Here is a 57,671-nt window from a genome sequence, read left to right as displayed (position 1 = left end):
TGTGGTTATTGGTGGTGGCCCTGGTGGTCTGGAAGCGGCACGCGTTGCTGCAGAACGTGGCCATAAGGTGACGCTGGTTGAAAAAGCGGGTGAACTTGGCGGACAACTTACTATCGCAGCGAAAGCACCTCAACGTGATCAGATGGCGGGCATTACTCGTTGGCTGGCGATGGAACTGGACCGTCTTGGTGTTGAAGTTATTCTGAACACTGCTGCTAACGCAGACATGATTCGTGAACTGAAACCTGATGTTTGTATTCTTGCTACTGGTGGTACTCCGTTCATTGAACAGAACCCAGACTGGGGTGCGGCAGAAGGACTGGTTGTGTCTTCTTGGGATATTCTTAACGGCACGGTTGAGCCAGGTAAGAACGTTCTTGTTTACGACACTATCTGTGAATTCTCTGGTATGTCGGCGGCAGACTACCTAACTTCTAAAGGCTCGCAAGTTGAACTTGTTACTGATGATATCAAACCAGGCGTTGGTATCGGTGGTACGACATTCCCAACTTACTACCGCAGTCTGTACGAGAAGGAAGTAATCATGACTTCCGATCTGGCACTACATAAGGTTTACCGTGAAGGTGACAACCTGATCGCTGTGCTGGAAAACGAATACACGGGTGCTAAAGAAGAGCGCGTTGTGGATCAGATCGTAGTAGAAAACGGCGTTCGTCCAAATGAAGCGCTTTACTATGAATTGAAAGAAGAGTCAGTTAACAAGGGTCAAATCGACGTAGAAACCTTGTTTGCATCTCAGGCACAACCTGTCTTGTCACAAGAAAATGACGGCATGATCCTGTGGCGTTTGGGTGATTGCGTATCTCAACGTAATACTCACGCAGCAATCTACGACGCACTTCGTCTATGTAAAGATCTGTAAGGGGGGCTTATGTTCCTAGAGTCACTACTTCCTATCTTACTTATAACAGCCGGGGCACTGGCTGTTATAGGGATGCTCCGCCGCATCATGATGTGGCGGAGAGGGCAAGCCGAAAGTGTTGCCTTCTTTTCTGGGTTAGCTGCTATGCCGCGCCGATACCTCGTGGACTTGCACCACGTGGTGGCGCGCGACAAAGTGATGTCTAACACTCACGTTGCGACGGCAGGTGGTTTTGTTCTGTCTGTTGTACTCATTTTCGCGGTTCATGTATTTAACCTAGAGCCGCAAATCCTGTCTTGGGTACTACTTGGTTCACTTGGTCTCATGTTTTGCGGCGCTTTGTTTGTTGCAAAACGTCGACTAAACCCACCATCTCGCCTGTCTAAAGGTCCTTGGATGAGACTACCGAAAAGCCTGATCATGTTTTCGGTGAGCTTTTTCCTTGTGACTCTACCTGCAACTCAGTTAGTTGGTGATGTGTTTAACGTGGTTGCTGCGGTTGTTCTCCTTGCTGCTATCGTATGGGGCGTCGGCGAGATGTTCCTCGGTATGGGCTGGGGCGGACCAATGAAACATGCGTTTGCAGGTGCTTTGCACTTAGCATTTCACCGTCGTCCTGAGCGCTTTGGTGGCGGTCGTTCGACCGGACTAAAAGCGCTGGATCTTAATGCACAAAAATTGGGTGTCGAAAACCCTAGCGATTTTAAATGGAATCAACTGTTAGGCTTTGACGCTTGTGTTCAATGTGGTCGTTGTGAAGCAGTGTGTCCGGCATTCGCAGCAGGGCAGCCACTGAACCCTAAGAAGCTAATCCAAGACATGGTTGTGGGTCTTGCTGGCGGTACTGATAAAAAATACGCTGGTAGTCCTTACCCAGGTAAAGAAACCGGATGTGCAAAAGGTGATCTGCACAAACCAATCGTTGGCGGTGTTTTAAACGCAGAAACACTGTGGTCATGTACGACCTGCCGAGCTTGTGTAGAAGAGTGTCCGATGATGATCGAGCACGTAGATGCGATTGTCGATATGCGCCGCTTCTTAACGCTTGAAAAAGGTGAAACACCTAATAAAGGTGCGGAAGTACTGGAAAATATCATTTTCACAGACAACCCGAATGGCCACAATCCTAACAAACGTTCTAACTGGGCTGCAGACCAAGATCTCAAGCTTATGTCAGAAGTGAAACGTGCTGATGTTCTGTTTTGGGTATCTGATGGTGCATTTGATATGCGTAGCCAACGCATTCTTAAGTCACTAGTGAAGATTCTTAAAGCGGCCAAGATCGACGTTGCCTTCTTGGGAGATGAAGAACTGGACTGCGGTGATGTTGCACGTCGACTAGGTGATGATGTCACTTACCAACGCCTTGCAAAACGTAACATTCAAACGTTGATGAAGTACGACTTTGATTGCATCGTCACAACCGATCCGCACGCATTCCATTGTTTGAAGAACGAATACCCGGACTTCTACCCAGAGAACGAAAAACCTACTTACCAGGTTTGGCACCATACCACTTTTATCAATCAGTTGGTTGAAAAGGGACTAATTGGTCTGAAGCCATTGTCAGTCGGCAAAGTAACGTATCACGATCCTTGTTACCTTGGCCGTTACAACGGTGAATATGAAGCACCGCGTTCCATCCTAAAACACTTAGGTGTTGAAATTGCTGAAATGGAGCGTTCAGGTTTCCGTTCACGTTGCTGTGGCGGTGGTGGAGCTGCACCAATTACCGATATCCCTGGCGAGCGCCGAATTGCAGACATGCGAATGGATGATATCCGTGAAACTGGTGCTGATTTAGTTGCGGTAGGTTGTCAGCAATGTACAGCGATGCTTGAGGGTGTTGTTGAACCAAGACCAGATGTGAAAGACATTGCAGAGCTAGTGGCTGACATGCTGGTTGAGATTAACGATGACAAGGTGGACGTATGGACACCAGAGTCTGAAACCGTCGGTGTGTAGGAGAAGATCATGGGAGAATTTATTTTACGCCGTGACCCTCGTGTCGAGTGGATTAGACGCAATCGGCTACACCCACTGCACGATAGCTTGACGGTACAGCCGGTCGAAGAAATTGGACCAAGCGGCTTAACTAGACGTTATCCACATCGTGTAGGCTTTATTGGACCAAACGGTATTAAGCGTATAGACCGCCTAAACAATAATGCTGCAACTGTGATGACGGGTGCTCGTAAAAATAGCCAAGCAACAATTGAACTACCATTACATAAAGTTGAATCGCCTGACTTTTACATTGTGGTTGTTCCGGATATGCCTGGCGGTCGTTTGAGCAGCCATGATAAAGATGTTCTAGGACAAGCACATCAGCTGGTTAAACAGTCTGATGGAGAAGGCGCGGTGATGGCTGTTGTCTTCGGAACACATAAAGAAGAGCAGTTTGATCTTGCTGGTGTAGACCGTTTACTCGCTATCCCAGATGAAGTGTTTGATTACTATAGTCCGGAGCAACGTGTTGAGGTTCTTGCGAGCATCGAATCGCAATATACACCGAAGCACTGGCTATTCCCGGACAGTATCCAAGGTGGCTTTGAGCTTGGTGCTCGTCTGTGTGCAGTTATTAACGAACGTCCTGCAACTCAAGCGTGGCAAGTCGACAGCGAACAAGCTGTATGCCGGGCATCAGGCGGTCGACATGACATCAAGCGTGTGACTCCGCGAGTGCTGCTAATGGCTCAAGAGTGTGCACTTCCGATTGATGAAACTCGACATGAAGCGTTGCCAGTGGCCTTTGAAGGTGAATTCAATATTGAGTCTCGAATTGAAGATCTTGGCTCTGTGGCGGTTGATCCTCAGGCAATACCACTCACCGAGGCAGAGTTCATTCTGTCTGCAGGCAACGGTATCCATGACTGGGATAAATTCCATGAAGCGGCCAATATACTGGGTGCAACTGAGGGTGCGAGCCGCGTAGCGGTTGATGACGGCTTCATGCCTCGACACCGTCAGGTTGGTGCGACAGGTAGCTGGGTTACCGCTCGAGTCTATGTAGCCGTTGGCATCTCGGGAGCGGTTCAGCATCTGCAAGGTATTGGCGCGTGTGAAAAAGTCATTGCAGTGAATACGGATGCGGGTTGTGACATGGTTAAACGTGCTGATTTGAGCGTGATTGCTGATAGCAACGAGTTTTTAAGAGAGTTGATTTCTCTTATTCAACACAATCAATCAAAGGAGCTAAAGGATGCCGCATAATCAAATCGACACACTACGTGTCAGTACTTTAGTTTCCATTGGTGCGCATCCTGATACCGGGCGTGCGCGCCGCTCAGCTACCGATGCTCGCGCAGTTGAATTGGCAATGAATTTGGATGATTGTGAAATCGAGGTTCTTCACGCCGGCAATCCGGAAGATCCTGCGCTAGGTTACTACAGCGGGATGGGGCTCTCTCAAATTCGCGTTCTGGCACAGGACGATCAAGACGATGCCATTAACACCTTGTCATCTTATTTTCGTCATAACATGCCAGACATCGTTCTGACGGGTATGCGCGCGGAAAATGGAGAATCTTCTGGCACGCTACCATTCTTTTTAGCTCAGGCGTTGGATTGCCCAATTGTTATGGGTATTGCTGAAATCTTGTCTGTAGAAAATGGGACCGCACGCGTATTGCAAGCCTTACCTAGAGGCCAACGCAGAGCGCTTAACGTTTCTCTTCCATTTGTTGCAAGCGTGGATTTTGCTGCACAAGAGCCGCGACAAAGTGCATTTGGCTGCGCTCGTCGGTGTGACATTGTCACGGAAGAGGTTGCAGGTAAACAACTGGATAAAGAACGACTCACTTGGGAAACCAGTATCGCGAAGCCGAAAGCTAAGCGTTTGAAAGTCGTCAAAGCAAAAAGTGCGGCCGACCGTTTTAAAGCGGCGACAGCAAAAGCAGAATCATCTGGCGGTAAAGTCCTTAAAGACCAGCCTGTCAGTGAAATGGCTCAGGCAGTGTTTGATTTGCTGCTTGAAGAAGGGGTTGTAAGTAAATAATTAGAAATTTCATTTGTTAGGGATTCAACTTATCGAACTAAATTGAGTTCGTCAGGCGAATATATTCACGTTTATGGGGCCGATCTTTAAAGGAAAATGGTCGGGTCCAGACGTGCATAACCCATGACTAAGAACGACTCAGAGAACGGAATTACTGAAGAGGGTTCAACATATGTTAATCATTAAAGAGGGATCGCATGAAAAGCATAGTAAGTAGTCGAAGAAAATATAAATCTGTTCATAGCGTTAAATATGAAACGGATTATTGTGCAGGGCAGGACAATGTCAAAATCTTTGGCATGGATATCCATAACCCCGTATTTGGTATCAGTGCTAGTTTAATTTTATTGTTCATCATATTAACCTTGCTGTTTCCTACAGCCTCCAAAGAAGCGCTAACATTTGCGCGAAGCTGGTCAATTAATAATTTTGATTGGTTCTTTATGGTAGGGTGTAACTTGTTTGTTGGCTTTTGCCTATTGTTATTAATTACGCCACTTGGCAGAATTCGCTTAGGTGGGGTAAACGCAACGCCGGACTTCTCAACAATATCCTGGTTTAGCATGCTGTTCGCAGCAGGTATGGGGATTGGTTTGATGTTCTGGAGTGTTGCGGAGCCTGTCGCTTATTACACTGACTGGTACGGAACACCACTAAACGTGGCACCAAATACCGAAGAAGCCAGAAGAATGGCGTTAAGTGCTACCGCTTACCACTGGGGTCTCCATCCTTGGGCTATTTATGCAGTAGTTGGTTTAGCGCTGGCATTCTTTGCTCATAATAAAGGCTTACCACTTACGATTCGTTCTGCATTCTTCCCTATTTTAGGTGAGCGTTGCTGGGGACCTATTGGTAACTTCATCGATATTCTTGCTGTTCTAGCAACAATTTTTGGCTTAGCAACATCATTAGGCTTTGGTGCACAACAAGCTGCTTCCGGCCTCAGCCATCTGTTTGGTGTCTCAAGTGGTATCTCAACTCAAATCGCATTCGTTGTTGTTGTAACTGGTATTGCAGTGATCTCTGTAGCACGAGGACTGGATGGCGGTGTGAAGATTTTGAGTAACATCAACATGCTAATTGCAGCAGGTTTAATAGCTCTTCTTGTCGTCATTGGTCCAACGCTATCTATTTTAAGCACTTTTGGTGATATCACTCTTGGTTACATCGATAACTTTGTTCCACTTTCTAACTGGATTGGGCGAGAAGACACCGATTGGTTCCATGGCTGGACAGTATTTTACTGGGCTTGGTGGGTATCATGGTCACCATTCGTAGGTATGTTTATCGCACGTGTTTCAAAAGGACGCACCGTTCGTGAATTCGTTACTGCGGTCTTACTCATTCCAACCTTGGTCACGATGGTGTGGTTAAGTGTGATGGGCGGAACCGCTTTGGAACAAGCTACTTCTGGAATTGGTGAACTAGCGAATGGTATCAGCGATGTTTCATTGGCTATGTTCCAGATGTTTGAAAATTTACAATTCTCTACACTTTTATCAGTAGTTGGCATTTTACTTGTGCTAGTCTTCTTCGTAACGTCTTCAGATTCGGGTTCACTCGTTATTGATAGCATTACGGCAGGCGGTAAAGAAGATGTGCCAGTTGGTCAACGCGTGTTTTGGGCGATAGTCGAAGGCCTGATTGCTATCGCGCTGTTGCTTGGCGGTGGTTCCGAAGCTCTGACTGCATTGCAAGCAGGTGCGATTACCACTGGTCTGCCTTTCACATTCGTATTGGTACTGATGTGTTGGAGTTTGTACAAAGGGTTGCTTTCAGAAAGCCATCTTTATCGTAAAGCTTAATTGCGATGCAGCTAACATTTTTGGCTGTGTGAAATAGGCTGTGTGAAATAGAAAGAGATCACAGCCAATTTTTATTGAATTGTTTATTGTAGATTTACCGGGGGGAAAGGACGCCCCCTTATTTGGTAGGAGTATGTAGTTATGATGCACGTAGATCTTGTAGATATGGATGACTTTATTACTGATCTCAGCGAGCTCGGCATAGAGTGTCCAAATTCTGATGTTGATAGCGTAAAAAGCAGCATTGATGATTGGTTACAATCGGTTGATAGTACTCAGCGCGATCAGTTCTCTAAGCTATTGTTCTGTGTTGAACAAAAAGGAATTTTGTTACCAGATATTGAAAGTGTTGTTCTCTGGGGAATTCAACAGCTGCCTCGTTGAAGACGCTTGATGGCGTTCACTCAGCTTACTTGATACTTGCTCAAAATATTTGAGTCAATGAGATGGTAATATATTGAAAGTAAATCGAAAGCTTTCTTAGACACACACCGATAATAGGTGTGTGTCTTTTTATTTGGCGTAATTCAATTTGCGCCAGTTGCTTAAAGTAGAACAATAAGCAACATCTGTCGTTAGTCGTGAATTTTTACACTCAGACAGCCACGGACAAAGTCAGGGTTAAAGTGCTTGACTGCTTCACCAACGTAGCCTAAATCCAGGCTATTTATTTTCTCCATCTCTTCATCAGAAAGAGTGAAACCCCAAATGTCGAAGTTTTCTTCAATGCGTGCTTGTTTGACGGATTTTGGAATCACCGTTACGCCACGTTGTAAGTTCCAGCGTAAAATCACTTGAGCGACGGTTTTACCGTGTTCTTCTGCAATGCCTTTTAGCATTTCGTCTTCAAAAGGTTTGTGACGACCACCGCCTAGTGGTGCCCACGCTTCTGGCTGAACGCCGTAGTACTTCATTGTTTCCAGTGCAGCTGACTGAGCATGATAGGGGTGCAACTCAATCTGGTTCACCATCGGCTTAATTTTCACCGTTTCACAGAAGTTAGCCAATACGTGGGCATAGAAGTTAGATACACCAATCGCTTTTAGTTTGCCTTCTTCGTATGCATCTTCCATTGCACGCCAAGCACTAAAATAGTCTCTCATTGCCTGATGTAGTAGATATAAATCGAAATACTCTAAACCAGATTTTTTAAGTGATGCCTCGATACCCGCTTTAGCCGTATCGTAGTTGGCCATGTCCTGGACCCACAATTTTGACGTGATGAATAGATCTTCGCGCGTACAAATCCCTTCTTCAATGGCTTCGCGTACGGCGTCACCTACGGCATCTTCGTTACCATAGACTGCTGCAGTATCAATAAGGCGATAGCCCGCACGGATAGCACTGAGTACTGACTGTTTGCATTCTTCTTTGTCGGTTACCTGGAAAACACCAAAGCCTGCCATCGGCATCTCTAAGTTGTTACTTAATGTTGTATATTCCATTGTAGAATATCTCCATTGCGCTGATTGGACGTAAGGCATTGAACTCTATAGGTGCTTAGTCCTTTAAAATCAATAGTGCTCATGCGGTTTCCGTTGTCACGGGATTGATAGATTATGGCATGCAATCGCCGACATTGAGTTGTTCGATCTTCGCTATTGTTTGCCTAAAACTTCATTTTTATTGTGTGGTTAGGATATGAGGGGCGGGTGGCAATGAATTGGAATAGACGCGATATGCGCGTAAATCTGAAGTAATTAACTACGGCTTCGCGAAATCGATGTTTCTGTGAACGTCATGGCTGCAGCATAAAAAAGCCTCATCGAAAGATGAGGCTTTGAGTAGGAGCAAAACTAATTACAACTTCTCTTTAACTCGGTCTGCGTACCAGTTGATAAAGTCGATTACACCAAACTCGTAGGTTTGAGAGTAAGGACCTGGTTGGTAGCTTAGTGAGTTGATACCACGTTGGTTTTCTTCACCAAGACGACGATCTTGTTCGTTGGTCGCGTCCCAGACACGGCGTAGGGTTTCAGGATCATAATCCACACCTTCAATCGCGTCTTTGTGTACGAACCACTTCGTCGTTACCATAGACTCTTGCGCAGAGATAGGCAGCACGCGGAATACAATAAAGTGATCACTTTGCATGTGGTTCCAGGAGTTTGGTAAGTGCAGGATACGCAGTGATCCCAACTTATCATTTTTGATGCGACCTAACAGTTTCTTCGAACCCGGCGCACCATCAATCGTCATTACCGACGTTCCTTCTTTCAAAGGCATACGGACAAGACGGTTTCTGCTGCCGAAGTTTTTATGTTCGTGAGGAATCGATTCTGCATCCCACTCCGCAGCCATACGCTCGTAGTAATCTAAGAACTCTTTTGGAGCACGTGGATCGTTCGTGTCATCCCACTCCAGAAGCGTGTTCAGTAGTTCTGGGTGGCTACCGGAACAGTGATAACATTCGCGGTTGTTTTCGATAACGAGTTTCCAGTTTGCTTTTTCATACATGTTCGACTCGACCGCGAGCTTAGTATTCTCGACATCGTACGGTTCCATGTATTCTTCAAGTGTCGCCAGGAACTCATCAAAATCTGATTCTGGTGCTTGTTCGCCAAGACAAATGAAAATAAAGCCGCCAGCCGTTTTACAATGAACTTGGTTGAGTTTGTGCTTTTGCATGTCAAACTCATCGCCCATTTCTGTGCCAGCGTATAATAAATTCCCCTTAGTATCGTATGTCCACTGGTGATAAGGACAGACTAAATTGGCTACTTTTCCTCTGTGCTCAGTACAAATACGAGAGCCGCGGTGGCGACAGGTGTTGTGGAAAGCGTTTACCTGCCCATCTGCGGCACGTACGATAAGTACTGGGTTTTGCGCGATTTCAACGGTAAAGTAGTCACCTTTTGACGGTATTTCACTCGTCATGCCAACAAATAACCATTCCTTCTGAAAGATCTCTTCTACATCAATTTTGAATAGTAGCGGATCATTGTATAGCGGACGTGGTAGTGAATAATCAGAACGACGCTCATTGAGCATTTTTTTCATTTCTTCTCGAGCAACTTCCACGCTCGAGTAGCTAATGTTGAGAATATCGTTTTGTGTCATTGTCTATCTTCTTCTAGAAAATGTGGACGATACGCCCTGCTAGGGCTTCCATGCGTTTTGGGCCAACAGCCTTACTAGTTTTTGGCTAACAGCCTTACTAATAGTGTGTAAATGTTTGGCTCGCTGATATCCTGCCATTATTGGCAGGTTTGTAAGTGGTCTAAATACGACATCAAGCTACTCTATTTAAGACATGTAATAAACTAATTTCCCTTATGTGACCGTTTTGGATAACTCCATGTCGTTAATGGATAACTCGCAGAAGTCAGTTCACTCACAATAAGCTCAACCCATGGAGGGAACCCAATAATTACACCGTTGCGGAGAAGCCGGATATGAATACCCCAATTAACTCTCTAGCCACAAGTGGCTCATTTATTCCAGTTGAAACTCAAATTTGGGATAACGGTCGTCACGCAGTTCGTTGCGTAAAAACCATCCAGGAAACCTGGGATACCAAAACGTTTTGTTTTATGGCGGAACAGCCAACCATGTTTTTCTTTAAGCCGGGTCAATTCGTGACACTTGAGCTTGAAATTGATGGCGAGCAAGTATTCCGTTCTTACACTATTTCGAGCTCACCTTCCGTACCTTACAGCTTTTCTATTACAGTAAAGCGTGTTCCAGGTGGTTTTGTTTCTAACTGGATTCACGACAATCTGGAAGAAGGTTCTGAGCTGGCTGTCCATGGACCTGTTGGGGCATTTAACAGTATCGACTTCCCTTCTGAAAAAGTACTTCTTTTATCTGGCGGGGTAGGTGTGACGCCGCTTATGTCAATGGCGCGCTGGGTTTACGATACCAATAGCGACGTTGATGTTGCTTTCGTTCACAGTGCTCGTACGCCACGCGACATTATCTTCCACCGTGAACTTGAATTCATGTCATCCCGTATCTCTAACTTCCATTTGCACTTAATTTGTGAGCGTTTGGAATCAGGACAGAACTGGTCTGGATACCGAGGTTATTTGGATGACGTCAAGCTGTTGATGATCACCCCAGATTTGCATGAGCGTGAAATTTTCTGTTGCGGCCCAACTCCATACATGCGCGCAGTAAAATCCATGCTGACCAAACTCGGCTTTAACATGGAACATTACCATGAGGAAGCATTTGGTGAGGCGCCTGCAGGCGTAGAAGAGCAAGCGGTTCATGACGCTGAAGTTGCAGCGGAAGAAGCGGAAGCATTGACTGAAAGTGATCTAATCGAAGTCGTGTTTACTGAAAGTGACAAGCAAGTTCATGTGGCACCGGGAGAAACGGTACATGCTGCAGCGGCTAAGGCAGGACTTACGATACCTAGAGCTTGTGGTATGGGTATCTGTGGTACTTGTAAGGTTAAGAAAGTCAGCGGTGATGTGGAAATGAGCCACAATGGCGGTATTACCGATGAGGATGTCGCAGAGGGATACATTCTTTCATGCTGTAGTGTTCCGAATGGAAATGTCGTTATTGAATGTTAACTAATCCATCTTCAATAAGAGCCGCGGCTTCAGTGCTTAATTCAAATGATGAGTGTCGCCAAAAGGATTTTGGCAAATTTAAGCACTCACATATTTGAAATAAGAACTGAAGCTTGTGCCTCAAATAATATTGCAAATTGATACATTGACAATATTCAAATCGTAATATTCACAAGGAGGTGTATATATCGAGACTTATTGATTTTTATCGGGATTTTGGCAGAGCGTAAGCTCTGCTTTTTTTATTTAAGAATAAATTTAAAGATGTCGCAAATCCGCAGATTTTGTCGTATTTACGCAAGCGCAATATTACGAATTAATTACTATGGAATTGTCGATTGGGTTTCCATTGTAACGATTTTGAATTCAACGTCGTACAGCAAACCTGATGCCTAAACAGGGAAGCGAGATTTCAGTATCAAGGAGAAGATATGTTTAACATTACTCAAAACATCGAAGCGTACGACATCGAATTATGGTCGGCGATTGTTAAAGAAGAACAGAGACAAGAAGACCACATTGAGCTGATTGCTTCTGAGAACTACACCAGCCCACGAGTGATGCAAGCTCAAGGTAGTAAGCTAACAAATAAATACGCTGAGGGTTACCCGGCAAAAAGATACTACGGTGGCTGTAAATATGTTGACGAAGTTGAAGTTTTGGCGATTGAACGTGCAAAACAGCTGTTTGGTGCTGAATACGCAAACGTACAACCTCACTCGGGTTCACAAGCAAACGCTGCTGTTTACATGGCTTTGTGCGAACCGGGCGACACAGTTCTGGGTATGAGCCTGGCTCACGGCGGTCACTTGACTCACGGCTCTCACGTTAACTTTTCAGGCAAAATCTACAAAGCAGTTCAATATGGTCTAAACGCTAAAACAGGCGAAATCGACTATGAACAAGTTGAGCAACTTGCACTAGAACACAAACCTAAAATGATCGTCGCTGGTTTCTCTGCTTACTCACGCGTAGTTGATTGGCAACGTTTCCGCGATATCGCAGACAAAGTTGGCGCTTATCTTTTCGTTGACATGGCTCACGTAGCAGGATTAGTTGCTGCAGGCATCTATCCAAACCCTGTTCCTTTTGCAGACGTTGTAGCAACGACAACACACAAAACCTTACGTGGTCCACGTGGCGGTCTGATTGTATCTCGCGATGCTGAACTAGAGAAAAAGATCAACGCAGCAGTATTCCCTGGCGGTCAAGGTGGTCCTCTGATGCACGTGATTGCTGCAAAAGCAGTAGCGTTTAAAGAGGCGTTAGAGCCAGAATTTGCAGAATACCAGAAGCAAGTAGTTACTAACGCGCAAGTGATGGCGAAAGTCTTTATCGAACGTGGATTCGATGTTGTATCAGGCGGTACAGACAACCATCTATTCCTATTGAGCTTAATCCGTCAGAAATTGACTGGTAAAGCTGCAGACGCTGCGCTTGGCCTTGCTGGAATCACAGTAAACAAAAACGCGGTACCGGACGACCCTGAATCACCTTTCGTAACCTCTGGTCTACGTATCGGTACTCCGGTAATCACAACCCGTGGCTTCAAAGAAACTGAGTGTGAAATGCTAGCGGGTTGGATTGCCGATATTCTTGATGTACTTGACGATCCTCAAGCTTTGGCAAGTACGATTGAATTAGTAGGCGGCAAGGTTAAATCACTATGTCGTGATTTCCCTGCATACCAATAGATATCAGAAAGATATTTGATTTTAGCTGAAATGAAGGAACAGACAAATGCAGCATTATTCTGGTTTTGGTCTACTTAAACACTCTCTTTCTCATCACGAAAACTGGCAAAGTGTTTGGCGTAACCCTACTCCTAAAAAGAAATACGATGTAATCATCGTTGGTGGCGGTGGCCATGGCCTGGCGACGGCTTATTACCTGGCAAAAGAACATGGCATCACTAATGTCGCGGTTATAGAAAAAGGCTATTTGGGTGGTGGTAACACGGCACGTAACACAACGATCGTCCGTTCGAACTACCTTTGGGATGAAGCTGCATTTTTGTATGAACACTCATTGAAGTTATGGGATGGCTTGTCACAAGACCTGAACTACAACGTGATGTTCTCTCGTCGTGGCTGTCTCAACCTGGGACATACGCTTCAAGATATGCGTGACATCGAGCGCCGTGTTGCAGCAAACCGTCTTAACGGCATCCAGGGTGAAGTCCTTGATACGCAACAAGTAAAAGAAATCGTACCGCACATGGATTGTTCTGAAAATGCTCGCTACCCGATTCTTGGTGCGTCTTGGCAGGCAAATGCGGGTGTGGCACGGCACGATGCAGTGGCCTGGGGCTTTGCTCGCGGTGCTGACAGCATGGGTGTTGATCTGATTCAACAAACTGAAGTGGTCGACATGATCATCGAAGATGGCGCGATTGTTGGTGTTAAGACTAACCGTTACGGCGACATCATGGCTGATAAAGTGGGTTGTGTAGTAGCAGGTAACTCTGGCGTACTAGCGAAAATGGCTGGTTTTGATATGCCGCTTGAGTCTCACCCTCTGCAAGCTTTGGTATCAGAACCAATCAAGCCGATTTTAGATACAGTAGTTATGTCGAACCACGTACATGGTTACGTAAGTCAATCAGATAAAGGTGACTTGGTAATCGGTGCGGGTATCGATGGCTACAACGGTTATGGACAACGTGGTTCTTACGCTACGATCGAGCACACGGTGCAGGCGATTGTAGAAATGTTCCCAATCTTCTCCCGAGTACGAATGAACCGTCAATGGGGTGGTATCGTTGATACAACTGCGGATGCATGTCCGATTATGACTAAGACACCGGTTGAAAACTTGTTCTTCAACTGTGGCTGGGGTACGGGTGGCTTTAAAGCAACTCCGGGGTCAGGCAATGTCTTTGCAGCAAGTCTGGCTAAAGGTGAAATGCACGAACTGGCTGCACCATTTTCTATGTTCCGCTTTAACTCTGGTGCATTGATCGACGAACACGGTGCTGCGGGCGTAGCGCACTAACAGGAGAAGAATTATGTTTTTGATTTATTGCCCTCACTGCTGTGAGTATCGTGAAGAAGAAGAATTTCACCCAAAAGGTCAGGCGCACATTTCCCGTCCTCTAGACCCGGACAATTGTACTGACGAAGAGTGGGGCGAGTACCTATTCTTCCGTAAGAACCCAAGAGGCCTTCACCACGAAATGTGGGTACACGCAGCGGGTTGTCGCAAGTTTTTTAATATGACACGCGATACACAGACTTATGAAATCAAAGAAGTCTACAAGATTGGAGAGCAACCTTCACTGGCTGCAGAGTAAGGAGTGTTAAGGATGACACAAGTAAACCGAATTTCATCTCAAAGCCGAGTTGACCAATCGAAGTCAATTAGCTTTGAATTCAATGGCAAGTCATACAAAGGCCATGTGGGTGACACACTAGCTTCAGCTCTTCTGGCAAATGGCGTAGACGTTGTTGGTCGTAGTTTTAAATACAGCCGTCCTCGCGGCATTATTGCGGCTGGTGCAGAAGAGCCAAACGCAATCTTCCAACTTGGTGCGACAGAAGCAACACAAGTTCCTAACATCCGTGCGACTCAGCAAGAGCTGTATGATGGCTTAGTGTGCCAATCTACAAACGGCTGGCCGAATGTTGATAAAGACGTAATGGGTCTTGTTGGTAAAGTCGGTGGTGGCATGATGCCTCCTGGTTTCTACTACAAAACCTTCATGTACCCTAAATCAATGTGGGAAACGTACGAAAAATTCATTCGTCGAGCAGCAGGCTTGGGTCGCTCTCCACTAGAAAACGATCCTGATCGCTACGAAAACATCAATCAACATTGCGAAGTACTTGTTGTCGGTGCTGGCCCAGCTGGTTTGATGGCGGCACTAACTGCAGCGCGCAGTGGTGCTCGAGTTATCCTGGCGGACGAACAAAGTGAAATGGGTGGTGATCTACTTACCTCAAACACTAAGATTGATGGTCGTGACGGTGCTGAGTGGGTAGCAGAGATTGTTAAAGAACTGAAAACTTACCCTGAAGTGATGCTACTTCCACGCTCAACAGTGAACGGTTACCACGATCACAACTTCTTAACTATCCATGAGCGTTGTACAGACCACTTGATGGATCTTGCTCCGAAGCACACTGCACGTCAGCGTATGCATCGTGTTCGTGCTAAGTGGGTTGTTCTTGCGACTGGTTCTCACGAGCGTCCGCTTGTATTTGGTAACAACGATCTACCAGGCAGCATGTTATGTAGCGCAGTATCAACTTACATCAATCGTTACTCAGTGGTACCAGGTGAAAACCTAGTAGTTATGACAACGAACGACAGTGGTTACCAGACTGCCCTGGATTGGCACGGTGCGGGTCGCAAAGTCAGCGCGGTAGTAGACACTCGCGCAAATGCAGACAGTGCGATCATCAAGAAAGTCGTGAGTGCTGGTATTCGCATCATCAAAGGTTCAGCTGTTATTGAAGCGATGGGTAGCAAACGTGTTACTGGTGTTCGTATCAACCGCCTTGACGCAAATGGCGATGCTGTACAGAAATCAAGTGAAACACTGCAGGTTGATACCATTGCAACTTCTGGTGGTTTCAGCCCAGCAGTACACCTTTCTTGTCATACCGGCAGCCGTCCAGTGTGGAACGAAGAAGTCATCGGTTTTGTACCTGGTGAAACTAAGCAAAAACAGCTGACAGCTGGTGCGATTAACGGCAACTTTACGACGAAAGGCGCGCTGCAGGAAGGTATCGAAGCGGGTAACAAAGCGATCCAAGAGCTTGGCCTGAGTGCAGTGGATGTGGTTCTACCTAAAACGGATGAAGAGCAAACTGCGAAGCCAATGGCACTGTTCCACATCCCTCATCCGAAGAAGACTTCAAAAGCGCCTAAGCAGTTTGTTGACTTCCAGAATGACGTAACAGCGGCTGGTATCGAGCTGGCTTGTCGTGAAGGCTTTGAGTCTATCGAACATGTTAAACGTTATACTGCAATGGGCTTTGGTACTGACCAAGGTAAACTGGGTAACATCAACGGCATGGCAATCGCTGCCAAGACATTGAAAAAGTCTATCCCAGAAACGGGTACGACGATTTTCCGTCCAAACTACACGCCGGTTACTTTCGGTGCGATTGCCGGACGTCACTGTAAAGAGCTGTTTGATCCTAAGCGTTACACTGCTATGCATCAATGGCACTTAGAAAACGGTGCGTTGTTCGAAGATGTTGGCCAATGGAAACGTCCTTGGTACTTCCCGAAAGCAGCAGAAACGATGCAACAAGCATTAGATCGTGAATGTCTGGCAGTACGTAACTCTGTAGGTATTCTTGATGCATCAACACTTGGCAAGATCGATATCCAAGGTAAAGACGCGCGTGAATTCCTAGGCCGTATTTACAGTAATGCCTGGGCGAAATTGCCAGTTGGTAAGTGTCGCTATGGTTTGATGTGTGGTGAAGACGGTATGGTGTTTGACGATGGTGTTACGTCATGTCTTGGCGAAAACCACTTCTTAATGACCACCACGACTGGCGGTGCGGCACGCGTACTTGAGTGGCTTGAGCTATACCATCAAACAGAATGGCCGGAACTGGAAGTTTACTTTACTTCGGTTACCGATCACTGGGCGACAGCGACAATTTCTGGTCCAAACAGCCGCAAGCTGCTTCAAGAACTGACAGATTGCGATCTGAGCAAAGACAACTTTGCCTTCATGGACTGGAAACAAGCAACGGTTGCTGGTGTACCAGCTCGTATCTTCCGTATCTCTTTCACTGGCGAACTGTCATTCGAGATCAACGTTCAGGCTAACTACGGCCTACACGTTTGGAAGAAACTGATGGAACACGGTAAGAAATACGACATCACGCCTTACGGTACTGAAACGATGCATATTTTACGTGCAGAGAAAGGTTTCATCATCGCAGGTCAAGACACAGACGGAAGTGTACACCCTTACGATTTAGGCATGGGATGGTGTGTAGCGAATAGCAAACCATTCAGCTATATCGGTAAACGAGGCATGGCGCGTGAAGACTGTGTGAAAGAGAACCGTAAACAATTGGTTGGCTTGAAAACAATCGACCCTAACGTGGTTCTTCCTGAAGGCTCACAAGGTGTGCTAGATCCAAATGCGCCGATTCCTGTTCCAATGGTTGGGCATATTACTTCTAGTTACTGGAGTGCGAACCTGAATCGCAGTATTGCGATGGGCTTTGTTAAAGGTGGTTTAGACCGCATGGGAGAAAAGGTCTACTACCCACAAGCTGATGGTCGCGTGATTGAAGCTGAAATCTGTAGCACTGTATTTTTGGATCCAAAGGGAGAGCGCCAAAATGTCTGATACAACATTGATTGAACAAGAAAACAAACAACCATTGTTTGACTTAATGAACCAGGTTCCTGGTGGAGAAATTTTCGGTGAATCTCCTTTGCATCACGCAGAGTTCGACAAATTGGCCAGTATGCCGCCTGATCGTCAGGGTGTGGTTCTGAAAGAAGTTAAGTTGATGGGACATCTTACTTTTCGATGCAACCCAGAGAACGAAGCGCTGATCAAATCAGTGTCTTCAATCCTTGGCTTCGCACTGCCACTTGAGCCGCTGACATCAGCGTCAAAAGGTGAATACGCAGCTCGTTGGATCTCACCTGATGAGTGGTTGATTACAGTTCCTGGGCTAGCGGCATTTGACGTTGAAACCGCGTTCCGCGAGCAGGTAAAAGGACATTACTCACTGGTTAACGGCAGTGGCGGTTCCACCATTTTGGAAATCTCTGGAGAACATGCGGTGGATGTACTGAAAAAGTCGACACCGATAGATCTTCACCGTGAAGAATTCCCGGTAGGGAAAGTGGTTTCTAGCGTATTTGCGAAAAGTGGTGCCATCATTCGTCGTCTGGATGAAGACAAGTTTGAGTTGGTCGTTCGCCGTAGTTTTTCTGACTACCTATGGCTGTGGCTTCAAGATGCCAGTTTAGAGTTTGGTCTGACCATCGCTAAATAAAGCTAACTAAGTTGTCATTAAGCCGGTACTGGACGTGCCGGCTATACCATAAGTAGAGGGAACTATGGAAAATTCAACGCAAACCTGGATTCTTACCGCGCATTGTCCTAGCGTAAGCGGCACTGTTGATGTCGTGACACGTTATCTGGCAAGTGTTGGCCATTACATCAATGAAATTCAGTCATTTGATGACCGAGCGACGGGACAGTTCTTTATTCGTATTGAATTTATCCCTGCACAACCAGACTTTGATCCACAACAGTTTGACGCAGAGTTTGCGGCACGAGCGGCAGATTTCTCGATGGAGTGGAATCTGACGGCATCCGGTCAGCGCATGCGCATGGCTATCCTGGTTTCCAAATATGATCACTGCCTGAACGATTTGCTTTATCGCTACCGTACTGGTCAGTTGAACGTTGAGGTGCCGGTCATTATCTCTAACCATCCAGATTTGGAAGAGTTGGCCAAGTGGCACGGTATTCCTTACCACCATCTGCCTATCACTCCAGAGACTAAGCCAGATCAGGAAGCGGAAATTGTTCGCTTGTTAGACGAGTACGACATCGAATTAGTTGTATTAGCGCGCTACATGCAGATTCTCTCTCCTTGGCTATGCGAACGTTTAAGTGGACGTGCGATCAATATTCACCACTCATTATTGCCAGGCTTCAAAGGCGCCCGTCCTTACCATCAGGCTTGGGAAAAAGGCGTGAAGATGGTTGGTGCAACGGCTCACTACGTAAACAACGATTTGGACGAAGGTCCGATCATCTCTCAAGGCCTTCAGGAAGTAGGGCATGCTCACTACCCAGAAGATTTGATTGCTAAAGGTCAGGATGTTGAACGAATCACATTGTTTAATGCCGTCAAGCATCATGTTGAGAGACGGGTATTTTTATCCGGTGCTCGTACGATTATTCTTAGTCATTGATAGGAGTGATAAGGATGTCTATCAGTGTTTTTGATTTGTTTAAAATAGGTGTCGGCCCATCGAGTTCTCATACCGTGGGGCCAATGGTTGCTGCGAAACGCTTCTCTGACGAGTTAGATGAACTCAATGTTTTGCAAGATACTCATCGAGTCGTCGTCAAGTTAATGGGCTCGTTGAGTGCGACGGGTATTGGTCACGGTACGGACTCTGCCATCGTCGTAGGCTTAATGGGTGAACTGCCGGATACCGTCGATACGGCGATGATCCCTGTCATCACTCAAGAGCTAAAGCAAGGTGGCGACCTGTGGCTAAAGCGTAAAAAGCTAGTGCCTTTTGACTGGTCAAATGACATGAAGTTTTTACGTGAAGTTCATCCTTATCATCCGAATACAATGGAAATCATTGCTATTGATAAATCGGGTAAAACGCTACATCGCAACATCTATTTCTCAGTAGGTGGAGGCTTTATCCTTGACCAGAAAGAAGTCGAGTCTGAGGTTTCTCCATCCGATGCGGTCGTGCTTCCTTATGATTTTCATAACGGAGAAGAGTTACTCCAGTTATGTAAAAAACATGAGTTAAGCATCAGCGAATTGATGCTGGAAAACGAGAAAGTCTGGCGTTCAGAACAGGAGATCCGCGAAGGCTTGCTGAAGATTTGGCATGCAATGAAAGCGTGTATATCGAATGGCCTCAATGCTGAGGGCGTATTGCCTGGTGGACTGAACGTAAAACGACGCGCGAAGAAATTATTCGACTCCCTAGTATATTGTTCAAACCCTAATGTTATCAGCTCCACACTAAGTGGTATGGATTGGGTCAACTTATATGCTCTAGCGGTTAACGAAGAAAATGCAGCGGGTGGCCGAATGGTTACTGCACCTACTAATGGTGCGGCGGGTATTATCCCAGCAGTATTAATGTATTTTAAAGAGTTCACACCGAATTGTTCTGACGAACAAGTGGTCGATTATCTTTTGACTGCAGCAGCGATAGGCATTTTATGTAAGAAAAATGCGTCAATCTCTGGAGCAGAAGTCGGCTGTCAGGGTGAGGTGGGCTCAGCGTGTGCAATGGCAGCAGCGGGTGTATGTGCTGTTCTTGGCGGAACTCCTTTACAAGTTGAAAATGCAGCAGAAATCGGCTTAGAGCACAACCTGGGACTAACCTGTGATCCGGTTGGGGGACTCGTTCAAGTACCTTGTATCGAACGTAATGCAATTGCGGCAATGAAGGCGATCAATGCTGCACAAATGGCGCTACGAGGTGATGGGGAACACTTCGTATCTCTGGATAAAGTCATTAAAACGATGCGTGATACTGGCCTGGATATGCAAGACAAATATAAAGAAACATCAACAGGTGGCTTAGCTGTTAATGTAATTGAGTGTTGATATTTTTTATCTCTCGTCCTTGATGTTGACACTTACCTACTAAGCCTTAGAAGACACAGAACCCGCTGTGTCTTCTTTTTTATGGGCTGGATAAAAACTATCCTGATCAGCTATTTACTAGCATTAGATGCTTGTTCGATTGCTCTTCATATTTTGGCGTAACTGGGTAGGGGTGTAGCCAAAGAAATCTTTAAAACAGTTACTAAAGTGGCTACTACTGACAAAGCCGCAGCTTAATCCAATCTGTATGATCGGTTCTTTGTACTTTTCCAGTTCTTTATGAGCAGCGAGCAGACGCAGCTTTAGATAATATCTTGACGGTGAGAGTTCTAAATGGGTTTGAAATAGTCGCTCTAATTGTCTTCGCGACATAGATAAAAATCGCGCGAGTTCATCCGGAGTCAGCGGCTCTTCAATGTTTGCTTCCATTAGCGCAATCGCATCTCGTAAAACCTCTGGGCGGGCTAACGCATCGACTTGAGATTTATTGGTTTGGCTGTGTAATATCGCCTGTCTCCCTTCTGACGCTTGATCACAGCTTAAGATCTCCCGGACTGCTCGTACTAGCTTTTTATCAAACTGTGCTTCAATAATACTCAGCATCATTTCCATTGCACTGTTTGGCCCCGCACAACTGGCGCTTCTTTCCGTGACCTCATAGGTATGTGTAGACAATTCCAGCGTAGGGAAAGTGGTATGAATAAATTGATGGCTGTTGGGATGTACCGCTGAAACAGCATGTTTTTCAATCGCATCAGCATAGGCCAGCGCTATCGTCCCATTCCAGATGCTTCCCAGGCTGACTTTTTGATTCTTGGCAGAAGTTAAGCATTCAATCAGAGGAAGCGAAGCTTGCGTGCTGCAACGGTAACCCCCACAAACAAATAACCAATCTAGAATGCCTCTGTTGTGCAGATTTAAGGATTCAACTGTAGCGTCTGTGGCAATATCAATACCTATATCGCTCAATACCTTACGCGAATCGATACCAAAAGTTTGTATTTGAAATAGCTCTGTTTCATGCACAAGATTGGCGGTAATCAGGGCATCCATGGCTGCTGTAAACGCCATAAGAGAAAAATGTGGCTGTAGAATAAAACCGATTCTGATTGGAGCAGGGCACGTGTTGTTCTTATTTGATTGCGAGGAGGTCGCCTGCATTTCGTTCTCTCTTAACTTTTTATTTGTACACAATATTCTTATATTTGGACAAAGTATTCTTATAGTTAGGCATAAGTATAGTCTGACAGCTAATCGCTTTGACAGAGATTATTAAAGTGTGAAAGAGAAAGATATGGCCTCGATAGGCTGATCAGTTAACTTACCAAAAGCGTAAATAGAAAAAGCGAGCTATGATGCTCGCTTTTTAGTTTCAGCCAGTCAGGAAAGACCGTTAGAAACACTCTTCCAGAATATTCAGAACTTCTTCGTTAGTCAGTTTCTTGTAACCATTACCGATGATGATGGTTGATTCTGCAATTTTAGGTAGCATCTCTTTAGTTGCACCAAGCTCTTCCAGAGAGGTTACGATGCCGCACTCTTTAGTAAATGCTTCCAGAGCATCAATGCCTTCCAATGCGATTTGTTCTTTTGTTTTACCTTCAGTAGATACACCCCATACTTCGGTAGCAAAACGAACAAATTTATCTAAACCAAACTTGTAGATCAGGCGGTAGTAAGGCAGAGACACTGCAGCCAGACCCATACCGTGAGCACAGTCGGTGTAAGCGCCAAGTTGGTGTTCAATCATATGTACTTGCCAGTCCTGAGTTTTAGACAACCCAGTAATTGTGTTTAACGCTAAGGTTGCGTTCCACATGATGTTACTACGCGCTTCGTAGTCTTCTGGTGTATTCAGAGCAACACGCAAGTTATCGATTGAAGACTTTAGCAAACTTTCAATGACGTAGTCTGTTGTATTCGCACCTTGGTCTGAGAAGTATTGCTCCATCAGGTGAGACATTGTGTCGAACACGCCACTTACCATCTGGTATTGAGAAACAGTAAACGTGTACTCAGGGTTTAAGATAGAAAACTTAGGGTATGCCGCTGGTGGGAAAACACGGCCAGCTTTGTACTTAGTTTCTTCATGAGTAATAACAGAGCCACCATTCATTTCAGAACCAGTACCAACCATGGTAAGGATCGAGGCTACTGGAACTACGTCATTTGCCAGATCCTGGAATTCTACCCAATATTTTTGGAACGGGTCTTGGCCTTCACACTTAGCAGATACAGAAATACCTTTAGCACAGTCAACAACCGAGCCACCACCAACAGCAAGAATAAGGTCTACGTTATGTTCGCGAACAAGCTGAACACCTTCCATCATTTTGTTGTAAGTAGGGTTAGGCATTACACCAGACAGCTCTACGACTTTTTTACCAGCAGCAGTTAGGCTCGCCATAACCTTGTCGTAAAGTCCATTGGATTTAATTGCGTTTCGACCGTAAACAAGTAAAACAGTGCTACCGTAATTTGGCAGTTCATCGTTAAGTTTGGTTAGTGAGTCTTTACCGAAGTGGATTGTTGTCGGGTTGTAGTATGAGAAATCTAATTGCATGATCACATCCTTCTAAGGTGTTTGAGCTTATGTGCCAAGGTAGGAGGCCTGAGGTTCATAAGCCGTATACTTCCGCTCACAAATTGAATCGCAAACGTGTTTAATATAGAGCTCATATTAGAAAGAGAAAGGGATATTGTGAATGTCGGATTGTCGCTGAGGTTTGCCTATTCTTCCAAGATTTTTCAAGGATAAATAAGATGCCTTTTGTTTGTAATAAGAATGTTAATTTAATTGTCTGATATTTATTTAAATGTTGAGGAGTCTTTTGAGTTATTTTTTGTATTGCTTAATCATAATTTAATTTGGTTTATTAAGTCTTAATTTTCGTATAGTTATAGGTTTGGTGAAGTTAGCTTAATGGTGAGGTTCTCCCGGCCTCTGTGAGTCCGGAGGAAAAGAAGCTTAAGCTGTGTTTGCTTCTTTCAGGGCTTTAATGTCTTTTGAAGGTGGCGCACCAAACAGACGGCTGTATTCGCGGCTAAATTGAGAAGGGCTTTCGTAGCCAACTTTAAATGTTGTCGCCATCGCATCCAAGTTTTCTGTCAGCATCAGGCGGCGAGCCTCACTTAATCGCAACTTCTTCTGAAACTGTAGCGGTGTCATTGAGGTCATGGAGCGGAAATGCGTGTAGAACGCTGATTTACTCATACCGCTGTATGCCGCAAGGTCGCCTACGCTTAAAGGCTTTACAAAGTTGTTCTTTAGCCAGTCAATGGCTTTCGCTATTTGGTGACTATGGCTGCCTGTCGTCACTATTTGGTTTAAACGCGCGCCTTGTTCGGTCATTAACAGTCGATAAAAAATCTCTCTCTTAATTACCGGTGCAAGGATCTTAATGTTATCCGGCTCATCTAGTAACGCCATAAGACGGATAAATGCATCTAGCAGTGAGTTTGAGAGCTCGCCTACAGCAATGCCTTTTTGCGCTTCTTTGCTGCTGTTAAAAGAACGTTCACTATCAACGATTAATTGGGAAATCTCTTGTAAATCCAGTTCCATTATCAGCCCTAAGTACGGTGCTTCTTCACTTGCTTCCATGATGTTGGCTGTAATCGGTAGGTTAACCGAAGAGATCAAGAAGTGGTTTGCATCATAGGTGTAGCTGTCTTCACCGAGCAAAACACGTTTTTTTCCCTGTGCAATCAGACAGATACTTGGGTTATGAGTGTAACTTGTTGGTGGTGTAGGGGTTGTCCATCGGCTCAATCTAAGCCCAGGAATATCGGTATCAAATTGTGTGGCATCGCCGGTCCACTTTTGGATTTTTTCAGCAAGGACTGATGCGGCCTCATTCATATTGTGTGAATCGTTCATAGTTACTCCACGGGCAACCCAAGGGTTGGACTACTTCTGGTTTTGGCTATTTAGTTATAACATCAATTTCTTTTATGTAAAGATTATTAGGCAATCCGCTTTTGATGGTTTTATCACCTTTTTTCTTGCAAAACTTAATGTCGGTAACAAGATTAACTGTGCTTAATAAGCAGATTAATCATTATGTATCAGTAAATTACTAGTACATAGTTACAAGTGGATTCTGAGTTGGATGTTTATTCTCTTTCCAGTCTTAATACGGATATTTGGATGATTAGGCAATTATTGACAACCATTAGGCTAACGGTGTTTGCCATTTAGGCGTAAATTTAATCATGTTGTCACGGCAAACACGATCCACTTCCAAGTGACTCGAGTTACGCCAAGGCATCTAATTCCCCTTTGACTCAATCTTCGGAGGCTCCAATGCAAGAACACTTTTCAAATAAAGAGCAAGCCATCATTCCTATTGCGGCATTTACTGCAAATGGTGACATTGAGAAGCTGAAGATGAGTTTGATCGAAGGGCTGAGCGCAGGTCTAACCGTTAGTGAAACCAAAGAAATACTGGTTCAGATGTACGCATACACCGGGTTTCCAAGGAGCTTAAACGCACTCGGGACATTTATGTCTGTGGTTGAAGAGCGTAAGCAACAAGGGATCATTGATGAAGAAGGAAATCCTTCGAACCCACTACCAACGGACGAAAGCAGTTTAAGTTTTGGTACTAAGAATCAGACAAAGTTAGTCGGACAACCTGTCTCTGGCGCACTGTTTGATTTCGCGCCTGAAATTGACCTTTACTTAAAAGCGCATCTCTTCGGCGATATTTTTCAACGTTATGTACTGACATGGAAAGATCGAGAGCTTGCGACGATTGCGGCGTTGGCGAACATGCAAGGTGTGAATGGTCAACTTCAAGCTCATTTTGCTATCAGTTTAAATAATGGTATTACGCCAGATTTGTTAAAAGAATTTATTGTCGAAATAAAACAGCACTGTGGTGAGGATGTTGCCTCAAATGCAAACCAAGTTCTGAACGTTGTTTTAGGCTAAATTCCATAATAAGAATATTTCTGAAGATTTTCTGTAATAACGAATTAGACAAAATAACGCCTGAAAGGCTAACTTACACGACAGTGTGAACTCTCATAGAAAATGTGAGAAATGAATATATGGAAGGGGTTATGACTTACGCCATAATCGCTTCAAATAAGTTTCGAGTAAGGTTTACTGATCCACTGCCTTTTTGTATTCCTTACCTTTTTATTGAGTTATTAGGGTGGTTAGAGCAATAGCTTTATAGTTGGCTACTCTAAATATGATTAATTATAAATTTATTAATAAGGCTCACATTTGGTGCCTAGGATTATTATTGCTCACATAAAGTTAATGATTTAAATCGTTGGTATATTCGTGCTGACGACTATTCCCCAATTTGCAAAGTTCAGGTGTACTATGACCTTATCTAAAACAATTCAAGACAAACTCTGTCATCAAGAGAAAATATGCGACACTTTTTTTGAAGGTGAAAGACCGTTATACGCTGAAGAGAACAAGTATCTGCATAAAGTTCGTTTTTACCCGGGCGAGTCGGCACTGAAACACACCCAAAATATCATGGCTAAACACTGTGAGTTTATGGGTAAGTATCCTTTCTGGCATAGCAATGACATTTTGATTGAGCAGAGCCTATTTACGGTATATGCGCGAGCGGCTATTTGGTACACCGAAAACCTTACGATGAATAACTGTGTTGTAGAAGCACCCAAAATGTTTCGCCGTGTCTCGCATCTTACTATCGAGAATACGAGATTTCCTAATGCGGGTGAAACCTTGTGGATGTGCGACAACGTAAGTCTAAGTAATGTTGAAATGCGTGGAGCCGACTACGTTTTCATGAACTGTGAAAATGTAGAAATTGACGGTTTCAAATTGCAGGGAAATTACTCATTCCAAGATGCTAAAAACGTCACTATTCGTAATGCGTATTTGGATTCTAAAGACGCATTCTGGGGCACGGAAAATGTCACCGTATACGATAGTGTTTTAGATGGTGAGTATTTAGGTTGGCATTCTAAAAATTTACGCTTGGTGAACTGCACAATACGCGGAGAGCAACCATTGTGTTACGCGCAAGATCTAGTCATGGAGAATTGCGTAATGGAAGAAACGGATCTGTGTTTTGAATACGCGACATTGAACGCCGAAATTGCTTCCGACATTATCAGTGTAAAGAACCCTTTGTCTGGCTCTATCAAAGCTCGCTCAATTGGCGAAATTATCTTAGATAAGCATTGTAAGAACCCAGGCGGGTGCACGATTGAGACAGAATTTGAGGTGAGAACTTAATGTCATCTTTCAACTTTGATCAAATTGTTGAACGGCAGGGGACTGGCAGTGCTAAATGGGACAGTATGGATAATGATTCCATCTTACCAATGTGGGTCGCGGATATGGATTTCCGCACTGCCGAGCCTATTGTGAGTGCACTGAAACAACGTGTTGAGCACGGCGTGTTTGGTTACACGAAAGTACCTGAGGCTTATTATACCGCAGTTATTAACTGGTTCGCGAACAGACATAACTTTCACATCGAACGTGACTGGATACAGTACACATCAGGTGTCGTGCCTGCGTTATCAGCGATACTTAAAGCACTGACCACCCCTGGAGATGGCGTTATTGTCCAGACTCCAGCGTTTAACTGTTTTTTCAGTTCGATTCGCAACATGGAATGCCATCTTGTTGAAAATCCATTAATTAATCGTGATGGTTACTACGAAATGGATTTTGAGGATCTCGATCGTAAAGCTTCTAGATCTGACGTTAAGGTTCTGATTCTATGCAATCCTCATAATCCGGTTGGTCGCGCGTGGACGCAAGAAGAGCTTACCAGACTAGGAGAGATCTGCTTCAGACATGGTGTCAAAGTGATCAGCGACGAAATCCATTGTGATCTCACGTTTCCAGGTCATCGACATCACCCTTTTGCGACATTCGGAGACGAGTTCCTTGCAAACACGATAACGACAAACTCCCCGAGTAAGTCTTTCAACATTGCCGGGCTACAAATAGCAAATATCATCACTGCTGATAAACAACTCCGAGACAAAATCGATCGCGCGTTGAATATTCATGAAGTATGTGATGTGAACCCTTTTGGTGTAACTGCATTAATTGCCGCATACAACGAAAGTGAAGAATGGTTGGGCGCTCTGACGGAGTATCTGTATCAAAACTATTTGGTTGTTGTTGAATTTATCAATCAGCACTTGCCACATTTAAGTGTCATTCGGCAGGAAGCCACTTATCTGGCATGGATTGACTGCCGTAAGCTGGATATGCCCTCAGCTGAAATCGGCGAAAAGCTGATAAATGAAGGCGCATTGATGCTTAGTCAAGGCTCAGTGTTCGGAGCTCCAGGCGAGGGTTACCTTCGTCTCAATATGGCTTGTCCGAGAGTACAATTGCTCGAAGGCCTACAAAGAATGGCACGAGTATTAGGTAATCTCTAACACTGCCAGTTAACGAAAAGGGGATCACTACAATGTTGTTTGACAATTGGTTGTTTGAAAACTGGCACAAGACCATTTTATCCACGCTTACAGTGTTGCCCGCATTACTTATTAGTCAATTCTGTTTCGCTGCTAGCAACGTGCTCGAAAGTGGAGCAATTACCGGAGAAGGTACCATGAAAATTCGTTTTGTATTTGATGATCGCACCGTCACAGCAACGTTAAACGACAGTCCGAGCACACAAGATTTTATCGCTCAATTACCGCTGACGGTAGAACTGGAAGATTACGCAAGCACTGAAAAGATCGCCTACTTACCATCAAAATTGACAAAGGAAGGCGCACCAGCAGGCGTGAGCTCTAAAGCGGGGGATATTTCTTACTATGCACCTTGGGGTAATTTAGTCGTTTTCTACAAGAACTTCGGTTACGCATCTGGACTGATAAACCTCGGGAAGGTTGACGGAGACTTATCTCGCTTTACTTCTAGCGGTTCAATGAAGGTAACCATCGAAGTTAACGAATAATCAAACTCGTATTCTCATATTTTAAGCAGAAGGTCTGTTAATCGGTTAGATAAACAGGCCTTTTGTGTTTAGCCTCCAGCCTAAACCAAGCGGCTTACAAATACAGCCACGATTCATTTACTGCTGATTGAGAACAACAAAACGTCAGGTACGTAGTCATTAATCAGATATCACATTTACTTATTCGGATTTATTCTATGTACAACGTAGGTATTAGAATAATTTTGAGTACTTGTCGCTATTTTATTCGATTAAATACTCAAGCAGCGTTTTAAGAATAAAATGTTTCTGTATGTAACATAATGTTTTTATTTTTGTCGTTACCTAGGCTGGAATTTTTTAATAGAAGAATAGGCAATAATTAGACTCTTCTAGGCAAGGTACTATGCGTATTTTGCGATAAGTTTGTATTTAGAGAGTACGAATAAAGTACTTATCAATATAAACAGGGTATAGGGAGAATAAAATGTTTCGTATAGACAAATATGTTAGTAAGTTGTCCGTTCTAATCGCCAGCTTATTAGCGTTATTCACCATGAATGCAGCCGTCGCTGCGGAAGGATTCGACAGCAAAGAGAAAGCAATTATTCCAATTGCGGCATTCGCAGCAAGTGGTGAAATTGACAAGTTGAAAGTGAGCCTGAATGAAGGATTAGAGGCAGGTCTTACCATCAATGAAACTAAAGAAGTGCTTGGTCAACTATACGCTTACGCTGGCTTTCCACGTAGCTTGAACGCTCTTGCAGCATTTATGCTGGTTCTCGACGAGAGAAAGATCAAAGGTATCGAAGATGTTGTTGGTCCAGAATCATCCCCGTTACCAACAGACAGAACTAGCTTGGAATTTGGTGCAGAGAACCAAACTAAGCTAATCGGTGTTGAAGTGAAAGGGCCTCTATTTGATTTTTCTCCGCAAATAGATGAGTACCTGAAGTCTCATTTGTTTGGTGATATTTTTGCCCGTGATGTGCTGACCTGGAAACAACGTGAAATCGCGACAATCGCTACCTTAGCAAATATACCGGGTGTAAATAGTCAATTGGCCGCACATTACAACATCAGCATGAATAATAATGTGACAGTTGATGAGCTAAAAGAGTTTATAACCATCATTGAAAAGCACTGTGGTCAAGATGTTGCTAATAATGCGCAAAAAGTTCTGGATTCGGTCCTAAATAAATAATAGGGAATATTATTATGAAAAATAAACTAGCTTTAATTTTATTATCAGGAATAGTTTCATCGACGGGGATGGTTTCTACAGCGTATGCTTCAGAGGATACAACAGACAGTCAGCAAGTGTATCGTGCTAAAGATCTGAAATCATTTAATGGACCAGAAGATTTATTCACCGGTAATGTAAAAGTTGACATGCTATTCCCTCAAAATGATGTCGCAAATTACAGTGCTGCTTACGTTACTTTTGATAAAGGTGCTCGCACAGCATGGCACATGCACCCTGCAGGTCAGCATATGATCGTCACTTCTGGTGTAGCACTAACCGGTACCCGAGATGGCAAAGTCATTCGCTTTAGCGAAAATGAGAGCGTTTGGTGCCCACCGGGTATTGATCACTGGCACGGCGCGACTCCTGATGCGCCAATGACTCACCTTGTTGTGACGGCATCGAAAGATGGCAAAAACGTCATTTGGAAAGAGAAGGTGACCGACGAGCAATACGCTGCAGGTCAATAAAAACGGTCAGTTGTTACTATTGGTTCGTTACTATTATTGGTTCGTTACTACTATTGCTATTAAGCCCGGTTTGCCGGGCTTAATTTTATAAAACAAAAACTGTCGACAGATAGAAAGTTAGGAACAACGAAAATGAAAAGGGATAGCGTAATTAAGCGTGCTGGCTTTTTGCTTGTATTGCAGGTGCTATGGCTCGCGTGTATCAATGTGGTATCCGCTGCAGAGCAGGTACATAAAACGAATATAAAAACGCTGGTTATTGTTTCTCACCCTTATCCAGAACGGTCAGTGATGACAAAAGGGATGCAGCAAGCTGCCGAAAGTGTTGAAGGCGTAAGCGTAAGAAACCTAGAGACCATTTATGGCTTTGATACTCGCGCCATCGATGCACAAAAAGAGCGTGAGTTAACAAGACAGCACGATCGTATCGTATTTATGTTTCCAACTTATTGGTTCAACATCACTCCAATGATGAAAGCTTACATGAACGATGTTTGGGGGAGTGTAGGACCTGGTTTATGGCAAGGCAAAGAAATGCTGTTGGTTACGACTGCGGCTGGTGGTACAAGTACTTACGGTGAATCGGGCAGAATTGGCGTTAAACTAGAAGATGTTTTCTTACCAATGAAAGCGAGTGCGCTACATGCAGGAATGACCTACCTTACGCCACTGGCATTTCAATCAGTCTCACGTTCCAAACTGCCTGAGTATCAACAAGCATTGATAGAAAGGTTAACACATTAAATTGGTTAAACCTTTCTTCGCTGCTATGGCTTAGGGCGACAGCTAGCTTATTGAGTGAGTAGCCATCTCGCTGTCGCTTCGTCGGTAACTAAACCATTCACCCAATGTCCTCTCAGTGCCGCGAGAATACCAGGGCGTTTATCTTCACCGCAAGCCGCGCCAATTCGAGGGCAGTCATTGTTGCGTATGTCGTAACTGGTAATGAAAGTGTTGATTGCGCAGTCGATCACTTCACCTTGTGCGTTGATAAATCGGCCAAGGATTTCGCCTACCGCGCCTTGCTGATTGAGTTCATCTGCCTTATCTGCAGAAATGAAACCGTCTTTGATGATAGGGCTTGCTTTACTCAATGAGCCAATACCAATGAAAATGACATTGGCACTATCGGCAACGCTGGAGACCTCTTTAAACACTCGCATACCTACCCAAGTTTTAAGCTCGTCAGAACAGGTCGCATAACGTGGAGCAGGTAACTGATAGTAGTTTGCCTGAATTTTTCTCGCCAGAATCAGTGGAACGTCATCATAGTAGTTACACTGACCATCTACGCCCATCGCACTTATTAAGGCGACACATTTGCTGTTTGGTGACTCAAAATCAATTCGGTTGATGGCTTTTTTTAATGTCAGGCCAGAGCCAATACCTACGATTTTAGCCTTTTGGTCTTTCACGTATTTTGACATAAGCTGAACGCAGCCAAACGAAATGTTATCAAGCGTCTCATCATCGCTGGTGGTGGGCACGATATTGCACTCGACCAACTGATACTTCTCTTTCAGGAGTTCAGCATAATCCAAACACGTGGAGATTGGATGGTGCAGGCCAACCGAGACAATTCCTTCTTCTTTCGCTGCTGCGATAAGGCGTTGTACAACCGGACGCGATAAACCAAGTTCAGACGCTATATCGCTTTGGTTACGACCAGAGATGTAATACAGCCAGGCTGCACGAACCATCTGATCGGTTTTAAAACTATCGTCTTTAGCCACGTTTATTCCTTTCTATTCAATTCTTTGTGCTTCTTCTTGACGGTATCGTTTAGCGCACCATCGCATCTCGAACGCCTATCTTCTCTCTAACTCTTCTTGAGTGCAATACCAATCAATTACCCTAAAATGAACAAAAGATCATTTACAGAACTTTTATTCATTTGTGATCTATGGCTCTTTAATTGGTGTTTTGATCGATTAGAGTGGAGCCATCAAACAAGAACGAGGAAATATCATGAAAAATCAATATACGTGGCTTCACATCGGTTTGGGTTCATTTCACCGCGCACATCAAGCCTGGTACCTACACAAATTGCTTGAATCGGGTGATCAAACCTGGCACATCGCAGCGGGTAACATCCGTAACGATGCCGAAGTAACGGTTGAAACTCTGCGTGCACAAAATGGCGAATATGTACTGGAGACAGTGAGCCCTGCCGGTAAACGTGAATATGAGGTAATCAAATCCATTCAGACGGTACTTCCTTGGCAGCAAGATTTAGCACCGCTGATTAACGAAGGTGCGAAAGCACAGACAAAAGTGATCGCCTTTACCGTTACAGAAGGTGGCTACTATTTGAAAACCGATCACACTCTGGATGTGGATAACGCCGTGCTAAGCGCTGATCTACAAGGTAACCATCAAACGATTTACGGTACGGTGACGAAAATTCTTGAGCGCCGTATGGCGGAAAATGCTGGACCAGTGACACTACTGAACTGTGACAACGTGCGTCACAATGGTGAGCGATTCCGAGATGGTCTGATGGAGTTCCTCACTCTGACTGGTAAGGCTGACGTGTTGCAGTGGGTGAAGGAAAACACGACCAGCCCGAACACCATGGTGGATCGCATTACACCTCGTCCAGCCGCCGATCTTCCTGCTCGTATTAAAGTGCAAACCGGCATTGAAGACAATGCACCGGTGATGGGAGAGACCTTTATTCAATGGGTAATTGAAGACGGTTTCAAAGACGTTCGACCTGCACTGGAAAAAGTGGGCGTGGAAATGGTGGAGTCGGTCATTCCTTACGAAGAGGCGAAAATCCGCATCTTGAATGCTTCGCATAGCTGTATAGCCTGGGCCGGAACATTGGTTGGTCAGTCATTCATTCACGAAAGTACTTTGACGGATTATATCTACAAGATTGCCCACGATTACGTGAGTCAGGATGTGATTCCTTGCCTTGGTGACAATGGCATCGATCTGCCGACTTATCTTGAGGTGGTCTTAGAGCGTTTCACTAACCCTTACATTAAAGACACCAACCAGCGTGTGGCGGCGGATGGATTTTCCAAAATTCCGGCCATGATTACGCCGACGATGATTGAATGTTATCAGCGTGATGTAACGCCAGATGCGACTGCAATGCTGCCAGCGCTGTTCTTTGTGTATATGCATCAGTGGCACAAAGGTTTACTGCCTTATGAGTATCAGGATGGCATCCTTGATGAAAATGCAGTGCATAGCATGTTTGATTCTGAAGACCCAATCGCTGTCTACGCGCACGATGTCGCCTTATTCGGTGAACTGGCTGGTCGTGCGGATTTTGAAACACTGCTGCGAGAAAAAATTGCAGCGGCTTACTCAATGATTCAATAAGGAGTGGGCATGTATCTAGGTATAGATCTTGGCACCTCAGAAGTGAAAGCGCTGGTGATTGACGAACATGGTGAAACGGTCGCTTCACACAGCGCGCCACTGACGATTCAACGTCCGCATCTTCATTGGTCGGAACAGGCGCCGCAGGAGTGGTGGGAAGCAACTAACTATTTGATTGGGGCTCTTCGTGAGAAGTGCACTGAGCACTGGGGCGCAATTAAAGCGATTGGTTTATCTGGACAAATGCACGGCGCAGTGCTGCTGGATGAGGCCGATGATGTGATTCGTCCTGCTATTTTGTGGAATGATACACGCTGTCACGAAGAATGCACTGAACTTGAAGCGGCAGCACCTGAGCTGCATGAAATCGCGGGGAACCTAGCGATGCCGGGATTTACGGCTCCCAAGTTAATTTGGGTTCGTAAGCATGAACCGGAAAATTTCGCCCGTATTAGCACAGTGTTGCTGCCCAAAGATTATCTGCGTTTCAAAATGACCGGACGAAAGGTCTCCGACATGTCGGATTCCGCAGGTACTTTGTGGTTGGATGTGGCTAAACGCGATTGGTCAGACTCTCTGCTGGATAAATGTCAGTTAACCCGGGAGCAAATGCCAGAACTGGTCGAGGGCTGTGAGGTATCGGCTTCGCTGTCAGCTGAGATGGCCCACAAATGGGGACTAAGTCCATCTGTAATCGTCGCTGGTGGCGGCGGCGATAATGCTGTAAGTGCAATCGGTGTTGGCGCAGTGAGTCCGGGTGATGCGTTCATTTCCCTTGGCACTTCCGGTGTTCTGTTTGTCGTCAACGAGAAGTATCGTCCTGCACCTGAGTCTGCAGTACACGCGTTCTGCCATGTTTTGCCGAAGCGATGGCATCAGATGAGTGTGATGCTCAGTGCCGCAAGTTGTCTTCAATGGTTCTGCCGCATAGTAGGCGCAACGGAAGTGGAGCTGTTGGCAGAGATTGAACAGCTAAGTGAAGAAGATAAAGTTAAAGCGCCGCTTTTCTTGCCGTATCTATCTGGCGAGCGCACGCCACATAACGATCCGGAAGCCACTGGTATGTTCCACAGCATGACCCATTCCACCAACCGAGCCTTGCTTGGTTATGCGGTTATCGAAGGGGTGAGCTTTGGCATTGCTGATGGTCTGCGTGTGCTGCAGGAAAGTGGTACGCACATCGAACAGTGTTCATTGGTGGGTGGTGGTGCCCGCAGTCCGTTCTGGGCTCAGTTGCTAGCCGATATTCTTCGCTTGCCAATTATTACTCACAAAGGCGGTGAAACCGGAGGCGCGTTGGGTGCGGCTCGACTTGCTTGCTTAGCATCAGGAAAACTGGTGGATGAAGTTTGTAAAAAGCCTGAAATTCACCGCGTTTATCAACCTAATGTCGATCGTGAATCAGGGCTGTCCGAGCGATATTCACGTTTTCGTGCCCTTTACCAAAACGACTTGGCCCTGCGCTCATAACACAGGCCGTTAAGAGCCACCTTAGAAAGATAATCAAGACTAAAAATGGACTACGTCCCCGAAAAGGGGGCGTGGGATTCCTTTACCCTACGAAACGAGGAATATATGGAAAATGTAAGCAAACAGTGGCTTGGATTGCCGCTAAATCTGATATGGGGATATATCGCTATCGCTATCTTTATGACTGGTGATGGCTTTGAACTGGCATTTCTGTCGCACTACATTACCGAGCTTGGCTTTACTCCGGCTCAGTCGTCCTTTGCATTTACACTTTACGGTCTGGCTGCGGCGTTGGCCGCCTGGGTATCAGGTGTCGTAGCGGAAATCATTACACCGCAGAAAACGATGAGAATTGGTTTTCTACTCTGGTGTGTTTTCCACGTACTGTTCTTAACGCTTGGGTTGAGCCAGTCAAACTATGGACTCATTTTGCTGTTTTACGGTATTCGTGGCTTTGCTTATCCACTGTTCCTCTACTCATTTATCGTGGTGATTGTACACAACGTTCGTAGTGATGGCGTAAGCTCGGCACTTGGCTGGTTTTGGACCGTATATTCCATCGGTATTGGTGTTGCTGGCAGTTACATTCCTAGCTTTACCATTCCTTGGATCGGTGAGTTTGGTACCTTGTGGTTATCGCTGGCATTTTGTGTGGCGGGCGGTCTAATAGCGATGATTGCTCTGCGTAATGTCAAAACGCCGACTCACATGCATAACCTGACTAACAAGCAGAAACTGACCGAACTAAGCCGAGCAGTGACGCTTCTCTACACGAACAAAAACGTGCTTTACTCTAGCTTTGTACGCATCATCAACACGCTGTCGCTTTTCGGTTTTGCGGTCATCATGCCGATGATGTTTGTCGATGATCTAGGCTTTACCACATCCGACTGGCTTCAAGTGTGGGCAGTGTTCTTCTTCACCACCATTTTTTCTAACGTTTTCTGGGGCATCATGGGTGAAAAGCTGGGCTGGATGAAAGTGGTGCGTTGGTTTGGCTGTGTGGGAATGGCACTCTCGAGTCTTGCGTTCTATTACATTCCTCAGCATTTCGGTAATAACTTTTACATGGCGTTGATCCCGGCCATTTCTCTGGGGATCTTTGTAGCAGCCTTTGTACCAATGGCGGCAGTGTTTCCAGCACTGGAACCAAACCACAAAGGCGCGGCGATTTCGGTTTATAACTTATCTGCCGGGTTGTCTAACTTCCTTGCGCCAGCCATCGCGGTGGTATTGCTACCGTACTTCAGCACAATAGGTGTGGTCATTGCCTATACTACGCTGTACGTGCTGGCGTTTTTCTTTACCTATTTGATTAATGTCGAGCAACCTGGATTCGAAACGACATTTGTTGAATCAGATAAAGTGTCTGTCGTTTAAAAGACTTAGGGTATGGCAATGTTTTTGGTTGCCATACCTTTTTTAATTTTGAGGTAAGCATGAATTTAAAAGCGGTTATTTTTGATATGGATGGTGTACTCATTGATTCTGAGCCTCTGTGGCAAGAGGCGCAGATCGAATCACTCCACAGTTTTGGTGTTTTAATCACCCGTGACGACTGCGAACAGATGACAATGGGGAAGCGTGTTGATGAAATAGCGCGTACTTGGTGTAAGGCGTTTTCGCTGTCCGTTCCAGCGCAAGAGCTGGAAACTATGATTCTGACTAAGTTGTGTCATCGTATTTCCACCTCTGGCGAGGCGATGCTCGGCGTTTACGAGGCTTTAGACTATTTTGCCAACCAAGGATTAAAGATTGCACTGGCCACATCTTCTAACCATGTCGTGATTAAAGCGGTCTTCGAACGCCTACAGTTGTGGGATAAATTCAGTGTTGTCTGTAGCGCAGAAGATGAAGAGTATGGCAAACCCCATCCAGATGTCTACTTAACCGCGGCCCACAAACTACAATTTGCTGTCACTGAATGTTTAGTGATTGAAGACAGTTTTACAGGTCTGACTGCTGCCAAAAGAGCGAACATGACGACTTATTTGGTTTCTCCATATTTTGAACAACACAAATTTTCTATCGCAGATGGGCGTTATGCGAATTTAGAATCCGTGATGCAAAACCATGCCAAGTTTGCGTCTAAATCACATCTTTCCGTTTTTCCCTAATGACAGTAAGTGCTCAGTACTACATCCCGTTAATCTGTGTTTTCTTATCCTAAAATTATCTGAATAGGCATGAATTCGTTGCCAACATGGAAGCAGGCTGCTTTTTCTCTATGAATAGTTGTGGACTAGAAGGGACGATTACGAGAACTCAAAAGTGATGTTGAATATTGAATTAAACAAACTGCTGGCAAAGCTCTAATTGTTACTAGCTATAGAAAATCTCCCCGTTCTCTAACTTTCTCAGAGAACGGGTAACAGTTCTATTAGGCAGCATCAGAAAGTATTGCTTCTGTTTTTTCAGCTACTATATCGCAAATGTAGTTGCCTATTGGAATGGCTGAAGTAGCGGCTGGCGACGGAGCATTACAAACATGTAGTGAGCGTGGACTCTCCGCAAATAGGAAGTCGTGTACTAAAGAACCATCTTTGAGGACCGCCTGAGCACGGATGCCAGCGGGATAAGGCTGGAGATCGCTGACTTTGAGCATAGGGCAATATTTTTGGACCATTTTAAGATAGCCTGGTTTCCACCAAGAATTCCAGGTTTCAGACAGTCCGGTTTTTAGGTGCTTGCGCGTGACTTTCCAGAATCCAGAGAAAGTAAGCATGTCACTAATATCACGCAGGGATACGTTGAATTTCCCGTACCCTTCACGTTTCCAGCCTTGGACTGCATTCGGTCCTACAGTGACACTGCCATCAATCATTCGAGTCAGATGCACTCCAAGAAACGGCAAGTCGGGGTCTGGAATTGGATATATTAGGTGATTTACTATCTGGTTGTATTTGGCTGGCAAGCGATAGTACTCCCCGCGATAAGGGACTATTTGAAAATCAGTGTCAATATTGAGCATTCGGGTTATACGATCTGCCATCAGTCCAGCACAACTGATTAGGAATCGGGTGTGGTAGGTATGGGAAGTATTGTTATTTCGACAGTGCAGAATAATATTCTCTGTGGTTTCTTCAATATCCTGAACTTCCGTACCCAGTTTCAGTTCACCCCCACAAGCTTCAAACTCTTCCGCCATTTTCTTAGTGACCAGACGATAGTTAACTATAGCCGTAGATTTGACGTAAATAGCGCCGTTTCCTGTAATATTTGGCTCGCGCTTTCGAAGTTCCGCTTCATCAAGCAACTCAGCTTCAATTCCGTTTTGGGCGCAGCGCTCATACAGTGCTTGCATTCGCTGATATTCTACTTGGTTTGTGGAAACCAATAGTTTGCCGCATTGCTCGTATGGAATATCATGCTTTTCACAAAAATTAATTGTCTTTTCAACACCTTCTCGACAGAATTGGGCTTTCAGGCTGCCTGGCTGGTAGTAAACTCCCGCATGAATAACACCACTGTTATGTCCTGTCTGATGCATGGATACTGCTGATTCTTTTTCCAACACAAGAATGCGTGCGTTGGGGTTGCGCTGTTTAAGCTGCCATGCTGTTGATATTCCGACAATACCGCCCCCTAGAATCACGTAGTCGTATGGTTTTTCCATTAAAAATCTCCAAATAGTATTGCCCGTGTTAGAGCGCACGGGCTAATTATTGTTATGTTGGTTGGTAACTTAGGTAGAGCCTGGGCTCAGTAAAATTTAGCGAGAGAATGAGCCTCTTTGACGTAGCAATTCACGGCTTAGATCTGGATGTGGCACAAATTTATCTCGTCCATGTAGCCAGCGATGGTTGTGGATGACCAGCATTGATCCAACATTAACGCGAACATTGAAACAGCTTGGATCATGTTCAAGAGATTCACCAATTTCATACAGATACAAACCTTCACGTCGATTTTTAGGTTTAGCAAATTGGTCAATAAACAGGAAGTGTGGTTTACCGTCATCATCTTCTTCAAAAAACACTGGGTGCTCAATATCGTACCCGGTGTTTTTACTTGGTGGCGCTCCCCAAGTGATATTCTGCTTTGCCATTGGATGATTATAGAATTTGTCTAAGTCCTGCCAGTCATCGAGATGCAGTAACAGCGAATCTCCGCCTTGCATATTGCTTTCTTCCATTTTCATCATCAATACAAAATCTGTGCGCTCGTCGACGTAGGTACCGTCGTTATGCAATTCCATACGGCGGTGAGCCTGACGTAGGTAGCTGTCACTGTCGTCAACGTTACGCACAGTAAAACGCGCATAATATTTACCGTACATAGCATCAAAGTTTGGCAATCCAATCATGTGCGAAATAGCAGTAGAAAGTTTGACAAAGTAACGACGTTGGATCTCTGTGTCTTCATATTCTGCTTGTACTTCTTTACATGCTTCGAGAAGAAATGCGCCATGAGTACGGTCGTCCATAATCTGTACTAACAGCTTACCGAGTTGATAATCGGATGCTTTATCGAGGGCTTCTGCTACGGCAAAGCGAAGAAATGGCTTGTACTCAATGGCTTGAAGATCCCACTCACAAGTCAAATCATTAAACCTTTCCAATAAGTCTTTTCCAAGAGTAACGACCTGCAAGCGGCTATTAGCCGGATGTGGGTTAATGGTGATTCCTTGAAGTTCCGAGTTTACGCTGTCTTTGATACTTAATGTCATAGTGATTCCTTTAATTTCAGAAAGAGGTATTCCTGTTTAGCCTTTGATTTTTTGTGCTAGACATTGCTTGCCTATCACTATGTGTTGAGCGGGCTATTTGGGCACACCCCGTTGATCCTTGGTTATTGTCTGTTGCAAAAAGGTTAACAGCGTTGGTTCGATATGTTCAATATATAGAAAATATACTTTCAATCTAAAAAATAGATAGTTTGGATGGGTAGATGGATTAAAAAGTGGTTTTCATTCGTTTTTATTAATAAAAGAGATTTATTCAATCACTTGAGTGAATGAAAAATGCCATTTTTCATCTTTTTTGCAGCAACTTTTATTCATTAATATCTCAAAAGCTAGGATTCGGGTTTGTCAGTATTGTTAATGGTGTGTAAAAGCCGACATGGAGTGTTTATACAGATCAATAACGTGAGGACATTATGAAAAAAACAATTAAAACGCTGCTGTTACTTTCCATGTTAGGCGTAGTGGGTGGATCCCAGGCAGAAAATTACACGATAGGCACAGGGAGCCAGAGCGGAACTTATTACCCTTATGGTGGCGTTCTGGCAAAAATCTGGAGTGAGAACTTGCCTGATTTTAATATGCGGGTTGAAGTTACAGCGGCTTCTGTAGAGAACACCATCAAAGTGGTTCAGGATAAGCAGCTGGTGGGCCTCGCGATGGGTGACGTAGTTATTCAGGCTAACGAAGGTAGCAAACCATTCTCTCGTCCGCTTGATGTTGCAGTACTGACGGCACTGTATCCAAATGTTGTACAGTTTGTTGTTCGTGCGGATTCCGATATTTATTCACTGAAAGATTTAAAAGGGAAAACAGTGTCTCTGGGTGCTCCGGGGTCAGGTACCAGAGTCAGCGCCAAAAGCATTCTTTCTGCATTGGATCTTGATGAAGAAAGTATGAATGTTCAGTCACTAAACTTTTCCGCAACCGCAGAAGCTCTTGCTAATGGTCAGATTGATGCCGGTGTTTTTGTTGGTGGTACTGGACTTGGCGCGATCACAGAACTGGCTTTGACTCGAGATATCAGAGTGCTCGACTTCTCCGCAGAAGACATGACATCTATTGTGAATGCGCTTCCTGCATACCAATCAGTAAAAGTTGAACAAGGCATATATAACGGCGTAGAAAGTTTTACCGCACCAGCTGTCTGGAATGTATTGGTGGTTAATCAAAGACTTGATGAAGAACTGGCTTACAATATGACCCGCTTAATTTTTGAAAATACTTCGGTATTACAAAATGCACTCAGTGTTGCAAAATTCACTACGGTTGAAAATATGGATCAGCTAAGTTCTGTGTCTCTGCATCCGGGGGCCAAAAAATATTTTCAAGAGCAGCTGAGTAAGCAAGCACAGTAGGGCAGGTCAGTGAATGAAAGACAATAGAAACTGGAACCTTTTGGTTACTGAGCGTTTGATTGCCGTCGCTGCCGTTTTTGCTGTGTTGTTATCTGCATTTCAGATTTGGCAAGGCATTACTGCGTCGTTAGCTGCGCCCACTTTTCGTCCCATCCACATTAGCTGGGTGCTGGTATTGGTATTCTTGGTTAAACCAACATTCTCTCTGAGCAAAACAACGTTTGTATACCTGCTTGGGAGGATGGCAGATCTGTGCTGTATGGTACTCACTATCTGGGCAACCTGGCGCATTAGCGTGTTTGACTATGATGATATGAGCTTTCTGATGGACGGCCTTCAGCTCACTGACACATTTGCAGGGATAGTTGTAATTGCAATGTTGCTTGAGGCGACACGACGTACTGTCGGCGCGGTGATGTCTTGGCTGGCGATTGTATTTATTCTCTATGCCATGTTTGGTTCTCACTTACCAGATGCCATAGCGAGTAAAAGCTTTTCTGTCGAAGAGATGATTCGTTTTCATATTTTCTCTACTAACGGAGTCTATGGAGCACCGTTAGGGATTGCTGCTGGAGTGGTGTTTACCTTCGTGTTATTTGGAGCCTTTCTTCAGGTCACCGGAGCCGGCCAGTTTTTTATCGATTGTGCATTCGCTCTGGCCGGAAAATATCGAGGTGGTCCTGCAAAAGCCAGCGTGATTGCTTCTGCTGCACTAGGATCAATTTCTGGCTCAGCTATTGCGAATACGGTCACAACGGGTTCGTTGACCATTCCGATGATGAAAAAGCTGGGTTACCGACCAGAGCAGGCGGCAGGTATAGAAGCTGCAGCGTCAACGGGCGGGCAAATCATGCCTCCAGTGATGGGGGCTGGAGCCTTTGTGATGGCACAGTTTACAGGTATCGCTTACTCAGAAATACTTTTGGTATCCATTGTTCCCGCCATTCTCTACTTTCTTTCAACGTTACTTTATATCCATTTGATGGCGTGTAAGCTTGGCCTGCAGGGTATGGCTCAGATAGAAAACATAAAAATCGTTCTGGTTCGAGGCTGGCACTTCTTAGCTCCATTAGTATTCATTACGGTTTTATTGATGTTGAGTTATTCTCCTGTGCTTGTCGGAATTGCCGGGTGTGGTGCAATTCTCGCTGCCGCGATGGTGCGCAAGTCGACACGGGTATCATTGAGCCTGATCTTGCAGGGAATGAAAGAAGGCGCACTGATGGCTCTGCCTATCTCTGTGGCTTGTGCTTGTGCTGGTATTATCGTTGGCGTCATTGGACAAACAGGGATTGGTCTGCAGTTCACTCAATTCCTGCTCGCAATGTCCGGTGGCCAGCTATGGTCTGTTCTGGGGCTGGTGGCGTTGGCGGCTTTGGTTCTGGGGATGGGGTTGCCTGTTACCGCAGCGTATATCGTGTTGTCGGTAATGGCTGTACCAGCTCTGACCGATTTAGGCGTCAGCCTGCTTGCGGCGCACATGATCGTTTTTTGGTTGTCGCAGACCTCTAATATCACTCCGCCGATAGCACTGGCAGCTTTTGCCGGAGCGGGGATCGCGAATGCGTCGCCAATGAAATCTGCGATTCAGGCGATGAAGTTGGCGCAAGGGTTCTTCTTAATTCCAATTATGATGGCACACGGCGATCTTATCTGGTTTAAGGAATTCTCTGTGCTCCCGTTTACCTTATCGGTGATCTACACATTTGCGTTGATCGTTGCTTTTGCCGGCAGTATTGAAGGTAGATTGTTTAACCCTTTATCTGCGTTAGCAAGAGGTATACTGTTCATCGGTGCGTTGGTGTTGGCATTTGGAGACAGTGAAGTGATCAACATGGCGGCAACAGTCGGTATCTTTATCGTCACAGTGCTGAATCACATGAAAGAGCATAACCCATTACAGGCTCGTGCGGATTAGCGACACATCCGTACTGCATAGCCCTCAGCCGTTCCAAAACGACAGAGGGCATTTTTCTAATACGTTATTTGACGTGTTTCGGTTGATACCACTCTTCCATAAATTTCAAAAATGCACGAGATGCATTGGACAGGTAGTGGCTGCTTTTCCAGCCAATTCCAAATTCGACTTTAAGCGCTGGATCAAACGGTACGCAAACCAGTGGATCATTTTCTTGCACTATTCGCCTCAGGCATGTGCTGATACCAGCTTCTTTCTTCACTAAGGCTTTCACTAGTTCTATCAGGTTGGTCTCAAAGCGTATATCTGGTTTTAAGTTGTACTTTCGGCAATAACGGCTGACGGCTTCACGCAGTAAATATCCTTCCCGAAACAGGATAAGAGGCTGCTCGCAGAAATGTTCAAGAGTCACGCTCGATAATTGGGCAAAAGGGTGACTCTCGTTAACGCAGGCGACGATCTCTTCAGGACATAACGATACATATCTGAGTTGATCTATGGGTTTATCTGTACGGACAAATGCCAAGTCTAAAGCACCTTCTAGTAGCATTTTTTCCAGTGTCGCCGTGCCGTGTTCCTGAATATGAATGCGAATGTTGGGATAGGCTTGGTTAAAGGCTGACAGTGCTTCAGGGAAAAAATAAGACCCAAGCATCGCAGAAACACCAAAATCGATTTTCCCGCGTTCGAGCCCTTTTAGTTCATCCATTTCAATCTGAGCGAGTTCGACATCTTCCAAAATTCTCCGAGCATGGAACAGGAACCTCATACCATCAGAAGTGAGTTGAATCTGTCTGCTGCTTCGATTTATGAGCTTGAGACCAATTTCTTTCTCTAGTTTCTGCATGCTAACACTGAGTGCTGATTGGGCAATATCCAGTTGGTCGGCCGTTTTGGTAAAGTTGCCATTTTTAGCCAAGGCTACAAAGTACTGAAGGCGCTTGATGTCCATGTTTTAAATTTTCGTGGTAAGCAGAGTGACTTATATTCAATTCGACGATTATAACCTAGGTTTCAATCGCGATTGTTTATTGTTCAAAAGTTATAACACTAAAACAAGATTAGGATCACGGTTGGCTTGCTCAGAACTTTAAAGCAGCGACCGAAATTAAAGAATGGGCAGGGAAGGTAACGCGGGTAATTTATTTACCGTATCAAACGAAAACCCCCACTCCGAAGAGTGGGGTTAAACTTCTACAGGAGCATCCAGTAGTTGTTTATTGGGGTGTTATAGAAGAGGCTCTATTTCCCCTTTCAGAATCTCAGAGTGAGTGCCAAAGATGGCTTGTAAATTGTTTTCAGACGGACGGACAACTGCTGTTGCACCGAGCTTTTTCAAGCGTTCTTGATCCACTTTCGACTCATCTTTTACCGTCATACGCAGGCGTGTAATACATGCGTCGATAGCGTCAATATTTTCTTTTCCACCGAAAGCTTCTAGTACTAGTTTCGCTTGCTCAGAAGTTTCCATTGCTGCCGTCTCGCTCATCTCTTCTTCTTCACGACCGACAGTTTTTAGGTTCAGTGCTTTGATAAGAGCAGTAAACACAACAAAGTAAATCGCCGCATAAACAAGACCCATAACAATCAGCAACCAACCGTTTGAAGAATTGCCATACAGTAAAGTGAAATCGAACAGGCCGTGGCTAAATGTTGTACCGTGCTTGATGCCCAGCATAATCATCACTGGGAATGCTGTTGCCGCAATAAGAGCATGAACAACGTATAAGATTGGAGCAACGAATAAGAAGGCAAATTCGATTGGCTCAGTGATACCTGTCAGGAATGAAGTCAGTGCTGCTGAACCAAGGATAGAAGCAACTTTCACTTTATTTTCTGGCTTAGCTGTAACATACATAGCTAGACACGCAGCAGGAAGACCAAACATCTTGAACATGTAACCCCCAGCTAGGTTGCCCGCAGTTGGGTCGCCCGCTAGGTAACGTGGAATTTCACCGGTGACTACTTCGCCTGCAGCGGTAGTGAATGAGCCAACTTCGTAGAAGAACGGTGCGTTCCAGATGTGGTGTAGACCGAATGGAATAAGTGAACGCTCAACAAAGCCGTAGATACCGAAAGCCAGCTCAGGAGATTGGTAAGCGGCCCAGTGAGAGAATGCAGCGATACCAGCGCCAATCGGTTGCCAGATAATCGCAAGGATACCGGCAACAAAGCAGGCAGCCAGTGATGTTACGATAGGTACAAAACGTTTACCGCCAAAGAAGCCTAGGTAAGTAGGTAGCTTGATATTGTGATATTTATTGAATAAATGAGCGGCCACTAACCCCATTATTACACCACCAAATACCCCAACGTTTGTGCCTTCTGCCACTACGCCAAGTACGCGTGTCATCGTCAGATAGCCGAGTGTTGCGGCCAGTGCAGCTACACCATCATTTTTTGTGAAGCCCAGAGCAACGCCGATAGCAAACAAAAGCGCCATGTTGGCAAACACGCCAAGACCTGCTTCGGTCATGACTTGTGCAACAATGTCTGGTAAGAATTTAGCAACCTCCGAGTTACCACCGATACCAAGTAAAATCCCCGCTGCAGGCATACACGCAACTGGCAGCATTAGGGATTTACCCATTTTCTGCATAGTGCCGAAAATATTCATTTTTATACCTCTTGTTTTATATTGAATTAAAGTCTGAAGATTAAAGCGATTTTTAATTAAAGTTTTATTAGAGTTTGGTAAATCCGCTCTCCTTTGCTTGGTTTAATTTTATGGAGTGAAATAAAGAAATATTTGCGTGAGCTCACATTAGATGGATGTTTTATTTTTTAGGTAAATATTTGTGACCGGTTTCAGGTTGTTTTTTCATTGTTAATATTCATTATGAAAAAAGTCTGTGATTAACGAGAATATTAATATGTATCTTCTGTGTTTTTTGTTTTTATTGAGACACAATTTATATTAACTTATTGTTTTTATTATCCAATATTAGGGGCGACTAAACTTGTAAATAAGGTCCGTATGATCTTTTTAATAGAGAGGAAGTGGATTGAAGTTCGTTGAATAAAGCGATCTTGATCATATAAAAATATAGGGTATCCAATATTTCGGCTTGAAAATATGTGTTTGCCTTCTCTGTCTTACTTTTCTTCAACACAGGAGTAAGCCATGAGAAAGAAAAACTACGTGGGTCATCTGGCCACACACGACATTGAGATAAAGCCCACATCAGTTGGCTCTTTATTTCAGCCCTAAATCAACTAACTCAATAGTTGGATATCATTCATTTCGGATTAGTGTGCTTCCTCATCACTACTTATAATTTTGAGTAATGTAATGAGATCGTTCCAAGAAAGGATTCAGATGTCTGCTGAAAAGTAAGGCTCAAAATCAACATTTCGAACTACTTACGAGAACATCTCGGGCGGTGTTGGCCGCCAAATGTGCGGGTTTACATAGAGCATCTATTTAAAGCTAGTGTGGATGCTCTATGCAGTGTTGACTATTCTATAAGTGTAAATATTTATCTTAAATAAGATCGTACCCACCTCTTTATTAGTGGCTTGAAAGTTGTTGAAGAAACATTGTTTTCTTCGTGTACTTAGGCATTGAATTATGGCTTTAAAAAAATCTATTTATTTAATGTGTTGCGTTTTTACGTCAGCATTGGCAGTTATACCAGCGTCATGGGCAAACACGTATTTCGTTGCTCCATATGGGAACGATGAAGGTTCCGGTTTGGCTGATAGCCCATATAAGACTATTAATCATGCTGTTAAGAATTTGAAACCAGGCGACACTCTTTATTTATACGGTGGGACATACTATGAATCAGTGGAAGTTGAAGCCAGTGGTACACAAGAGGAGCCTATTTTAATTTCTTCTGTTGAAGGTGAGAGAGCGATTATTGACTCGGGTTATCAGGCGTTCCGAGAACTGGGCAATAAAGACTGGGAGTTGGTGAATGAAAAGCTTGGTGAATATCGTTCAGTTGAAAAATGCGATAGTGAAGATATATACGGATATATCTTAGGGATTCCCGGTTATGTCAATGAAAGAGTTAAACTTATTCCTTATGAAGAAGAAAAATATTTTCGTGCGACCACGGATCAGTACAAAGGAAAAAGAAGTGCGTTTTACGTAGGTCCCGGCACTATGGTAATAGACGGTAGATGTCATATTCGCCTTTCAAAGACAGAAGCGATGAGAGATGCAGAGGCTCGCTATGGACAGGTATTTGAATATGAGAATAGTGATCCCAGAAACTTTCAAATTATTTTGTCTCAAGAGTCCAATACGCTGTTGGTCAAAGGGAGTTATCTGACTTTTAAGGATATAACTATCAATCAGGCTAAAGATACCATTGAGCTCGATGACGGTGCACATGATGTGACCTTTGATGGTATTACCGCATGGATGGGTAATACGACGATTTCAACTAAGGATAATGATGTCAACCATATCACGGTGACCCATTCACAGATTTTGGGTGATGATCCTTATTGGATTTTTTGGAGTGACATGAAAGACGATCCCACGCCGGCAACACGTGCTAGAGGGACGTCAATTAATTTAAAAGGAGGTACAAAAAACTGGTTTATTTCTTGGAACTTGATTCGAGGTTCAGGCCAGGATTTGATCGCAACAAGTAATGGCGAAGACAGGATCTTTGTTCACGACAATCGTATCGAAAACTGTGGCGATGATGCCTTTGAGTTGGAAGGGGTTGCTAAATATGGCGGTACGGATGACATCGGCCAGATAGTCATTCACGATAACTTTATCTTAAATTGTTTAGTTGCGGTGTCTCTAGGGCAGGATACCGATCACATGACAGGTCCATTACTTTTTTACCGAAACGTCGTACTATTATTACGCGATCACCCTGTAAATCGCCAAGAGGGGATAAATTCATGGAACGGAGGCAGTCAGTTCGGTTATGGAAAGATGTTTAAGCAAGCGGGTAGTGATTATGCCGCACGAAATGCCCATTACTATCAGAATACGTTGGTAATGCTTAACTCTCACAAAGGTATTGTGCCCATTCCGAAATATCCGGATGGCAGTACTTTTGCTAATAACATTGTGGTTATGATTAATGGTGAAATCATAGAGTCCTATGATTTAGGCAAAGATCAGATAATCGATGGTAATTTATATTGGAAAGTTAATGAACAAGATAGTGAGCCGTTACTAGATGGCAAATCTACTGTCGGTGACTTATCTCTTCGATATGGTGCTGAGGAAAACAGTATCGGTGATATACCAAAGCGTGGTAGTAATCCTAAGTTTAGTCATTTTATCCTGAACATCGTGGATAAGACTCAGGAATATTGGGCCTTAGAACCAGATTCCGAGGTGTTTGGTTTTGCGGATTTTATTCTGACGAGTGAAAGTCCGGGAGTGGGTAAATCAATAGCCGTTACTTGTCGTAAGGTAACAGGCACTGATGAACTAGGTGCTAGCCTTTGCTCCCCTAATGGCGAGTTAGTTGGTTCTTCACTTGGCGGCGAAATGGGTGCTTTCCCTTTGGCTTCCGACGAGATCGAGTACGCTGTATTCCCCTTTACGACGACTTTACCCACTGTTGAGCCTTAATTGAGTATGTTTGCTTTTCCGGGGCCACACCGGAAAGCAACATAGCTCAAAACTCACGCCAGATTGCATGTTTAATTTCAAGTAAAATCTGTTCGATTGGTTGGTTTGCGTCAATATCTACGACTCGTGTAGGTGCTGGGTATTGGAGACTGTTTATAGCGTTAATACGCTTATTACACTGCCCATAACTTATGTCTGATTTTCTTTGCACCGCAACGTCTGGTGACACATTCAGCCTGATCACAACGTCTGGAAGATAAGTTTCTGCTTCACGATAAGGCTTGCCCTCCCATTCGGCGAGAACACGAAGTATCTTCCACCGATGATTTAACCACTCGCTGAGCAGAGGACCATCGTTGAATCCCATAATTTGATTTTGCGGATAACGGTCACAAAGTACAACCATCCCTCGGTTACGGGCCAACGTTGCCTTGCGAAGCTTGTGATGCTTCTCTAGACTCAGAGTTGTCGCCCAGATAGCTTTGGCAAATAGTTTAAACGATGATGGTTTTGACGGATTGTTTTCTTCCCGCTTAGTATCAATCTCACTGTGATTTAAATTTATCTCTTTCTTGTGGGACTTCGGTAAGAGTTTAGCGACTAGCTTTAACGGCCAGCGTAGCAAAGAACTCGATCCATCTCCGCTGCCAAAATAGAGGCTAATGACGTCCATCTTCCAGGACAACCATTTTTGAACGGCTTTTACATGTGTTGACTTACCGGAGCCATCACTCCCCACTATCGCGATTAACAAGCCACCACTAGCACTGATTCGGCGCAGCGGGATAGGGGCATGAATGTACCTCTTGTTAATGCCACCACATATCCAATAAAACTCGCGCACGGTTCTACGCCATCTTGCATGTAAAGGAGAATATGTTCTGAAAAGTTTGATACTCTGTTTGGCACTTTCACGGAAGTGTAGGATCTGGCGAAGAGAAGGGGCGTCTGTGGAGATGATGCTTTCAATTTGTGTCGCAGCAGCTTCTCCTAACAGGGATCCAGTCAGTTCATTCATGCCTGAAGAGGATATTTGTTCCTTCAACCAAAGAAATTCCTTTAGCCTTTCTCCGCGGAAATAGGATTTACCGAATTTATCAAGCACCCAGTCTCTGGTTCGGAACTTCATTATGGAACGAACAATAAGGAGGAGCATTTCCATATGGGGTTCTACCACATAGACTTTTTCCTTTTCATCGTAGCGACGACCTAAAATTATTTGATGCTCCCAAGGCAAACGATATCCCTTCAGGTGTGGTTCACCACAAATTAATTGGTAGTGAAGATGTAAGTGAACCATTCTCCCTGTAGAGGCATCAACGGCTAGGTAGTCTTCTACAGCTGGATATCCATGAGTTGCCATCGCATTAAAAAGCTTAAATCCAGAGTCAAACAGTGCTCTGTGAAGGATCCGGGTTTTACCTTTCTCAACTAAAACGTCGAGATCAGTAATGCCCAGTAACCCTTCTCGCAAATGTTCGTTACTTTTCCAGTGACAGTACAAGACATTCAGTTGTTCCATTTTACTGAAAAAATTGGCGACGACATCTAGTCCGTCAACGGATTTCAATTCTGGACTGACTATACCCATTCTCTCTGCTTCCTTATGCATCAATGCTGATGGGATGATCCTATCTTCATTTACATTCGATTCACCTAATTTAAGACAACTCAATTATTCAGCGTATACTCGACATAGAGCAGAGGAGCACCCGCTGGGTCACCATCGTATGATTCAGCTACCCGTTCACCCGTCCCGGTTATAATGATAGCCAGTGAATTACCGTTTATCCAATCACCCTGGGAGATAACTTCAATAATCAAGCTACTGATATCAGGTGTTTTTTGTTTGCTACTTGCTTCGCCAACTACTTCCCAAGGGGCAGGATTCCAGTTCACCGTAGCTTCAGTAAGTGGACGCGATGAGATGTTTAAATTTTCTCTTACAAACGCCGTTGCGTTGGCAGATTTTTCTCCCTTAATAGTAAGATCCGTGACAGTTGATTTCACTTCATCGACCTGGAACTGGATGTATGCCGCTGTAATGGTGGCCCCTGAGGGGATACTTATATTATTAAAACGCATACCAACAGTTTGATTGGAACCGTCATAAACAAGTTCTAAATCGCTGCTGTTTATTGATACGCGACCTCCCTCTTTTTCTTCGGCGTCGTCAGAACTGGATTCTACACGACGCGTTAATATCTGAGCGCCTTCCTGAATAACGGTTATGGAAACATCATCAAAACCGATGAGTTCTCCGTCATTGGCTGTGAGACGTAATACATAATCGCCAGGGTCAGAGAATGATGCTGTGGTTTGCGTATCGTTAATGCTTGTAAACGTCACTTCGCCTTCGCCACTGACTTTACTCCAGCTTGTCGTCAATGTACTACCAGGGATGCCATCATCGAAAACCTCACCTACCAGGTATGCCGAATCAGGCAACGTGATTGATTGATCTTCACCTGCATATACTTCTGGTGGCAGGTTCCCCGGAATATAGGAATATTCTACATAAAGCAAAGGAGCAGCATTCTGGTCGCCGTCATATGCTTCAGCGACACGTTCCCCCGTTCCTGAAAGAATAATGGCAAGTGAATTACCACTGGCCCAGCCGCTTTGGCTGATAATTTCGGTAATGATGGGTTGAATGTCAGGAGTTCGCTGATTTGTTCCAGCTTCTCCCACTATTAACCATGGGTTAGGGCTCCAGTTATTGACGTATGCATTAGTACGAGGCCGTGAGGAAATGTTCATGTTCTCTTTTACAAAACCCGCTGCGTTAGCTGAAAGTTCACCTTCAATAGTAAGAATCGTGTCAGTCGACTTCACTTCGTCAACCTGGAACTGGATATATGCCGCTGTAATAGTCGCTCCCTGTGGAATGTCAATATTATTAAAACGCATACCAACAGTTTGATCCGTACCATCATAGACCAATTCTAAATCGCTACTGGATGTGGATACACGGCCATCTGCTTTTTCTTCGGCGTCATCAGTACTGGCTTCAATACGGCGACTTAAAACGTATTGGCCACTTTGCAGGGCAACATTGATAGTAACCTCATCGTAACTTTGCAGTTCTCCGTCACTGGCAGTCAGTCGCAATACGTAATTACCGGCTGCAGAAAATGAAACCGCAGTCTGTGGGTCACTGTTATTTTCGAAGGTAACTTCTCCTTCACCACTGATCACCGTCCAGAGATTGGTCAGTGTACTACTCGGAAGGCCATCGTCAGAAACCTCACCTGCGAGCGTTGTGGGATTAGGAAAAGTGATTGACTGATCTGCTCCTGCTGAGACTATTGGTGCAGAGTTACCCTGCGTGAAAGGCGGTATCTCCATGACATATATTTTACCGTCATTTTCAAGTGGATCACTGTCATTATCCCAACCACGAGCAGCAATGTAGACAATGATGGAGTCTCCCAGATTGCTTGGAGGTATTATTGTTATTCCGGAAGGCTTTTTGGGACTCGCAGCGGAAATATCAATAGTTCGAACCAGTTGTCCATCTGTGGTGATCTGAATAACAAATTGTCCACTAGCATCAACTAAATAGAGTGTATCTGTGGTGGCGTCGTAGTAGATGCTTTCAGGATTGGTCACTCCCAAACTACTGAGATTCACGCTGGTGACAATATCGTCGACTCCGTCGAATAGACCATTAGTGCCAGGGGCGACACGGAAAATAGTATCTAATACGCCATCAATAATATACAAGAAACCCTGACCGTATGTGACATCTTCAGGGTCATTACTGCCAAAATCTGAAGTAGAAAATGACGTGACGATATCGTCAGATGTCATACAAACGCCATCTACACCCGGGTCAATTTCATAAATTGACTTGGTACCTGTGTCATCAGAAATAAAGCAGTGATGGTTGTCTGGGTTGATTGTTATACCGGTTGGTTCATCACTAAACGGAATTGTCGAATAGCGACCATTCACTACCACGCCGCCAGTTATTGGATCAATTTTGAAGGCGTTTATCTGGTCGGTGGGGAAAAGCCAAGCCATCTCATTGATTTCACTATCTGTCATCAACAATTTGTTTTCTGATGGCAAATAAACAATACCTGCAGGATCGGGACTTGGATAATTTGAAGTATCAATGACTTGAATAAGGTTTGCCTGTACATCATCTGCCATCAAATACGAAGGAAATAATATTGAAAATACAATAAGAACAATGGATGTGTTAGTAGCGATAGTCTTATCTTTGGAACAAAAACATACCTCAGCTATTTTGTTTTTTATGTTATTGATAAACATAATATTATGTCCTTTGTTGCCGTTAATACTGCGTCAATAAATTATAAAATCAAATAGTTTCCATGGTGACTACCATTCACATTCAATTATAATTCAGTGATAAATATATAATTGCTAATATCATTAATAATGTTCTTATTTTTAAGAAAATAGGATAAGTATTTTAATTAATGCGGAAAGATTGATGATAAATGATTATTTTTCCTAAAATAGATCAACAAAGTCTTAATAGTTTGCAAAAATGTTACATAAGTTATGAGTTTTAGAGATATTAATCCTTAAAAATTTATTTGATTTTTATCAGAGTGTGGCCTTGCTTAAAGTACATATGTTTACTTTTATTAATAGAAACAAGGCAGAGCAGTCCCTTGTCTTCAAAAGTTTCCCGAATGGGGGAGGCGAATGGTATTCACGGGAGTTAGCACACATGAAATCAAATAAATTTCTTCTAATAGCCATAGTGCTACCGACATTTCTTGTCGGTTGCACTATAGTACCAGGCTCAGACATTTCCGTAGGTGATAAGACCGTTGTTGAATCTGACGCCTCAAGCAGTGAAGTATCAGAAAAAATCAATATCTATCCGTTAGACGCCTATTCTGTCGCTAGTTTTCGAACGGTTACCAATGCACGTTCGCAGCCAAACAGCGCGTTAGATAGACAAATCGCTACTTATGAATACACCATTGGATCTGGTGATATTTTGAATGTAACGGTATGGGATCACCCGGAACTGACCATTCCTGCTGGCTCGTACCGCAGTGCATCGGAGGCCGGGAATTGGGTACACGCTGACGGTACCATCTTCTATCCCTACATTGGATCCATAAAGGTAAGCGGTAAGACCGTTACACAAATCCGTGGAGAAATTGCGCGTAAACTTAATGACTACATCGAAAGGCCTCAAGTAGATGTTAATGTCGCAGCTTTTCGTTCGCAAAAAGCTTATGTCACTGGTGAGGTATCTTCTCCAGGCCAACAACCTATTACTAATGTCCCATTAACGCTATTGGATGCCGTTAATAATGCGGGAGGGTTAGCACCAGATGCTGACTGGCGTAACGTCACATTGACTCGTAATGGCGAGGAACAACAAATTTCTCTCTATGCGTTAATGCAGCGTGGTGACCTCACGCAAAATCGGCTACTGGAAGCAGGCGACATTATTCATGTGCCCCGTAATGATTCACAGAAGGTGTTTGTAATGGGGGATGTGAATGATCCGAAGTTACTGAAAATTGATCGATCTGGGATGAGTCTCACTGAAGCATTAAGTAGTGTGGGTGGTATTAATGAACTTTCGGCAGACGCAACAGGGGTATTCGTGATTCGTATCTCTAATAATAAGAAGGAGCGTTTGGCAGATCTCTATCAACTTGACATAAAAGATGCGTCAGCGTTGGTCATCGGTACTGAATTTGATTTACAGCCTTATGATGTTGTCTATGTGACCGCTGCTCCAATAGCGCGTTGGAACCGTGTTATAAGTTTGATGCTACCGACGATTACTGGCTTTAATGAATTGACTGAGGGTACGCTTCGAGTGCGAAACTGGTAGTGTAGTTAGGAAAACGTTGGGGCTACGATTCCTTAACCACGCATTTTGGTAATGGACTTTCTACCTAATTCAGAGTAAGCGAATTTGTGGATCATGGGTCAAATAGACTACAACGAGCCAATATCGTTGCTTTTTCTGCAATAGTCCATGGCACTAAAAAGGTATAACTTATTTAACCATGCTTATTTAGCGTGTAAAAACGATATTGGCTATAAAGCTATCTGTGTGTTGTTGCCTCGATTGCAAGCGAACTTTTCAATTGTGGAGTACGTAGATGAAGCCTTTCACTAGGCATTAAAGAGAAAATTGTTGATATGGCAATGATCAGCTCTGGCGTCAAAGGAACTGGACGAGTGTTGAACATTGCCATGCCACCGTTTTAAATACTTTAAAAAACTCTCGCCAAGACTAGTAGTAACCATCTCATACGACAACGCTATTATTGAAATCATTTGTGAAATCGATGATCAGTGGTCATTTGTAATTAATAAAAATCGTAGTTGGTTTTGGACCCTCCTTATAAACGAGTGATTTCAAATGCGTTTGATAAACGGAATATTGATGTTATGAACACGCTTTTAGATTGGCTCTCGTCTTATGGAATCCTCTTCTCTTGTGTCGATGACGTCAGTGTTTGAATTAGAACCTTGACAAAAGAAAAGCAAATCGATGGTGAGCTTATAAAATAAATTGGATACACAAATTTTAAATTATTCTCAACATTAATACATTTGGTTCGCTGAGCGGTAGTTTTTTAAAGTATGAAGCAGCGCAAATTTGGCTTTGGTTACAACTCTTTTCTGGCTTTAATTTTTCACACTGAAGGTAACTATTTATGTGGCGTGAAAGTGTCGTTTCATAAATATTAATCGTATGAAATCATAGGATTAGCTAGCCTCAAGAATTGAGAAGAAAGCTTTGTACGGTAGAAAACTCTACAATCACGAGTGATATCTTTCATCACAACAAGCCTTTCTAAATTTATTACTTTGTCGTTTGAAAAAATTTAAATAGTCAGAATCGAAAAAAATAATTTTGTGATGTAGTGCAGAGATTCAAATGCTCACTATACTGAGATTTGTCAATAATCACAGTAATGGTGGGACTTAAAATGCCTGACATGGGGGACAATAAAAAGAATTATTTCACTGAACAGTATGCGCATAAAAGGCTGTATCGATATCACGAAACACTGTCTGTTCACGTGCAACTTTTCTTAAGTATGGCTTCGTCTTGCTTAGTTTTGATAGGAGCAGGCTATTGGCTTCATGAATTTAATATTGAAACTTATAAAATTTTGGCAATCATTAACTGCTTGACCATCTTCATCGTATTTCAGATGGTTGGTGTTTATCATCAATCAGGCGGGATATTGCTTGGACGCCGAAGAACTCTATTATTCGGGCTTTGGGTTCTTAGTAAAGCTTGGTTTATCGTTATAGTATTTATGGTGCTCTTTATTTATCTGATAGACACTTTCAACGACTTTCATTCAGATGTATTCATTATCTGGTCTATAGGTGGATTAGTCATTCAAGCTTGTGGTTATAGCTTGATCTATTTCGTATCAAAAAAATATCGCTCTCTCGTTACTAACTCCGTACCTTGTTTGATCGTTGGCACCAATGACCTTAGCAAAAATCTTCTCGCTAATCTTCACGGTAATATATGGCTTACTGAAAATGTGATTGGTGTTTTAAAGACTTCAGAGTCATGGGATGATTCTGCTCCCGTCTTAGGTGACATAAGTGATATACGCGAAGTTATTGAAAAATATAACATTAAAAGAGTGTATATCACTCTAATGTTAAGAGAGTTGAATCAAATAGAGGAAATAGTGAATCTTCTTGATAATAAGTGTGTCGATATTATTTGGGTACCGGATATATTGTCAATTCATACCATTGACAGAGGTATCAGAGAGTTATCCGGACTGCCATTACTTATTCTTTCCGGAAGCCCAATGAAAAAAATTACGGCAGTGTTGATCAAATCTTTAATGGATAGGGTACTTGCGTTTGTAATGTTGATTCTTCTGTCACCTGTTTTTATTGTGACAGCTGTGGCGATAAAAATCACTTCACCTGGCAACGTGTTTTTCAAACAAAAACGACACGGCTGGGATGGCAGTTATATTGAGATCTGGAAGTTTCGTTCTATGTATACGCCAAAGGCTGACAGTGAGTTTGAGTTGGCGAAGCGTAATGACCCTCGTGTAACCACCGTAGGTAAGTTTATTCGTAAAACAAGCATTGATGAACTACCACAGCTTTTTAATGTGTTACAAGGTAACATGTCGCTTGTTGGTCCTAGACCTCATGCTGTAGAAGTTAACCAATTTTACAGCCAATATATTCCAGACTTTATGCTGCGCCACCGCATCAAACCCGGAATTACCGGACTAGCTCAAATCTGCGGATACAGAGGTGGTGATGATTGCACTATTAGAACTCTGGATCTTATGGAAAAAAGAGCGACTTATGATATTGAATACATAAATAATTGGAGCCTGTTGCTTGATTTGAAAATATTGCTACTAACGCCATTCAAAATATTTATACATGACGCGTATTAGAGGTATTCATCATAAATGCTAATCGGTAAGGATGAATCATGGACAATAATAACAAGAGAAAAATAATTCAGGTTACAGAAAGCTTTGCATATGGAACAGCCAAATCGATCAAACAGCTGTGTTCCCTGCTTAAGGAAGACTATGAAATAACAGTTTTTTACTGCCGTCGTGATGAAACACAAGAAGAAATTAAAGATATTGATTCTGATATAACCTGGATTGAGATGTCTTCCAAAGGGGCGTTACGTCATTTAAAAAATGCACTTTTGATACGTAAGTTTATTGATAAAGACACTTTTGCTATTCATGGACATAGCAGTTTTGGTGGTCTATACGTACGTCTCGCAGCGATAGGGAAAAATATACCATTTGTTTTCTATTCTCCAAGAGGATATGCCTTTCTTAGGCAAGATATGAATGTTGTCAGTAGATTCATTTTTTTGCTCGTTGAAATGTTTTTGTCTTTATTTGGACATACCGTAACCTGTGGTATGGGGGAATATGAAGTGGGAAAAAAATTCACTAGGCATATTTCTAATATCAATAACTCAGTAACAGTTAAAGAAATGCCTGAATCTCCTGATAATCATATGTTTAAAGTTATCTCAGTCGGGCGTATTTGTTACCAAAAAGGATTTGATATTTTTTTAGAAGTTGCTCGAGAGTTAAAAGACAGTGAATTTACTTGGATAGGTTCGGCTGACCCCCGATATTTTGACTCTGTCATCAAGAAATATGGACAGTTACCTGATAACGTTAATATTGTAGATTTTACTGAACAATCTGAGTTATTTAATAAAA

44 protein-coding genes (2 of these 44 only partly in view) are annotated in these 57,671 nt (G+C 43.9%); 32 read left to right on the top strand and 12 right to left on the bottom strand.

All coding sequences use genetic code 11. The features are described from left to right. The 6 genes from dgcA to WJM94_RS17810 form a co-directional block, all read left to right on the top strand. Positions 1-883, top strand: partial view of a dimethylglycine demethylation protein DgcA gene (dgcA, locus tag WJM94_RS17835; RefSeq protein ID WP_444495543.1) — the 3' portion only. It extends 1,181 nt beyond the left edge of the window; 883 of the gene's 2,064 nt are visible here — the last part of the coding sequence; the start codon falls outside the window, past its left edge; its stop codon occupies positions 881-883. Positions 884-892: 9 nt separating this feature from the next. Next, entirely contained in the window at positions 893-2,848 is a 1,956-nt protein-coding gene (locus WJM94_RS17830; protein WP_444495542.1) for a (Fe-S)-binding protein, read from the top strand. Positions 2,849-2,857: 9 nt separating this feature from the next. Then, positions 2,858-4,096, top strand: a complete 1,239-nt coding sequence (etfA, locus tag WJM94_RS17825; RefSeq protein ID WP_444495541.1) for an electron transfer flavoprotein subunit alpha — start codon at positions 2,858-2,860, stop codon at positions 4,094-4,096. Next, the gene (gene etfB, locus WJM94_RS17820; protein ID WP_444495540.1) at positions 4,086-4,880 is read left to right on the top strand and encodes an electron transfer flavoprotein subunit beta; all 795 of its coding nucleotides are present in this window, start codon (positions 4,086-4,088) and stop codon (positions 4,878-4,880) included. Before etfA ends, etfB begins: the two co-directional genes overlap by 11 nt. A gap of 197 nt (positions 4,881-5,077) precedes the next feature. Further along, entirely contained in the window at positions 5,078-6,685 is a 1,608-nt protein-coding gene (locus WJM94_RS17815) for a BCCT family transporter (RefSeq protein WP_444495539.1), read from the top strand. A gap of 141 nt (positions 6,686-6,826) precedes the next feature. Further along, positions 6,827-7,069: a hypothetical protein gene (locus WJM94_RS17810; RefSeq protein WP_444495538.1), complete on the top strand. Its 243-nt coding sequence runs from the start codon at positions 6,827-6,829 to the stop codon at positions 7,067-7,069. A 191-nt stretch (positions 7,070-7,260) separates the two neighbouring features. Here the strand turns inward: WJM94_RS17810 and WJM94_RS17805 are convergent, their stop codons facing one another. Both WJM94_RS17805 and WJM94_RS17800 read right to left on the bottom strand, forming a co-directional pair. Then, on the bottom strand, positions 7,261-8,130 hold the full coding sequence (locus WJM94_RS17805) for an aldo/keto reductase (RefSeq protein ID WP_444495537.1): 870 nt from the start codon (positions 8,128-8,130) through the stop codon (positions 7,261-7,263). A 355-nt stretch (positions 8,131-8,485) separates the two neighbouring features. Then, on the bottom strand, positions 8,486-9,745 hold the full coding sequence (locus tag WJM94_RS17800) for an aromatic ring-hydroxylating oxygenase subunit alpha (RefSeq protein WP_444495536.1): 1,260 nt from the start codon (positions 9,743-9,745) through the stop codon (positions 8,486-8,488). 335 nt (positions 9,746-10,080) lie between these two features. On the opposite strand from WJM94_RS17800, the gene WJM94_RS17795 reads away from it, so the two are divergent. The 8 genes from WJM94_RS17795 (at position 10,081) to WJM94_RS17760 (ending at position 20,516) form a co-directional block, all read left to right on the top strand. Then, positions 10,081-11,208: an FAD-binding oxidoreductase gene (locus WJM94_RS17795; RefSeq protein WP_444495535.1), complete on the top strand. Its 1,128-nt coding sequence runs from the start codon at positions 10,081-10,083 to the stop codon at positions 11,206-11,208. Between the two features lie 431 nt (positions 11,209-11,639). Continuing rightward, complete coding sequence (gene glyA / locus WJM94_RS17790; protein WP_444495534.1) at positions 11,640-12,902, top strand: serine hydroxymethyltransferase; 1,263 nt, start codon at positions 11,640-11,642, stop codon at positions 12,900-12,902. 46 nt (positions 12,903-12,948) lie between these two features. After that, positions 12,949-14,202, top strand: coding sequence for a sarcosine oxidase subunit beta family protein (locus tag WJM94_RS17785; protein ID WP_444495533.1), 1,254 nt, complete (start codon positions 12,949-12,951; stop codon positions 14,200-14,202). Positions 14,203-14,215: 13 nt separating this feature from the next. Next, positions 14,216-14,500, top strand: coding sequence for a sarcosine oxidase subunit delta (locus tag WJM94_RS17780; protein ID WP_444495532.1), 285 nt, complete (start codon positions 14,216-14,218; stop codon positions 14,498-14,500). Positions 14,501-14,512: 12 nt separating this feature from the next. After that, entirely contained in the window at positions 14,513-17,530 is a 3,018-nt protein-coding gene (locus WJM94_RS17775) for a sarcosine oxidase subunit alpha (RefSeq protein ID WP_444495531.1), read from the top strand. Continuing rightward, complete coding sequence (locus tag WJM94_RS17770) at positions 17,523-18,191, top strand: sarcosine oxidase subunit gamma (protein ID WP_444495530.1); 669 nt, start codon at positions 17,523-17,525, stop codon at positions 18,189-18,191. The genes WJM94_RS17775 and WJM94_RS17770 overlap by 8 nt, the downstream gene beginning before the upstream one ends. 64 nt (positions 18,192-18,255) lie before the next feature. Then, on the top strand, positions 18,256-19,122 hold the full coding sequence (gene purU / locus WJM94_RS17765; RefSeq protein ID WP_444495529.1) for a formyltetrahydrofolate deformylase: 867 nt from the start codon (positions 18,256-18,258) through the stop codon (positions 19,120-19,122). A gap of 14 nt (positions 19,123-19,136) precedes the next feature. After that, positions 19,137-20,516 carry an L-serine ammonia-lyase gene (locus WJM94_RS17760; protein WP_444495528.1) on the top strand — a complete coding sequence of 460 codons (1,380 nt, stop codon included), beginning with the start codon at positions 19,137-19,139 and terminating at the stop codon, positions 20,514-20,516. 123 nt (positions 20,517-20,639) lie between these two features. On the opposite strand, the gene WJM94_RS17755 is transcribed toward WJM94_RS17760, so the two are convergent. The 3 genes from WJM94_RS17755 to WJM94_RS17745 form a co-directional block, all read right to left on the bottom strand. Continuing rightward, complete coding sequence (locus WJM94_RS17755) at positions 20,640-21,677, bottom strand: GlxA family transcriptional regulator (RefSeq protein ID WP_444495527.1); 1,038 nt, start codon at positions 21,675-21,677, stop codon at positions 20,640-20,642. A gap of 232 nt (positions 21,678-21,909) precedes the next feature. Beyond that, positions 21,910-23,079, bottom strand: coding sequence for an iron-containing alcohol dehydrogenase (locus tag WJM94_RS17750; RefSeq protein ID WP_444495526.1), 1,170 nt, complete (start codon positions 23,077-23,079; stop codon positions 21,910-21,912). A 405-nt stretch (positions 23,080-23,484) separates the two neighbouring features. Continuing rightward, positions 23,485-24,396 carry an AraC family transcriptional regulator N-terminal domain-containing protein gene (locus WJM94_RS17745; protein ID WP_444495525.1) on the bottom strand — a complete coding sequence of 304 codons (912 nt, stop codon included), beginning with the start codon at positions 24,394-24,396 and terminating at the stop codon, positions 23,485-23,487. A 426-nt stretch (positions 24,397-24,822) separates the two neighbouring features. Here WJM94_RS17745 and WJM94_RS17740 point away from each other — a divergent pair, with 426 nt between their 5' ends. The 7 genes from WJM94_RS17740 (at position 24,823) to WJM94_RS17710 (ending at position 30,880) form a co-directional block, all read left to right on the top strand. After that, positions 24,823-25,452, top strand: a complete 630-nt coding sequence (locus tag WJM94_RS17740; protein WP_444495524.1) for a carboxymuconolactone decarboxylase family protein — start codon at positions 24,823-24,825, stop codon at positions 25,450-25,452. Positions 25,453-25,854: 402 nt separating this feature from the next. Continuing rightward, entirely contained in the window at positions 25,855-26,748 is an 894-nt protein-coding gene (locus WJM94_RS17735; RefSeq protein WP_444495523.1) for a DUF3737 family protein, read from the top strand. Further along, on the top strand, positions 26,748-27,914 hold the full coding sequence (locus WJM94_RS17730) for a MalY/PatB family protein (protein WP_444495522.1): 1,167 nt from the start codon (positions 26,748-26,750) through the stop codon (positions 27,912-27,914). Before WJM94_RS17735 ends, WJM94_RS17730 begins: the two co-directional genes overlap by 1 nt. A 32-nt stretch (positions 27,915-27,946) precedes the next feature. Next, positions 27,947-28,441 carry a cyclophilin-like fold protein gene (locus WJM94_RS17725; protein ID WP_444495521.1) on the top strand — a complete coding sequence of 165 codons (495 nt, stop codon included), beginning with the start codon at positions 27,947-27,949 and terminating at the stop codon, positions 28,439-28,441. A gap of 466 nt (positions 28,442-28,907) precedes the next feature. Beyond that, the gene (locus WJM94_RS17720) at positions 28,908-29,624 is read left to right on the top strand and encodes a carboxymuconolactone decarboxylase family protein (protein ID WP_444495520.1); all 717 of its coding nucleotides are present in this window, start codon (positions 28,908-28,910) and stop codon (positions 29,622-29,624) included. 14 nt (positions 29,625-29,638) lie between these two features. Continuing rightward, complete coding sequence (locus WJM94_RS17715) at positions 29,639-30,136, top strand: (R)-mandelonitrile lyase (protein ID WP_444495519.1); 498 nt, start codon at positions 29,639-29,641, stop codon at positions 30,134-30,136. 132 nt (positions 30,137-30,268) lie between these two features. Beyond that, a complete protein-coding gene (locus WJM94_RS17710) occupies positions 30,269-30,880 on the top strand; it encodes an NAD(P)H-dependent oxidoreductase (RefSeq protein ID WP_444495518.1) in 612 nt (203 codons plus the stop codon). 47 nt (positions 30,881-30,927) lie between these two features. Here the strand turns inward: WJM94_RS17710 and WJM94_RS17705 are convergent, their stop codons facing one another. Further along, complete coding sequence (locus WJM94_RS17705) at positions 30,928-31,869, bottom strand: sugar-binding transcriptional regulator (protein WP_444495517.1); 942 nt, start codon at positions 31,867-31,869, stop codon at positions 30,928-30,930. Between the two features lie 235 nt (positions 31,870-32,104). On the opposite strand from WJM94_RS17705, the gene dalD reads away from it, so the two are divergent. From dalD to hxpB, 4 genes are all read left to right on the top strand, one after another. Next, positions 32,105-33,472 (top strand): D-arabinitol 4-dehydrogenase, encoded by a 1,368-nt coding sequence (dalD, locus tag WJM94_RS17700; RefSeq protein ID WP_444495516.1) that lies wholly within the window; start codon positions 32,105-32,107, stop codon positions 33,470-33,472. 9 nt (positions 33,473-33,481) lie between these two features. Beyond that, positions 33,482-34,942: a xylulokinase gene (gene xylB / locus WJM94_RS17695; protein WP_444495515.1), complete on the top strand. Its 1,461-nt coding sequence runs from the start codon at positions 33,482-33,484 to the stop codon at positions 34,940-34,942. Positions 34,943-35,047: 105 nt separating this feature from the next. Then, positions 35,048-36,322 (top strand): MFS transporter, encoded by a 1,275-nt coding sequence (locus WJM94_RS17690; protein ID WP_444495514.1) that lies wholly within the window; start codon positions 35,048-35,050, stop codon positions 36,320-36,322. Positions 36,323-36,381: 59 nt separating this feature from the next. After that, on the top strand, positions 36,382-37,059 hold the full coding sequence (gene hxpB / locus WJM94_RS17685; protein ID WP_444495513.1) for a hexitol phosphatase HxpB: 678 nt from the start codon (positions 36,382-36,384) through the stop codon (positions 37,057-37,059). A gap of 263 nt (positions 37,060-37,322) precedes the next feature. Here the strand turns inward: hxpB and lhgO are convergent, their stop codons facing one another. Together lhgO and glaH are read right to left on the bottom strand one after the other, a co-directional pair. Further along, a complete protein-coding gene (lhgO, locus tag WJM94_RS17680) occupies positions 37,323-38,558 on the bottom strand; it encodes an L-2-hydroxyglutarate oxidase (RefSeq protein WP_444495512.1) in 1,236 nt (411 codons plus the stop codon). A gap of 96 nt (positions 38,559-38,654) precedes the next feature. Continuing rightward, positions 38,655-39,611, bottom strand: a complete 957-nt coding sequence (glaH, locus tag WJM94_RS17675) for a glutarate dioxygenase GlaH (protein WP_444495511.1) — start codon at positions 39,609-39,611, stop codon at positions 38,655-38,657. Between the two features lie 431 nt (positions 39,612-40,042). Here glaH and WJM94_RS17670 point away from each other — a divergent pair, with 431 nt between their 5' ends. Next, positions 40,043-40,984 carry a TAXI family TRAP transporter solute-binding subunit gene (locus tag WJM94_RS17670; RefSeq protein WP_444495510.1) on the top strand — a complete coding sequence of 314 codons (942 nt, stop codon included), beginning with the start codon at positions 40,043-40,045 and terminating at the stop codon, positions 40,982-40,984. A 13-nt stretch (positions 40,985-40,997) separates the two neighbouring features. Then, the gene (locus WJM94_RS17665; protein WP_444495509.1) at positions 40,998-42,902 is read left to right on the top strand and encodes a TRAP transporter permease; all 1,905 of its coding nucleotides are present in this window, start codon (positions 40,998-41,000) and stop codon (positions 42,900-42,902) included. Positions 42,903-42,966: 64 nt separating this feature from the next. Here the strand turns inward: WJM94_RS17665 and WJM94_RS17660 are convergent, their stop codons facing one another. Both WJM94_RS17660 and ptsG read right to left on the bottom strand, forming a co-directional pair. Beyond that, a complete protein-coding gene (locus WJM94_RS17660) occupies positions 42,967-43,854 on the bottom strand; it encodes a LysR family transcriptional regulator (RefSeq protein ID WP_444495508.1) in 888 nt (295 codons plus the stop codon). Between the two features lie 276 nt (positions 43,855-44,130). Next, positions 44,131-45,525 (bottom strand): PTS glucose transporter subunit IIBC, encoded by a 1,395-nt coding sequence (ptsG, locus tag WJM94_RS17655; RefSeq protein WP_444495551.1) that lies wholly within the window; start codon positions 45,523-45,525, stop codon positions 44,131-44,133. 948 nt (positions 45,526-46,473) lie between these two features. On the opposite strand from ptsG, the gene WJM94_RS17650 reads away from it, so the two are divergent. Then, complete coding sequence (locus WJM94_RS17650) at positions 46,474-48,456, top strand: hypothetical protein (RefSeq protein ID WP_444495507.1); 1,983 nt, start codon at positions 46,474-46,476, stop codon at positions 48,454-48,456. Between the two features lie 46 nt (positions 48,457-48,502). On the opposite strand, the gene WJM94_RS17645 is transcribed toward WJM94_RS17650, so the two are convergent. Together WJM94_RS17645 and WJM94_RS17640 are read right to left on the bottom strand one after the other, a co-directional pair. Next, positions 48,503-50,047 carry a hypothetical protein gene (locus WJM94_RS17645; RefSeq protein WP_444495506.1) on the bottom strand — a complete coding sequence of 515 codons (1,545 nt, stop codon included), beginning with the start codon at positions 50,045-50,047 and terminating at the stop codon, positions 48,503-48,505. Positions 50,048-50,127: 80 nt separating this feature from the next. Further along, on the bottom strand, positions 50,128-52,614 hold the full coding sequence (locus WJM94_RS17640) for a PKD domain-containing protein (protein ID WP_444495505.1): 2,487 nt from the start codon (positions 52,612-52,614) through the stop codon (positions 50,128-50,130). Positions 52,615-53,164: 550 nt separating this feature from the next. On the opposite strand from WJM94_RS17640, the gene WJM94_RS17635 reads away from it, so the two are divergent. From WJM94_RS17635 to WJM94_RS17620, 4 genes are all read left to right on the top strand, one after another. Continuing rightward, positions 53,165-54,295 (top strand): polysaccharide export protein, encoded by a 1,131-nt coding sequence (locus tag WJM94_RS17635; RefSeq protein WP_444495504.1) that lies wholly within the window; start codon positions 53,165-53,167, stop codon positions 54,293-54,295. 293 nt (positions 54,296-54,588) lie between these two features. After that, positions 54,589-54,678 carry a hypothetical protein gene (locus tag WJM94_RS17630; protein WP_444495550.1) on the top strand — a complete coding sequence of 30 codons (90 nt, stop codon included), beginning with the start codon at positions 54,589-54,591 and terminating at the stop codon, positions 54,676-54,678. A gap of 728 nt (positions 54,679-55,406) precedes the next feature. Beyond that, a complete protein-coding gene (locus tag WJM94_RS17625; RefSeq protein WP_444495503.1) occupies positions 55,407-56,870 on the top strand; it encodes an undecaprenyl-phosphate glucose phosphotransferase in 1,464 nt (487 codons plus the stop codon). Positions 56,871-56,908: 38 nt separating this feature from the next. Continuing rightward, positions 56,909-57,671: the 5' portion of a glycosyltransferase gene (locus WJM94_RS17620; protein WP_444495502.1), read on the top strand. 338 nt of this gene lie beyond the right edge of the window; 763 of the gene's 1,101 nt are visible here — the first part of the coding sequence; its start codon is at positions 56,909-56,911; its stop codon lies off the right edge, out of view.

Origin of the sequence: Vibrio sp. YIC-376, from assembly GCF_052353105.1 — a bacterium.
In the GTDB taxonomy this organism is placed as follows: Bacteria; Pseudomonadota; Gammaproteobacteria; order Enterobacterales; family Vibrionaceae; genus Vibrio.
This window is presented reverse-complemented; position numbering and strand designations above follow the sequence as displayed.

Excerpts from the sequence above, each read along its gene's own strand:
- WJM94_RS17830 (WP_444495542.1), top strand. The coding sequence starts at position 893 with ATGTTCCTAGAGTCACTACTTCCTATCTTACTTATAACAGCCGGGGCA.
- etfA (WP_444495541.1), top strand. The coding sequence starts at position 2,858 with ATGGGAGAATTTATTTTACGCCGTGACCCTCGTGTCGAGTGGATTAGA.
- etfB (WP_444495540.1), top strand. The coding sequence starts at position 4,086 with ATGCCGCATAATCAAATCGACACACTACGTGTCAGTACTTTAGTTTCC.
- WJM94_RS17815 (WP_444495539.1), top strand. The coding sequence starts at position 5,078 with ATGAAAAGCATAGTAAGTAGTCGAAGAAAATATAAATCTGTTCATAGC.
- WJM94_RS17810 (WP_444495538.1), top strand. The coding sequence starts at position 6,827 with ATGATGCACGTAGATCTTGTAGATATGGATGACTTTATTACTGATCTC.
- WJM94_RS17805 (WP_444495537.1), bottom strand. The coding sequence starts at position 8,130 with ATGGAATATACAACATTAAGTAACAACTTAGAGATGCCGATGGCAGGC.
- WJM94_RS17800 (WP_444495536.1), bottom strand. The coding sequence starts at position 9,745 with ATGACACAAAACGATATTCTCAACATTAGCTACTCGAGCGTGGAAGTT.
- WJM94_RS17795 (WP_444495535.1), top strand. The coding sequence starts at position 10,081 with ATGAATACCCCAATTAACTCTCTAGCCACAAGTGGCTCATTTATTCCA.
- glyA (WP_444495534.1), top strand. The coding sequence starts at position 11,640 with ATGTTTAACATTACTCAAAACATCGAAGCGTACGACATCGAATTATGG.
- WJM94_RS17785 (WP_444495533.1), top strand. The coding sequence starts at position 12,949 with ATGCAGCATTATTCTGGTTTTGGTCTACTTAAACACTCTCTTTCTCAT.
- WJM94_RS17780 (WP_444495532.1), top strand. The coding sequence starts at position 14,216 with ATGTTTTTGATTTATTGCCCTCACTGCTGTGAGTATCGTGAAGAAGAA.
- WJM94_RS17775 (WP_444495531.1), top strand. The coding sequence starts at position 14,513 with ATGACACAAGTAAACCGAATTTCATCTCAAAGCCGAGTTGACCAATCG.
- WJM94_RS17770 (WP_444495530.1), top strand. The coding sequence starts at position 17,523 with ATGTCTGATACAACATTGATTGAACAAGAAAACAAACAACCATTGTTT.
- purU (WP_444495529.1), top strand. The coding sequence starts at position 18,256 with ATGGAAAATTCAACGCAAACCTGGATTCTTACCGCGCATTGTCCTAGC.
- WJM94_RS17760 (WP_444495528.1), top strand. The coding sequence starts at position 19,137 with ATGTCTATCAGTGTTTTTGATTTGTTTAAAATAGGTGTCGGCCCATCG.
- WJM94_RS17755 (WP_444495527.1), bottom strand. The coding sequence starts at position 21,677 with ATGCAGGCGACCTCCTCGCAATCAAATAAGAACAACACGTGCCCTGCT.
- WJM94_RS17750 (WP_444495526.1), bottom strand. The coding sequence starts at position 23,079 with ATGCAATTAGATTTCTCATACTACAACCCGACAACAATCCACTTCGGT.
- WJM94_RS17745 (WP_444495525.1), bottom strand. The coding sequence starts at position 24,396 with ATGAACGATTCACACAATATGAATGAGGCCGCATCAGTCCTTGCTGAA.
- WJM94_RS17740 (WP_444495524.1), top strand. The coding sequence starts at position 24,823 with ATGCAAGAACACTTTTCAAATAAAGAGCAAGCCATCATTCCTATTGCG.
- WJM94_RS17735 (WP_444495523.1), top strand. The coding sequence starts at position 25,855 with ATGACCTTATCTAAAACAATTCAAGACAAACTCTGTCATCAAGAGAAA.
- WJM94_RS17730 (WP_444495522.1), top strand. The coding sequence starts at position 26,748 with ATGTCATCTTTCAACTTTGATCAAATTGTTGAACGGCAGGGGACTGGC.
- WJM94_RS17725 (WP_444495521.1), top strand. The coding sequence starts at position 27,947 with ATGTTGTTTGACAATTGGTTGTTTGAAAACTGGCACAAGACCATTTTA.
- WJM94_RS17720 (WP_444495520.1), top strand. The coding sequence starts at position 28,908 with ATGTTTCGTATAGACAAATATGTTAGTAAGTTGTCCGTTCTAATCGCC.
- WJM94_RS17715 (WP_444495519.1), top strand. The coding sequence starts at position 29,639 with ATGAAAAATAAACTAGCTTTAATTTTATTATCAGGAATAGTTTCATCG.
- WJM94_RS17710 (WP_444495518.1), top strand. The coding sequence starts at position 30,269 with ATGAAAAGGGATAGCGTAATTAAGCGTGCTGGCTTTTTGCTTGTATTG.
- dalD (WP_444495516.1), top strand. The coding sequence starts at position 32,105 with ATGAAAAATCAATATACGTGGCTTCACATCGGTTTGGGTTCATTTCAC.
- xylB (WP_444495515.1), top strand. The coding sequence starts at position 33,482 with ATGTATCTAGGTATAGATCTTGGCACCTCAGAAGTGAAAGCGCTGGTG.
- WJM94_RS17690 (WP_444495514.1), top strand. The coding sequence starts at position 35,048 with ATGGAAAATGTAAGCAAACAGTGGCTTGGATTGCCGCTAAATCTGATA.
- hxpB (WP_444495513.1), top strand. The coding sequence starts at position 36,382 with ATGAATTTAAAAGCGGTTATTTTTGATATGGATGGTGTACTCATTGAT.
- lhgO (WP_444495512.1), bottom strand. The coding sequence starts at position 38,558 with ATGGAAAAACCATACGACTACGTGATTCTAGGGGGCGGTATTGTCGGA.
- glaH (WP_444495511.1), bottom strand. The coding sequence starts at position 39,611 with ATGACATTAAGTATCAAAGACAGCGTAAACTCGGAACTTCAAGGAATC.
- WJM94_RS17670 (WP_444495510.1), top strand. The coding sequence starts at position 40,043 with ATGAAAAAAACAATTAAAACGCTGCTGTTACTTTCCATGTTAGGCGTA.
- WJM94_RS17665 (WP_444495509.1), top strand. The coding sequence starts at position 40,998 with ATGAAAGACAATAGAAACTGGAACCTTTTGGTTACTGAGCGTTTGATT.
- WJM94_RS17660 (WP_444495508.1), bottom strand. The coding sequence starts at position 43,854 with ATGGACATCAAGCGCCTTCAGTACTTTGTAGCCTTGGCTAAAAATGGC.
- WJM94_RS17650 (WP_444495507.1), top strand. The coding sequence starts at position 46,474 with ATGGCTTTAAAAAAATCTATTTATTTAATGTGTTGCGTTTTTACGTCA.
- WJM94_RS17645 (WP_444495506.1), bottom strand. The coding sequence starts at position 50,047 with ATGGGTATAGTCAGTCCAGAATTGAAATCCGTTGACGGACTAGATGTC.
- WJM94_RS17640 (WP_444495505.1), bottom strand. The coding sequence starts at position 52,614 with ATGGCAGATGATGTACAGGCAAACCTTATTCAAGTCATTGATACTTCA.
- WJM94_RS17635 (WP_444495504.1), top strand. The coding sequence starts at position 53,165 with ATGAAATCAAATAAATTTCTTCTAATAGCCATAGTGCTACCGACATTT.
- WJM94_RS17625 (WP_444495503.1), top strand. The coding sequence starts at position 55,407 with ATGCCTGACATGGGGGACAATAAAAAGAATTATTTCACTGAACAGTAT.